This window comes from Nostoc sp. (assembly GCF_036916575.1).
Taxonomy (GTDB): Bacteria; Cyanobacteriota; Cyanobacteriia; order Cyanobacteriales; family Nostocaceae; genus Nostoc.
The window spans coordinates 1-55025 of the sequence record NZ_JBALGC010000031.1 but is presented as its reverse complement, the minus strand read 5'-3'; the positions used below and the strand labels follow the sequence as shown (position 1 = coordinate 55025).

The 55025-nt window shown below is 40.8% G+C and carries 65 protein-coding genes and 2 pseudogenes (1 of these 67 running past the window's edge); 25 read left to right on the top strand and 42 right to left on the bottom strand.

Annotated features, from left to right (window positions below):
* From hypB to V7L29_RS08350, 7 genes are all read right to left on the bottom strand, one after another.
* A protein-coding gene (hypB, locus tag V7L29_RS08380) for a hydrogenase nickel incorporation protein HypB (protein ID WP_334735133.1) crosses the window boundary here: on the bottom strand, nt 1–449 show its 5' portion. 376 nt of this gene lie to the left of the window's left edge; only the first 449 of its 825 coding nucleotides appear in the window; it begins with the start codon at nt 447–449; its stop codon lies off the left edge, out of view.
* The gene (locus tag V7L29_RS08375; protein ID WP_334692023.1) at nt 440–781 is read right to left on the bottom strand and encodes a hydrogenase maturation nickel metallochaperone HypA/HybF; all 342 of its coding nucleotides are present in this window, start codon (nt 779–781) and stop codon (nt 440–442) included. Before V7L29_RS08375 ends, hypB begins: the two co-directional genes overlap by 10 nt.
* Nucleotides 782–801: 20 nt before the next feature.
* Nucleotides 802–1905 carry a hydrogenase expression/formation protein HypE gene (gene hypE / locus V7L29_RS08370; RefSeq protein ID WP_334692022.1) on the bottom strand — a complete coding sequence of 368 codons (1104 nt, stop codon included), beginning with the start codon at nt 1903–1905 and terminating at the stop codon, nt 802–804.
* A gap of 24 nt (nt 1906–1929) precedes the next feature.
* Nucleotides 1930–3108, bottom strand: a complete 1179-nt coding sequence (hypD, locus tag V7L29_RS08365; RefSeq protein WP_334692021.1) for a hydrogenase formation protein HypD — start codon at nt 3106–3108, stop codon at nt 1930–1932.
* A gap of 213 nt (nt 3109–3321) precedes the next feature.
* Nucleotides 3322–3582: a HypC/HybG/HupF family hydrogenase formation chaperone gene (locus tag V7L29_RS08360; protein WP_334692020.1), complete on the bottom strand. Its 261-nt coding sequence runs from the start codon at nt 3580–3582 to the stop codon at nt 3322–3324.
* A gap of 88 nt (nt 3583–3670) precedes the next feature.
* Entirely contained in the window at nt 3671–6013 is a 2343-nt protein-coding gene (gene hypF / locus V7L29_RS08355) for a carbamoyltransferase HypF (protein ID WP_334735132.1), read from the bottom strand.
* A 27-nt stretch (nt 6014–6040) separates the two neighbouring features.
* A complete protein-coding gene (locus V7L29_RS08350; RefSeq protein WP_334735131.1) occupies nt 6041–7255 on the bottom strand; it encodes a hypothetical protein in 1215 nt (404 codons plus the stop codon).
* Between the two features lie 208 nt (nt 7256–7463).
* Here V7L29_RS08350 and V7L29_RS08345 point away from each other — a divergent pair, with 208 nt between their 5' ends.
* Nucleotides 7464–7829 (top strand): hypothetical protein, encoded by a 366-nt coding sequence (locus V7L29_RS08345; RefSeq protein ID WP_334692017.1) that lies wholly within the window; start codon nt 7464–7466, stop codon nt 7827–7829.
* 24 nt (nt 7830–7853) lie between these two features.
* Here the strand turns inward: V7L29_RS08345 and V7L29_RS08340 are convergent, their stop codons facing one another.
* The 4 genes from V7L29_RS08340 to V7L29_RS08325 all read right to left on the bottom strand — a co-directional run bounded on the left by V7L29_RS08340 (nt 7854) and on the right by V7L29_RS08325 (nt 10293).
* Nucleotides 7854–8693 (bottom strand): NifU family protein, encoded by an 840-nt coding sequence (locus V7L29_RS08340; RefSeq protein WP_334735140.1) that lies wholly within the window; start codon nt 8691–8693, stop codon nt 7854–7856.
* A gap of 59 nt (nt 8694–8752) precedes the next feature.
* Entirely contained in the window at nt 8753–8977 is a 225-nt protein-coding gene (locus tag V7L29_RS08335) for a hypothetical protein (RefSeq protein WP_334692016.1), read from the bottom strand.
* Nucleotides 8978–8985: 8 nt separating this feature from the next.
* On the bottom strand, nt 8986–9252 hold the full coding sequence (locus tag V7L29_RS08330; RefSeq protein ID WP_334692015.1) for a hypothetical protein: 267 nt from the start codon (nt 9250–9252) through the stop codon (nt 8986–8988).
* 72 nt (nt 9253–9324) lie between these two features.
* Complete coding sequence (locus V7L29_RS08325) at nt 9325–10293, bottom strand: hypothetical protein (protein ID WP_334692014.1); 969 nt, start codon at nt 10291–10293, stop codon at nt 9325–9327.
* 436 nt (nt 10294–10729) lie between these two features.
* Between V7L29_RS08325 and V7L29_RS08320 the strand changes: the two genes are divergently transcribed.
* The 4 genes from V7L29_RS08320 (at nt 10730) to V7L29_RS08305 (ending at nt 14947) form a co-directional block, all read left to right on the top strand.
* Nucleotides 10730–11521, top strand: a complete 792-nt coding sequence (locus tag V7L29_RS08320; RefSeq protein WP_334735130.1) for an Rpn family recombination-promoting nuclease/putative transposase — start codon at nt 10730–10732, stop codon at nt 11519–11521.
* A 9-nt stretch (nt 11522–11530) separates the two neighbouring features.
* The gene (locus V7L29_RS08315) at nt 11531–11824 is read left to right on the top strand and encodes an Rpn family recombination-promoting nuclease/putative transposase (protein ID WP_334735129.1); all 294 of its coding nucleotides are present in this window, start codon (nt 11531–11533) and stop codon (nt 11822–11824) included.
* Nucleotides 11825–12273: 449 nt separating this feature from the next.
* Entirely contained in the window at nt 12274–13236 is a 963-nt protein-coding gene (locus V7L29_RS08310) for a hydrogenase small subunit (protein ID WP_334690800.1), read from the top strand.
* A 115-nt stretch (nt 13237–13351) separates the two neighbouring features.
* Nucleotides 13352–14947 (top strand): nickel-dependent hydrogenase large subunit, encoded by a 1596-nt coding sequence (locus tag V7L29_RS08305; protein ID WP_334690799.1) that lies wholly within the window; start codon nt 13352–13354, stop codon nt 14945–14947.
* Nucleotides 14948–14988: 41 nt separating this feature from the next.
* On the opposite strand, the gene V7L29_RS08300 is transcribed toward V7L29_RS08305, so the two are convergent.
* Entirely contained in the window at nt 14989–15381 is a 393-nt protein-coding gene (locus tag V7L29_RS08300; protein ID WP_334690798.1) for an ACP S-malonyltransferase, read from the bottom strand.
* A complete protein-coding gene (locus V7L29_RS08295) occupies nt 15378–15755 on the bottom strand; it encodes a DUF433 domain-containing protein (protein WP_334735128.1) in 378 nt (125 codons plus the stop codon). Before V7L29_RS08295 ends, V7L29_RS08300 begins: the two co-directional genes overlap by 4 nt.
* A gap of 161 nt (nt 15756–15916) precedes the next feature.
* Here V7L29_RS08295 and V7L29_RS08290 point away from each other — a divergent pair.
* From V7L29_RS08290 to V7L29_RS08280, 3 genes and pseudogenes are all read left to right on the top strand, one after another.
* Nucleotides 15917–16245, top strand: a pseudogene (locus V7L29_RS08290) (type II toxin-antitoxin system Phd/YefM family antitoxin).
* Between the two features lie 11 nt (nt 16246–16256).
* Nucleotides 16257–16406, top strand: coding sequence for a hypothetical protein (locus V7L29_RS08285; protein ID WP_334735127.1), 150 nt, complete (start codon nt 16257–16259; stop codon nt 16404–16406).
* A 285-nt stretch (nt 16407–16691) separates the two neighbouring features.
* Nucleotides 16692–17114 carry a hypothetical protein gene (locus tag V7L29_RS08280; RefSeq protein WP_334690796.1) on the top strand — a complete coding sequence of 141 codons (423 nt, stop codon included), beginning with the start codon at nt 16692–16694 and terminating at the stop codon, nt 17112–17114.
* Nucleotides 17115–17179: 65 nt separating this feature from the next.
* Here V7L29_RS08280 and V7L29_RS08275 read toward each other — a convergent pair whose 3' ends face one another.
* Nucleotides 17180–17926 (bottom strand): GNAT family N-acetyltransferase, encoded by a 747-nt coding sequence (locus tag V7L29_RS08275; protein WP_334690795.1) that lies wholly within the window; start codon nt 17924–17926, stop codon nt 17180–17182.
* Nucleotides 17927–18024: 98 nt separating this feature from the next.
* Here V7L29_RS08275 and V7L29_RS08270 point away from each other — a divergent pair, with 98 nt between their 5' ends.
* The gene (locus tag V7L29_RS08270) at nt 18025–18498 is read left to right on the top strand and encodes a hydrogenase maturation protease (RefSeq protein ID WP_334735126.1); all 474 of its coding nucleotides are present in this window, start codon (nt 18025–18027) and stop codon (nt 18496–18498) included.
* A 26-nt stretch (nt 18499–18524) separates the two neighbouring features.
* Here the strand turns inward: V7L29_RS08270 and V7L29_RS08265 are convergent, their stop codons facing one another.
* Genes V7L29_RS08265 through V7L29_RS08255 form a run of 3 tightly spaced genes read right to left on the bottom strand, consistent with a single transcriptional unit; the run spans nt 18525 to nt 20655 of the window.
* Nucleotides 18525–18899 (bottom strand): hypothetical protein, encoded by a 375-nt coding sequence (locus V7L29_RS08265; RefSeq protein ID WP_334735125.1) that lies wholly within the window; start codon nt 18897–18899, stop codon nt 18525–18527.
* 18 nt (nt 18900–18917) lie between these two features.
* Nucleotides 18918–20204 (bottom strand): SagB/ThcOx family dehydrogenase, encoded by a 1287-nt coding sequence (locus tag V7L29_RS08260; RefSeq protein WP_334735124.1) that lies wholly within the window; start codon nt 20202–20204, stop codon nt 18918–18920.
* Entirely contained in the window at nt 20179–20655 is a 477-nt protein-coding gene (locus V7L29_RS08255; protein WP_334735123.1) for an ankyrin repeat domain-containing protein, read from the bottom strand. Before V7L29_RS08255 ends, V7L29_RS08260 begins: the two co-directional genes overlap by 26 nt.
* 920 nt (nt 20656–21575) lie before the next feature.
* Between V7L29_RS08255 and V7L29_RS08250 the strand changes: the two genes are divergently transcribed.
* Entirely contained in the window at nt 21576–21785 is a 210-nt protein-coding gene (locus tag V7L29_RS08250; RefSeq protein ID WP_334690790.1) for a TOBE domain-containing protein, read from the top strand.
* 888 nt (nt 21786–22673) lie between these two features.
* Here the strand turns inward: V7L29_RS08250 and V7L29_RS08245 are convergent.
* The 14 genes and pseudogenes from V7L29_RS08245 to V7L29_RS35470 all read right to left on the bottom strand — a co-directional run.
* Entirely contained in the window at nt 22674–22973 is a 300-nt protein-coding gene (locus V7L29_RS08245; RefSeq protein WP_109012241.1) for a 2Fe-2S iron-sulfur cluster-binding protein, read from the bottom strand.
* Between the two features lie 234 nt (nt 22974–23207).
* Nucleotides 23208–23582: a HesB/IscA family protein gene (locus V7L29_RS08240; protein ID WP_334735122.1), complete on the bottom strand. Its 375-nt coding sequence runs from the start codon at nt 23580–23582 to the stop codon at nt 23208–23210.
* 444 nt (nt 23583–24026) lie between these two features.
* A complete protein-coding gene (locus V7L29_RS08235) occupies nt 24027–24830 on the bottom strand; it encodes a HesA/MoeB/ThiF family protein (protein WP_334690788.1) in 804 nt (267 codons plus the stop codon).
* A gap of 10 nt (nt 24831–24840) precedes the next feature.
* Nucleotides 24841–25158: a nitrogenase-stabilizing/protective protein NifW gene (gene nifW / locus V7L29_RS08230; protein ID WP_334690787.1), complete on the bottom strand. Its 318-nt coding sequence runs from the start codon at nt 25156–25158 to the stop codon at nt 24841–24843.
* Nucleotides 25155–25370: a CCE_0567 family metalloprotein gene (locus tag V7L29_RS08225; protein ID WP_334735121.1), complete on the bottom strand. Its 216-nt coding sequence runs from the start codon at nt 25368–25370 to the stop codon at nt 25155–25157. The genes nifW and V7L29_RS08225 overlap by 4 nt, the downstream gene beginning before the upstream one ends.
* A 135-nt stretch (nt 25371–25505) precedes the next feature.
* On the bottom strand, nt 25506–25982 hold the full coding sequence (locus V7L29_RS08220; RefSeq protein WP_334735120.1) for a NifX-associated nitrogen fixation protein: 477 nt from the start codon (nt 25980–25982) through the stop codon (nt 25506–25508).
* Nucleotides 25979–26392, bottom strand: a complete 414-nt coding sequence (gene nifX, locus V7L29_RS08215; protein WP_334735119.1) for a nitrogen fixation protein NifX — start codon at nt 26390–26392, stop codon at nt 25979–25981. The genes V7L29_RS08220 and nifX overlap by 4 nt, the downstream gene beginning before the upstream one ends.
* Nucleotides 26393–26492: 100 nt before the next feature.
* The gene (gene nifN, locus V7L29_RS08210; protein WP_334735118.1) at nt 26493–27818 is read right to left on the bottom strand and encodes a nitrogenase iron-molybdenum cofactor biosynthesis protein NifN; all 1326 of its coding nucleotides are present in this window, start codon (nt 27816–27818) and stop codon (nt 26493–26495) included.
* Nucleotides 27818–27982 (bottom strand): hypothetical protein, encoded by a 165-nt coding sequence (locus V7L29_RS08205; protein WP_334690782.1) that lies wholly within the window; start codon nt 27980–27982, stop codon nt 27818–27820. Before V7L29_RS08205 ends, nifN begins: the two co-directional genes overlap by 1 nt.
* Nucleotides 27982–29361, bottom strand: coding sequence for a nitrogenase iron-molybdenum cofactor biosynthesis protein NifE (gene nifE / locus V7L29_RS08200; RefSeq protein WP_334735117.1), 1380 nt, complete (start codon nt 29359–29361; stop codon nt 27982–27984). Before nifE ends, V7L29_RS08205 begins: the two co-directional genes overlap by 1 nt.
* A complete protein-coding gene (locus V7L29_RS08195; protein ID WP_334735116.1) occupies nt 29321–29491 on the bottom strand; it encodes a hypothetical protein in 171 nt (56 codons plus the stop codon). Before V7L29_RS08195 ends, nifE begins: the two co-directional genes overlap by 41 nt.
* Nucleotides 29492–29552: 61 nt before the next feature.
* Entirely contained in the window at nt 29553–29894 is a 342-nt protein-coding gene (locus tag V7L29_RS08190; RefSeq protein ID WP_334690780.1) for a Mo-dependent nitrogenase C-terminal domain-containing protein, read from the bottom strand.
* A gap of 158 nt (nt 29895–30052) precedes the next feature.
* On the bottom strand, nt 30053–31588 hold the full coding sequence (gene nifK / locus V7L29_RS08185; protein ID WP_334735115.1) for a nitrogenase molybdenum-iron protein subunit beta: 1536 nt from the start codon (nt 31586–31588) through the stop codon (nt 30053–30055).
* 250 nt (nt 31589–31838) lie between these two features.
* Nucleotides 31839–32006 (bottom strand): annotated as a pseudogene (locus tag V7L29_RS35470) (nitrogenase molybdenum-iron protein alpha chain); the annotation flags it as partial.
* 223 nt (nt 32007–32229) lie between these two features.
* On the opposite strand from V7L29_RS35470, the gene V7L29_RS08180 reads away from it, so the two are divergent.
* The 5 genes from V7L29_RS08180 (at nt 32230) to V7L29_RS08160 (ending at nt 35158) form a co-directional block, all read left to right on the top strand.
* Entirely contained in the window at nt 32230–33534 is a 1305-nt protein-coding gene (locus tag V7L29_RS08180; RefSeq protein WP_442944152.1) for a site-specific integrase, read from the top strand.
* An 85-nt stretch (nt 33535–33619) separates the two neighbouring features.
* Complete coding sequence (locus tag V7L29_RS08175) at nt 33620–33904, top strand: DUF433 domain-containing protein (RefSeq protein ID WP_334735114.1); 285 nt, start codon at nt 33620–33622, stop codon at nt 33902–33904.
* The gene (locus V7L29_RS08170; protein ID WP_334735113.1) at nt 33901–34173 is read left to right on the top strand and encodes a DUF5615 family PIN-like protein; all 273 of its coding nucleotides are present in this window, start codon (nt 33901–33903) and stop codon (nt 34171–34173) included. The genes V7L29_RS08175 and V7L29_RS08170 overlap by 4 nt, the downstream gene beginning before the upstream one ends.
* 74 nt (nt 34174–34247) lie before the next feature.
* Nucleotides 34248–34388 (top strand): hypothetical protein, encoded by a 141-nt coding sequence (locus V7L29_RS08165; RefSeq protein WP_334735112.1) that lies wholly within the window; start codon nt 34248–34250, stop codon nt 34386–34388.
* 146 nt (nt 34389–34534) lie between these two features.
* Nucleotides 34535–35158 carry a hypothetical protein gene (locus V7L29_RS08160; RefSeq protein WP_334735111.1) on the top strand — a complete coding sequence of 208 codons (624 nt, stop codon included), beginning with the start codon at nt 34535–34537 and terminating at the stop codon, nt 35156–35158.
* 292 nt (nt 35159–35450) lie between these two features.
* On the opposite strand, the gene V7L29_RS08155 is transcribed toward V7L29_RS08160, so the two are convergent.
* Nucleotides 35451–35666: a hypothetical protein gene (locus V7L29_RS08155; RefSeq protein WP_334735110.1), complete on the bottom strand. Its 216-nt coding sequence runs from the start codon at nt 35664–35666 to the stop codon at nt 35451–35453.
* 28 nt (nt 35667–35694) lie between these two features.
* Nucleotides 35695–36264 carry a Uma2 family endonuclease gene (locus V7L29_RS08150; RefSeq protein WP_334735109.1) on the bottom strand — a complete coding sequence of 190 codons (570 nt, stop codon included), beginning with the start codon at nt 36262–36264 and terminating at the stop codon, nt 35695–35697.
* A gap of 474 nt (nt 36265–36738) precedes the next feature.
* Here V7L29_RS08150 and V7L29_RS08145 point away from each other — a divergent pair, with 474 nt between their 5' ends.
* Nucleotides 36739–37092 carry a hypothetical protein gene (locus V7L29_RS08145; protein ID WP_334735108.1) on the top strand — a complete coding sequence of 118 codons (354 nt, stop codon included), beginning with the start codon at nt 36739–36741 and terminating at the stop codon, nt 37090–37092.
* A gap of 210 nt (nt 37093–37302) precedes the next feature.
* Here the strand turns inward: V7L29_RS08145 and V7L29_RS08140 are convergent, their stop codons facing one another.
* A complete protein-coding gene (locus V7L29_RS08140; RefSeq protein ID WP_334690774.1) occupies nt 37303–37842 on the bottom strand; it encodes a DUF2267 domain-containing protein in 540 nt (179 codons plus the stop codon).
* Between the two features lie 255 nt (nt 37843–38097).
* On the opposite strand from V7L29_RS08140, the gene V7L29_RS08135 reads away from it, so the two are divergent.
* The 8 genes from V7L29_RS08135 to V7L29_RS08100 all read left to right on the top strand — a co-directional run bounded on the left by V7L29_RS08135 (nt 38098) and on the right by V7L29_RS08100 (nt 44388).
* Nucleotides 38098–38895 carry a dienelactone hydrolase family protein gene (locus tag V7L29_RS08135; RefSeq protein ID WP_334735107.1) on the top strand — a complete coding sequence of 266 codons (798 nt, stop codon included), beginning with the start codon at nt 38098–38100 and terminating at the stop codon, nt 38893–38895.
* A gap of 165 nt (nt 38896–39060) precedes the next feature.
* Nucleotides 39061–39219: a hypothetical protein gene (locus tag V7L29_RS08130; protein ID WP_334690772.1), complete on the top strand. Its 159-nt coding sequence runs from the start codon at nt 39061–39063 to the stop codon at nt 39217–39219.
* A gap of 206 nt (nt 39220–39425) precedes the next feature.
* Nucleotides 39426–40160: an SDR family oxidoreductase gene (locus V7L29_RS08125; protein ID WP_334735106.1), complete on the top strand. Its 735-nt coding sequence runs from the start codon at nt 39426–39428 to the stop codon at nt 40158–40160.
* 327 nt (nt 40161–40487) lie between these two features.
* Nucleotides 40488–41066, top strand: a complete 579-nt coding sequence (locus tag V7L29_RS08120; RefSeq protein WP_334690770.1) for a hypothetical protein — start codon at nt 40488–40490, stop codon at nt 41064–41066.
* A gap of 329 nt (nt 41067–41395) precedes the next feature.
* On the top strand, nt 41396–41842 hold the full coding sequence (locus tag V7L29_RS08115; RefSeq protein ID WP_334735105.1) for a hypothetical protein: 447 nt from the start codon (nt 41396–41398) through the stop codon (nt 41840–41842).
* Between the two features lie 249 nt (nt 41843–42091).
* Nucleotides 42092–42691, top strand: coding sequence for a hypothetical protein (locus V7L29_RS08110; protein ID WP_334735104.1), 600 nt, complete (start codon nt 42092–42094; stop codon nt 42689–42691).
* A gap of 76 nt (nt 42692–42767) precedes the next feature.
* Nucleotides 42768–44039 (top strand): DNA methyltransferase, encoded by a 1272-nt coding sequence (locus V7L29_RS08105; RefSeq protein ID WP_334735103.1) that lies wholly within the window; start codon nt 42768–42770, stop codon nt 44037–44039.
* 4 nt (nt 44040–44043) lie between these two features.
* Nucleotides 44044–44388 carry a Bpu10I family restriction endonuclease gene (locus V7L29_RS08100; RefSeq protein WP_334735102.1) on the top strand — a complete coding sequence of 115 codons (345 nt, stop codon included), beginning with the start codon at nt 44044–44046 and terminating at the stop codon, nt 44386–44388.
* Between the two features lie 274 nt (nt 44389–44662).
* Here the strand turns inward: V7L29_RS08100 and nifD are convergent, their stop codons facing one another.
* The 8 genes from nifD to V7L29_RS08060 all read right to left on the bottom strand — a co-directional run bounded on the left by nifD (nt 44663) and on the right by V7L29_RS08060 (nt 53692).
* The gene (gene nifD / locus V7L29_RS08095; RefSeq protein WP_334735101.1) at nt 44663–46075 is read right to left on the bottom strand and encodes a nitrogenase molybdenum-iron protein alpha chain; all 1413 of its coding nucleotides are present in this window, start codon (nt 46073–46075) and stop codon (nt 44663–44665) included.
* A gap of 154 nt (nt 46076–46229) precedes the next feature.
* Nucleotides 46230–47123, bottom strand: coding sequence for a nitrogenase iron protein (gene nifH, locus V7L29_RS08090; RefSeq protein WP_334735100.1), 894 nt, complete (start codon nt 47121–47123; stop codon nt 46230–46232).
* A 396-nt stretch (nt 47124–47519) separates the two neighbouring features.
* A complete protein-coding gene (locus V7L29_RS08085) occupies nt 47520–47876 on the bottom strand; it encodes a globin domain-containing protein (protein WP_334690763.1) in 357 nt (118 codons plus the stop codon).
* 317 nt (nt 47877–48193) lie between these two features.
* Nucleotides 48194–49093: a Fe-S cluster assembly protein NifU gene (gene nifU, locus V7L29_RS08080; protein WP_334690762.1), complete on the bottom strand. Its 900-nt coding sequence runs from the start codon at nt 49091–49093 to the stop codon at nt 48194–48196.
* 106 nt (nt 49094–49199) lie between these two features.
* Nucleotides 49200–50408, bottom strand: coding sequence for a cysteine desulfurase NifS (gene nifS, locus V7L29_RS08075; RefSeq protein WP_334690761.1), 1209 nt, complete (start codon nt 50406–50408; stop codon nt 49200–49202).
* Between the two features lie 88 nt (nt 50409–50496).
* Complete coding sequence (locus V7L29_RS08070) at nt 50497–50853, bottom strand: 4Fe-4S binding protein (RefSeq protein ID WP_334690760.1); 357 nt, start codon at nt 50851–50853, stop codon at nt 50497–50499.
* A 115-nt stretch (nt 50854–50968) separates the two neighbouring features.
* Entirely contained in the window at nt 50969–52420 is a 1452-nt protein-coding gene (gene nifB / locus V7L29_RS08065) for a nitrogenase cofactor biosynthesis protein NifB (protein ID WP_334735139.1), read from the bottom strand.
* A 1005-nt stretch (nt 52421–53425) separates the two neighbouring features.
* On the bottom strand, nt 53426–53692 hold the full coding sequence (locus V7L29_RS08060; RefSeq protein ID WP_334690759.1) for an element excision factor XisH family protein: 267 nt from the start codon (nt 53690–53692) through the stop codon (nt 53426–53428).
* A 241-nt stretch (nt 53693–53933) separates the two neighbouring features.
* On the opposite strand from V7L29_RS08060, the gene V7L29_RS08055 reads away from it, so the two are divergent.
* Complete coding sequence (locus V7L29_RS08055) at nt 53934–54878, top strand: NAD(P)-dependent alcohol dehydrogenase (protein WP_334735099.1); 945 nt, start codon at nt 53934–53936, stop codon at nt 54876–54878.
* Nucleotides 54879–55025: the final 147 nt, after the last annotated feature.

The window sequence follows — 55025 nt, the reverse complement described above, 5'->3', positions numbered from 1 at the left end:
GTTCCGGTGTTTATTTGGATGACTTTAGAGCCTGTTTCTTTAATTTTTTTGGCATCATTAGCAGTTTCTTGGTCGCCTTCAATGACACTGATAGATAATTGATGTTTTAAATCATTGATGGTTCGCGTCAAAAGAGTTGTTTTCCCAGCACCGGGAGAACTCATTAAATTTAAGGCGAGAATATTTCGACCTTTAAACCATCCTCGATTTTGGGCTGCTATCAAATTATTTCTTGCCAAAATATCCTCTTCTAAGGATATCGTTGTATTGTGTATTTTGGCATGAATTTGAGGTGTTTCTATATGAGTGTCATGACTGTGAGAATGAGTGATGACAGTACCATCTGGTAAAGTGTGAGTATGATGATGGTGATTATGTTCAGCTTCACCTGTTTCCAGATTTGTAATTTTGGTTTCGCCATCATCAGAACAACCGCAAGTTACACACATAATTCCTCTATTTCTATTTCTTTAATTTTTAGTTCTTCACCAGTAATTAAATCTAATTGCACGCTACCGCAGTTACAGATACCAAATGGTTTATCTAAATAAATTTCTGCACCGCATTGGCGACATCGCCCTAAGCCAGGGATTTGCAAAATTTCTAATGTCGCCCCTGCTAAAACTGTGCCTTGAGTACAAATATCAAAACAAAATCGGATAGCGTCGGGCATAATGGCTGAAAGTTTGCCAATTTCTAATAAAACTCGTTGCACTTTTGCGCCTTTGGCATGTTCAGCTACAATTGCTACAATATTTTGGGTAATTCCAAGTTCGTGCATACTATAAAATCTATTAAAAATCAACAAATTCGTGGTAATTGGTCGCCTACCAACATATCAACAATCCTTTCAGCACCAAAAACTGTTTTTAACAATACGACACCTGGAGGTGAAGGAATAACTTCGCCAATAATACAAGCATCTTTTCCGGCTGGGTGAGATTTCATAGCTGATAAAATATTGTTAGCATTCTCTTTTGGTGACACTACAACTAACTTACCTTCATTAGCTAAATACAATGGGTCTAAACCGAGAATTTCGCAAACTCCGTTGACTTCTTCACGCACTGGAATAGATTCTTCAAAAAGACGAATTCCCACATTGGAACTGAGGGCAAATTCATTTAATACTGTAGCTAAACCGCCGCGTGTTGCATCTCGCATAGCATGAATTTGTGGACATGTATGGAGAATAGTTTCTACTAAACTATGCAATGGTTGACAGTCACTTTCAATATTAGTTTCTAAGGCTAATTCCCCACGGGCAATTAAAATTGCTGTCCCATGATTGCCTATTTCACCATTAATTATTACTGCATCTCCAGGTTGAACATTATGGGCAGAAATATTAATTACTTGCGGAATGATACCAATACCCGCAGTATTAATAAAGAGTTTATCGGCAGCACCGCGATGTACAACTTTTGTGTCACCAGTGACAATTTGAACACCAGCTTTTCTCGCGGCTGCTTTCATACTGGCTGCGACACGCCGCAAGGTTTCTACGGGCAGCCCTTCTTCTAAAATTACGCTACAAGTTAAATATAAAGGTTTTGCACCGCTGACAGCTAAATCATTAACTGTGCCGTTGATAGCTAATTCTCCTATGTCACTACCGGGAAAAAATAACGGGTCTACGACATAAGAATCTGTAGTAAAAGCTAGTCTGTCTCCCTGTTGCATGAGACTGGCTAAATTCAAGCTGGCTTGGTCTTCTAATTGTGAGAGAATTGGATTATCAAAACTGCTGACGAAGATATCATCAATTAAATCACGCATGGCTTTCCCACCGCTGCCGTGTGCGAGAGTTATATGAGTATCTCGCACTTTACCTTGGTGACGGCGGACTTGTTCCATTTTTTGAAACAAGGAATTTTGTGCTTGGTTAGTTGAGGATAAATTCATTTGAGAATAAATTTTAAAGAGTATTTAAGAGAAGCCACAGGCGGGGAGAGGTTCTTGAGTTATAATTACCTTTGGTTTTTGAGCAATTGTTTTTTTAGCAATCGTAGAAAGTCGCCCATATTTGTAATAGGCTGCACAAGCACCTTCAGAAGATACCATGCAAGTACCAATGGGTGTTTCTGGTGTGCAAGCTGTACCGAATACTTTGCACTCCCAAGGCTTTAAGACTCCTTTGAGGATTTCTCCACATTTACAAGCTTTATGGTCAGCTACTTTGAGATTAGGAATGGTAAATTTAAGTTCGGCATCAAATTGGGCATATTCAGGTTGAATTTGTAATCCTGAATAAGGAATATCACCCAAGCCACGCCAATCAAAACTATCTCGCACGGCGAAAACTTTATTTATCGCTTGCAGTGCTATTGTATTCCCGCTTTTTTGGACAATTCGGTTATATTGGTTTTCAACTTCACAACGATTTTTTACTAACTGTTGCAATAGCATCCAAATCGATTGGAGAATATCTAAGGGTTCAAATCCTGAGACAACAATTGGCTTATTATATTGTTGGGAAATAAACTCATAAGGGTCAGTGCCAATTACCATGCTGACATGGCCAGGCCCAACAAATCCATCCAGTTGCAAGTCGGGATTATCTAGGAGTGCTTTGAGGGCGGGAATCACGAGGACGTGATTGCAAAACATACTAAAGTTATGAATTTCTTCGGCTGCGGCTTGCAGGATGGTGAAGGCGGTGCTGGGGGCTGTGGTTTCAAAGCCTAAGGCGAAGAAGACTACTTCTTTATCGGGGTTATCTCTGGCAATTTGCAGGCTGTCTAGGGGAGAGTACACCATACGGATGTCTGCACCTTGTGCCTTGGCTTGCAATAAAGTGGTATTAGAACCAGGAACTCGCATTGCGTCACCAAAGGTGGCAAAGATGACGTTATGATTTTGGGAGATTGCGATCGCATCATCTAATCTCCCCTTTGGCATAACGCATACTGGACAACCAGGCCCATGAATTAGTTCAATGGCTTCGGGTAAAATTTCTTCGATGCCATATTTAAATATGGAATGGGTATGTCCGCCGCATACTTCCATGATTTTGATGGGTTTTTCTAGCTGGTTGCATAATTTGGCGATTTCGCGGCGGATGGCTTCAGCTTTTTCAGGTTCGCGGAATTCGTCAACGTATTTCATAAGAAGTGAGGAGTAGTGAGTTTTATGTATCAGTTAATTTCGCTTTTGTGGTAGGAAGTTTTTTTGAACGTAGACGCGGAGCGGCTTGCCGCAGGCTACCACAAAGGACGCAAAGGGCACGAAGAAAGAAAGAAAGGTGTGAATTTTAGACTCTTTCTCTGCGCCTCTAGGCTTCTGCGTAAAACCAAAAAGTAAAACCAAAAAGTCTATTATTTAAATACTAATCTCTGCTTGTGTTGCTGCTAATTCTTGGAAGAGTTGTAATGTTTCTGTGGCTTCTTGTTCATTAATTCGATTCATGGCAAAGCCAACATGTACTAATACCCAATCACCAATACAAGCTTCGGGGGGATGTTGTTCATCTACGATACAAGCAATATTTACTTGGCGCTTAACACCACCAACGTTAACTATGGCTAATTTATGGTTAACGTTGGTAATTTCTATAATTTGTCCGGGGATTCCTAAGCACATTTTTTTATTTTTAAGATAAACTAACCGCAGAGGCACGGAGAAAGCAGAAAGAATTCTTTGTGAGCAAAAGCTTGTCAAATATCAATACTCAATGTATTAATTGTGCGGCTGCAATAACTGCTTGTCCTAAAGATAACCCGCCGTCATTAGCTGGAACTAAGCTGTGAGTGAGTACTTTGATTCCCAATGTTTGTAATCTTTTGCTAACTTGCTCTAACAATATACAATTTTGAAATACTCCTCCAGTTAAAGCTACCTGATTAATCAGATTTTGTTGAGAAAGATGCTTAACCATTTCCACAATTGCATTAGCTAAACCTTTGTGAAATTTGGCAGCTATCACTGGTTGTGGAATTTGCTGCTGTAAGTCATTAAGCAAGGCTTGCCACATTAGACGCGGGTCTATACAATAAATGCTATCTGAAAATATAAAATTAAAAGGATATATTAGCGTTTCTTTATGATTATTTAAGCTGCTCACATCTACTATAGCTTCCATTGCGATCGCAGCTTGTCCTTCATAGCTACATTCATCTCTATAAATACCGATAGCCGCTGCCACAGCATCGAACAACCGCCCCACCGAGGAAGCTGGAGGAGAGTTAATCCCTTTATCTATAAGTTGATTGAGTAGCTTTAGTGGTTTTTTATTCAAAAATTTTACGATTTCTAAATCACTATATTGTTGTTGGCAATCATTCCAAAGGTTAGCAGTTATTAATTGAGCATACGTATTACGCCAAGGCTGATAAATTGCTTGTTCACCACCTACCATTACTATTGGTTTAAATGTTGCTAGTCGCTGAAATTTTCGGTAATCAGCTAAAAGAAATTCTCCGCCCCAGAGTGTACTATCATCACCGTAACCTAAACCATCTAAAGCAATGCCTAATACCGGAGGTGAATCTAGAGGAATACCATTTTCTGCCATGCAAGCAGCGATATGCGCGTGATGATGTTGAATTTGATGAATTTTGATTTGATTTGTATCTGCGAGTTCTTTCCCAAGTTTGCTGGAGAGGTATTCTGGGTGTTTATCAATGGCAATTATTTCTGGTTGATGTTCAAATAAATTTAAGTATAAATTCAAAGTCTCTTGGTAAGCATTGAAAGCCGCACCATTTTCTAAATCTCCTAGATGTTGAGAAAGAATTGCTTCTCCTTCACGTAATAGGCAAAAGGTATTTTTTAACTCACTACCCATTGCTAAAATTTGCGGCACATTCTGAAATCCCGGTGGTAAACTAATCGGTGCTGGTGCATATCCTCTGGCACGGCGAATTGTTTGAGCTTTATCGCCGATAACCCTCACCACCGAATCATCTATCCGATTAATAATTTCTCGATTGTGAAAGAGAAAATAATCAGCAATTGTCCCTAATTTTTCTCTTGCTTCGTCATTATCAATACATTGTGGTTCATCGGCAAGATTGCCACTTGTTAAAACAATTGGGCGATTCATCCGCCGCAGAATTAAATGATGTAAGGGCGTATAAGGTAGCATGAAACCGAGGGTATTTTGCCCCGATGCTATCGATGATGCTACTACTTTTTTACCTGTAGCTTGTAATAAAACAATTGGTGCAGCAGGACTTGTGAATAATTCTTTTTCTTTGGCGTTGACAGTGCAGTATTCTTCAATTACCTTAATATCTCGCGCCATTAAAGCAAAGGGTTTGTGATAGCGTCTTTTGCGCTGACGCAGTTTTTGTACAGCAGTTTCCTGAGTTGCATCACAAGCCAGATGAATACCACCTAACCCTTTAATTGCCACAATCTCACCCTTTTGCAACAGGGTACAAACGGCATCGACATCATCCAGCATGGAAAACATGGAAGCAGTAACCGATTTACCATCAGCGCGTTCTAACCAAGCTGTGGGGCCGCAAGCATGACAAGCTACAGGTTGGGCGTGAAAACGGCGATTTTCAACATTGTGGTATTCCTTTGCACATTCTGAACACATAGCAAACGCAGACATACTGGTATTGCATCTGTCGTAAGGAATGGCACGAATAATACTCAGGCGGGGGCCGCAATGAGTACAGTTAGTAAAAGGGTAACGATAAAAGCGGCTAAAGGGGTCGAATATTTCTTGTTGACATTGCGGACAAGTGGCTGCATCAGGGGTAATTTCTGTTTTCATGGCATTACTGACACTAGTAGAAATCACAAAATTATCAAATTTTAATTCACGTTCATAAATAATTCTTGTTAGTTGATTAATTTTTGCCAACGGTGGACATTCTGTTTGCAATCTGGCAACAAATTTGGTTATTGCTTCTTCACTACCAGATACCCTAATTAAAACACCTTGACCATCATTACAAACATCTCCCAGCAAACCGCAGGCTTTAGCCAGACGATATACAGTAGGGCGAAATCCTACTCCTTGAACAGTACCACGAATTCTAATTTCTTCAGTCGCCATAAAAATCTGACTTTCAAAAATTACGAATTATGAATTATTAAACTGCCACAGCAAAATTCGGTTATTTCCAGAATCAGCTATTATCGCCGTATTGCCACAAATTTTTATTCCGTAACACCAATTTAAGCTATCTCGTTTAGGTAGTCCGAAATTACGATTTTCACCTTTACTTTGAAAACTTATTTGTCCTGCCAACCCATTTGCTACTGCACCTTGCAGTGATAAAATTGATTCTGGTTCTCTCCACCCTAACAAACGAGAATTAGCAGTATCTGCAACTACTAACCAATCCCCAGCCACCCCCACACCATAAGGCATACTCAAGCTACTAGCACTAGGATAATAAAGCCCTTGATTCATTTCCACAGAATCAAAGTTTTGTTGCCCTAAAACTACTGCACAAGGAGTATTATTTTCTGTTGGTATTCCCTGCCAAATCATTACCCGGTGATTACCTGCATCACTGACAACCAGATTTTCTCCCCAAAAGTTGATATCGTGACACCAACGCATACTCGCTGCGGTTGGAGAAGCACCGCCGTTTTCATTGCGAGATATCATATCTGGTTGTCCCAAAACTAAATCAGCAGGTTGACCATTTTCTGTTGGTAATTGATGCCAAATTAATACCCTTCGATTACCAGTGTCAGTAATAAATAGCCGTCCTTGATAATAGAAAACACCATAGGGCCAGTGCATTGTACTGGCAGATACTGCTTGATTTCCTCGATTTGGTTCATTATCGGTAAAATTAACTTGCCCTAATACCAAATCTGCTGGAACATTGCTATCTTCAGGTAAGTTTTTCCAAATCAAAACCCGATGATTCCAAGCATCTGCTACAGCTAATCCTTCGCCGCAAGCACAAATCCCTGTTGGTACACTTAAGGTTGCCCTTCCGGGTGTACTTTTAGCATTTTGTCCCTCATAATAAAAGTCAGGTTGTCCGATTACCCAATCAGCAGGTTGACTATCTTTCGTGGGTAAATTCTGCCATCCCAATAATCGATGATGTCCCGTATCTGATACCCATAAAGGACCAGTTTCTAATACTAAATAAGCAGCACGAGGCCCAAACATTGTTGTCGGACTAGGCGCTACAGGTATCACTAATTGTTGTGGTTCAATAATGTTGCCTAAAATTACCTCTGCACCTTGAGGTGATAGAGGTAATTTTTGAGAAATTTCTGTTGCTTCTGACGGTAATTGTGATATGGGATTAATTCTAATTGGGATATCCATGAACCGCAGATAGACGCTGATAATTATTTAAAATCATTAATGTTTATAAACATGTAACAAAACTAACAATTTTGCATGAAATTTTTATTTTAAATTAAGTAAAAATCTTTAAAAAACTTCCGTATTAATCAATATTAAAATATTTCTGCAAATCTTCAGTGGCTTTTGCTACATAGGGATATTTGTCATGAGTGCGGGATGTACTGAAATGAGAAAGCAATCAAGCATTTTGAGAAAGCAATATGCCTTTTTACTTGCTGAATCTACCGAAATGCTTGCTAAATCTACTGAAATGAGAAAGCAATCAGACATTTTGAGAAAGCAATATGCCTTTTTGCTTGTTGAATCTACCGAAATGAGAAAGCAATCAGGCATTTTGAGAAAGCATTTAGCCATTTTGCTTTCTCAAAACACTAAAATGAATAACGGAATTACACAAATGAGAGACAATTCAGATATATTGAGAAATAAATTTACCTTTTTACTTGCACAAAACACTAAAATGAATGCGCGAAGTCCTGAAATTAAAAAGCAATATAGCCGTGATTTCCTAATCGTCAAGTATATTTGCTGAAATATTACCTTCGCATGATTATTTTTACATTTTTACAAAAACCTTATCCTCCTTAATCTGTACTGGATACGACTGAAGCGAAATATCAGGTGCAGTTAAGCATTCACCTGTCTCTAATTTGTACTGGAATCCGTGGGAAGGACAGGTAAGAATACCATTTTCAATTTTACCCTTTTCTAAAGGAGATCCTAGATGAGTGCAAGCATTACGATAACATTTTACTGTAATACCTTGACGATTTAAAATTAGTGAATTACCAGCAATTTGTACTGCCAATACACTAAATTCAGGAACTTCATCAATAGTTGCTACTTTCATCCAAGTAGAAGTTCTTTTTGAAGAAAATGGACTGATTAAACCAGAATTCACGTTATTAACAGTAGGGTTGTTATTGACTGCAACTACTTTGGTAATTTCAGGACAATGGTTTTTGATTGCCTGTTCTACTCCTTGAGATAAAGTCAAAGTAGAAGCCGGACAACTACTGCAAATTCCGATTAATCTAACTTCTACTGTATCTGGTAGCTTAATTGCCATTAGTTCTATATCCCCATTATGGCTTTTTAAACCTGGGCGAACTTCTTCAAGTGCTGTCTCAACACGTTGTGCCAATGGTAGTTTTGGTGGTTTAACTAATTCGTGATACAGTAGCACTGCATACACTACTTCATCAGTAACAGCATGACGTAAAGCTGACATTGATTCTTGTTTTAGGCTTTTAATTAAACTAGTCAATGCAGCTTTATGCAAAGCTTCAATTGCTCTTTTTAGACCCACTGCTACACACCGTTGGCTTTCATCCCACTCGGATATAATTGCCTCAAAACGATTAATTTCCTGAACTAATTCTTCCAAATTTGGCATAGAGAATTGGGCATGAGGCATGGATATTGAAAAACACCTAACAAATGACTAATGACAATTCACTTCATTTTGAAGTCTTTGAGAAGAAATGGCATAATCATGCCCGTTACTAAGCTAGATAATGTTATTGGTAAGTAGAAGGGAATTGGGGCTTGTGCGAGTAACACTAACAGTAAAAAACCTACAACAATACCAATAGTAGTTTGCTTGACAAAATACATTGGGTCGCGTAGTAGCTTTCCTTTCAAAAATAACTTGACAGAAAACCACCCTATCTCTAACATGTCTTCTCCTAATAATTTGTCAAGAAACTTAAGGCAACAAGCCCTAAGAGGATGGCGGGAATTACACCGGCAGGGGCAAATAATGCACCAAGCATTGCTGAAAACTGATAGCCTATATCTTTTCCAGCTAACAGCATTCCACCAATTGCACCGCCGACCATAGACAAGACTGTTGCTATGATTATCCACACGAATTCTGTTGCTATGTTCAGGTCACCATCTGCTAAACTTGTGAGAAAATCTCTCACACTTGGGTTTGTTAAAATATCTACCATGTTGCTTTGTCCTCCTGATTAAAGTGAAGAGTGAAGAGTTAAGAATTAAATTAGATCCATAACTTATAACTCCTAACCCTTCATTTCTACTTCCACATCTTGTAGCGCTTGTACTACTACCTGTGCTTGTTCAACTTGTTGATATTTCGTAAATATTTCTAAAGCGTCTTGATAGTACATACGCGCTTGCAGAAGATTTTTAGGATTCCCAGCTTCTGGTTTTTCCTGGTCGTCTGGTAAATTGAATAAGGCGTTGGCTTTGTTAGAAATTGTGTTAGCGTATTCTAGAGGTGTATCTTTGGGATTACGCACTTTTAGTGCCTCATCGTAAGCTGCGATCGCCCTTAAATTATTCTCTACAGGATGAGAACTCACTAAATATTGCAAAGCGTTACCTAAGTTATTTTGCAACATCGCATATTCTCTGGGATGGTCAATCAAATTAATATGCTTCAGCGCCACCTCAAATGATTGCACTGCTAACCCTTGACGCAAGTATTCTCGTTCCGATGCTAAAGGCATAGAAAGGTAAGCGATCGCAATATTGTTATATAAAATCGCGTATTCTTGGGGATAATCTTCCCAAGTAAACACCCGCAACGCCTCGTGATAAGCTTGGATGCTGTCACTTATCCGTGCCAAATTGAATGGTACAAGCGACTGCAACACCAGCCCAAAATTCATCTGCGTCTCTGCCACTTCCTCTGGCGTTGCTAATTGTTGTAAAATCGGTAGCGCTTCTTCATAACCTGCTTTCGCTTGCAGCAGCAGTTGGTAATCAGCATCCGGTATTGCCTGTAACGTCCCTGCCATGCCCACTTGCGCCCTGGCTTTCAGCAGGGGATATTCCTCACCACACATTTCATAGGCCCGGTAATATAACCCAACTGCATTTCGCAAGTCTTGGGTAGCTTTGGGCTTTTTTTGAAAGCCCTGTGCTATCTCGATCAGCATCTGGATTTTTTCCTCTGTTGAGGCTGACTCCGATGCAACAGCTGCGATCGCAGCCTTTACCGCTGAATCTGTAATGCTAGGGGTCATAACTCTGCCGTACTCTAGCCAATTGGGAATTGAGTCTGTCAACGCCCACGAATGATCAAGACACGCTTTATGTGTCTAATCACGGGCCATACTGATTTACGCAGGCTTCGAGTCCTTTAGGCGGAATTCCCCTTTTTTGTCTGAGGCTAGGATTAGGGACTGGCGATTAGGGAAGAGTTTTCCCAGTACCCAATACCCAATCCCCAGTCATTAAAATATAAAACACCCTATTTCTAAAATTCTAGGGGGAAATTGCTAATATTAATGTCAGCTTTAAACACCTAATATTTTTAAAATACTTTTTGTATCATCATCTTATACAATTTAAATATTTTTTATTGAATTATTGACATACATAATATTTAGTGTACTTTAAATATTCGCCACGGTATCGTCGAAGTGTAAAATACATTCATCAACTGTAAAACAAGCTCCTTTGAAAACAGACAGTATCTTCTATCGGATTTTTCAAAGTATTCCCAGCACTTTCTTTGAACTGATTAACCAACCGCCCCAACTAGCTAGTGCTTACCAATTTTCTTCAGTAGAAATTAAACAACTGGCGTTTAGAATCGATGGTGTTTTTCTCCCAAATGCAGCAGAACTGCCCATTTATTTTGCCGAAGTGCAATTTCAACCAGATAAAAAGTTCTACTCACGTTTATTTACTGAAATCTTTAACTATCTTGACAAAACCGAATTAACCAACAATTGGCGTGGTGTTGTCATCTTCCCCAACCGCAGCGTTGATACTGGAGATACCGAAAGATATGCAGAATTACTCAACTCACAACGCTTGACTCGCGTCTATCTTGACGAATTAAGCTTAATTGAGGCATCATCAATCGGCATTGAGACAGTTAAACTCATCATTGAACCCGAATCAACCGCGACAACAAGAGCAATCGAAATAGTCAACAGTGCCCGACAGCAAATTTTAGATGTTGCTACTATTAGGGAAATTATACAATTGATAGAGACGATATTAATTTATAAGTTGCCGCGATTGAGTCAGGAGGAGATTGGAAAAATGTTTGGATCAAATGAGTTAAAGCAAACTAGATTTTACCAAGATGTTTTTGCAGAAGGTAAACAAGAAGGTATACAAGAAACTAAGTTACAAACGATACCCCAGTTATTAGGGTTGGGTTTAAGTATTGAGCAGATAGCTCAAGCGTTAGGTTTGGACGAACAAGTTGTTAGGCAAGCTGCACAACCAAAATCCTAAAATAATAGGGTGCGCGAAGGATTAACAGTGCCTTTAATAGAGACGATATTAATCTACAAGTTGCCGCGATTGAGCCAGGAGGAGATCGGAAAAATGTTTGAATTAAATGACTTGAGGCAAACTAGATTTTTCCAAGATGTTTTTGAAGAAGGTAAAAAAGAAGGTTTTGAAGAAGCTAAACAAGAAGCTAAGTTAGAAGTTATACCGCATTTGTTAGCGTTTGGTTTCAGTATTGAGCAGATAGCTCAAGCGTTAGGCTTCGACGAACAACTTGTTAGGCAAGCTGCACAACCAAAATCCTAAAACAACTGATATATAGCTGACGGGGCATAAAATCTAGCGCCCTATATTTTGCTATTTTTGGCTCAGTTAGTGTATGAAAATCTGACGGCTGAAAAGACTCATCACCTCACGCAGATTAACAATTGATAGTAATTGTTATTAATAATTAAAGAGTTTTAATGTGATAACTTCAGCATGTTGAGGTTATTAACGTCAAGACTTAAAAACAAAGGCAGTTTTATTTATACTATTTTGCATTTATGAGATGTGTCACATATATAACAGATATAGCCTTTGAAAATAATCTTGAGATAATTTAACTTCTTGTTAATGATTAATTCTTTTTTAATGAAAGTAAATTAGATAAAAAATATCTTACCATTGAAAAATAAATATTGATAAACAGGTGAGACTTTACAAGCATTATCACCTACATCATGCATGGGAAACAATAGAAAAACAAATAGCCGATGACTAACGTACTATGGCTACAGGGTGGTGCTTGTTCAGGCAACACCATGTCATTTCTCAACGCCGAAGAACCGACAGTCTGCGATTTAATTGCCGACTTTGGCATCAACTTACTTTGGCATCCATCCTTGGGGTTAGAAATAGGCAACAACTTGCAAACAATGCTGTGGGATTGCATTTCTGGCACAATTCCTTTAGATATCTTGGTATTTGAGGGCAGTGTTGTCAACGCCCCTAACGGCACAGGCGAATGGAATCGGTTTGCTGATCGCGCCATGAAAGATTGGTTAGCAGACCTCGCCAAAGTTGCTCATTTTATCGTCGCTGTGGGAGACTGTGCCACATGGGGAGGAATTCCCGCCATGTCACCCAACCCCAGCGAGTCGGAAGGTTTGCAATTTCTCAAGCGTCAAGAAGGCGGCTTTTTAGGAAAAGACTTCTTGTCTCAAGCCGGATTACCTGTAATTAATATACCTGGATGTCCTGCCCATCCCGACTGGATTACGCAGATATTAGTTGCGATCGCTACTGGACGCATAGCAGACATTGCTTTCGACGAACTAAATCGTCCCCAAACCTTCTTCAACAGCTATACCCAAACAGGTTGTACCCGCAACGTCCACTTTGCCTACAAAGCATCAACCGCCGAATTTGGTCAACGTAAAGGATGCCTATTTTATGACTTGGGTTGTCGTGGCCCCATGACCCATTCCTCCTGCAACCGCATCTTATGGAACCGCGTCTCTTCCAAAACTCGCGCCGGAATGCCTTGTTTAGGTTGCACTGAACCAGAATTTCCTTTCTTTGACCTCAAACCCGGAACCGTATTTAAAACCCAAACAGTGATGGGAGTTCCCAAAGAATTACCGCCAGGGGTGAACAAAAAAGACTACGCCTTACTCACAATGATTGCCAAAGATGCTGCACCAGCTTGGGCAGAAGAAGACTTTTTTACAGTTTAGTCATTAGTTATTCGTCCTTTGTCATTTGTGAAAAACCAATGACCAATGACCAATGACTGATGACCAATGACCAATGACCAAACACCAATGACTAATGACTAAGGACTAATGACAAATGACAATTCAATCATTAGACATTTCGCCCGTCGGTAGAGTTGAAGGCGATTTAGATGTCCGAGTTGACATTGATAATGGACGGGTAGTCAACGCCTGGACACATGCGGAACTTTTCAGAGGATTTGAAGTTATCCTCCGCGGTAAAGACCCCCAAGCCGGATTAATTGTTACACCTCGCATTTGCGGCATTTGCGGCGGTTCTCACCTGACTTGTGCATCTTGGGCATTAGATACAGCTTGGGAAACAGAAGTTCCCCGTAATGCAATTTTGGCGAGAAATCTCGGTCAAATTGTCGAAACAATTCAAAGCATCCCTCGCTATTTTTATGGTCTATTTGCCATAGACTTGACCAATAAAAAATACCGAAATAGCCGTTTCTATCAAGAAGCTGTGAGACGCTTTGCCGCCTTCACTGGCAAATCTTACGAACTAGGCATAACAATTTCCGCTAAACCTGTAGAAATTTATGCACTATTAGGCGGACAATGGCCGCATTCTAGCTATATGGTTCCCGGTGGCGTGATGTGCGCCCCTACCCTCACAGACATTACCCGCGCTTGGGCGATTCTAGAATATTTCCGCACTAATTGGTTAGAACCAGTGTGGTTGGGTTGTTCTTTAGAACGCTATGAACAAATCCAGAGTTATGATGACTTCAGGGATTGGCTGGATGAAAACCGAAATCATCGAGATTCAGACTTAGGTTTTTATTGGCGCATGGGTTTAGATATCGGTCTAGATAGATATGGTGCTGGTGTTGGTAAATATGTCACTTGGGGATATTTAGCCCATGAAGATAAATACCAAAAGCCGACTATCGAAGGACGAAATGCGGCGATGATCATGAAAAGTGGAGTGTACGACAGTTTCACACACACTCACACCTTAATGGATCAGTCATTTACCCGCGAGAATACAACTCACTCCTGGTACGATGAAGGGACAGCAGATATTCATCCTAGCGATCGCATAACTTTACCCACTGCAAATAATACAAAAGATTTCGATAACGCCTACTCTTGGGCAAGTGCCGTCCTGCACAAAGACTTCGGACGTTTAGAAGCTGGCCCCTTAGCGCGGCAATTAGTTGCAGGTGGTAAACATGGCGAATCTTGGCAGCACTACGACGGCTTTATCCTCGATGTATTCAAACGCATGGGTGGCGCTAGTATTCATGTGCGCCAATTAGCACGACTTCACGAAATTGTCAAGTTATATCGCCAAGCCGAACACTGTTTACGCGAATTTAAATTAAACGACCCCTGGTATATCAAACCCAAAGAAAAAGATGGTCGTGGTTGGGGTGCAACGGAAGCAGCACGGGGTTCTCTGTGTCATTGGGTAGAAGTAGAGGGCGGTAAGATTAAGAATTACCAGGTGATTGCCCCAGGTACATGGAATATTGGCCCTCGTGACGGTGAAGGAATCCGCGGCCCCATTGAAGAAGCTTTAGTTGGGACACCGATTTACGATTCTAGCGACCCGGTGGAAGTTGGTCATGTGGCGCGATCGTTTGATTCATGTTTGGTGTGTACAGTCCATGCCCATGATGCCAAAACAGGTGAAGAGTTGGCGCGTTTTCGGACAGCTTAGAGGTTGAGTGCATTAGTCATAAATTAAATCAATGAAAGCCCTCATGGAATATAGAGACGACCTACTCCTATGACATTTTCAATATCCAAAATAATTTCCAGAATCCGATCAACACACCGATTGCGATAATCTGGTTCACCTAAGCGCTCAACATTACCAATCGTGACCACAGGTAGCGAATTGAGCGCATTTTCCTCACGCAGCACTTGTTCGAGTGAATCTTCGCCTTCCATATTCCGATTTGCAGTCAATAAAATCATTCGGTTTGTTTGAGCAACTTGCCAAACTACTCGGTCGTTGCTGAAAATCGACAAATCGATTTCTTTGAAGGTGATGAAGTCAATGGAAATTAACTCAAGCCAACCTTGACTCGCAATACTACCCAGTAAAATTCGTGCGTATCCTTCAATGTTGTGGTCGATCAGAAAGTTCATGCTTGTGATTCATGCTTTGCTTTCTGCACCCGGAGCTTCTCCCAAAGAGCTTCTTTATCAGGTTTCAATGGAATCAATGCAATACGGGCAAAGTGTTCACGATTACGGTCTTCCCAGTATTGCCGATTTTCTTCTGCTTGCTTTAAGACAATTTGATACTCTGCTTCAACTTCAGTGTGGTTGGCATCAATGTAAAACATCGCTGCATCGAACTGCTCATCTGTAATCTGAGGAAAGTAATTCCGAAAAAACTGGGGTGGGTGTCCCGTATGGAGGTAGTCCATGAATTGGTACAACGTGATGCGAGTACCTGCAATCGTGAGTCCTCGTTCTGTACGAATAATTTGCGATCGCCCATTTGATGCTAAAGCCATAAGCGTAGCCTCTGGGAAACTAATTTTATAATAGTACTTTACGAAAAAAGCAAGGTGAGCATTAAGTATTTAGGCACTGTTCATAACACCAACAACAGCGATCGCCCTTGCACCACTGTGACAACAAGTCTAAAGTTAGTTTAAAGACTTAGTTTAATCTTATGGAAACTGTAAATATTCATCAAGCTAAAACGAATATCTCAAAGCTGTTGTCACGCGTAGAACTTAGAGAAGAAATAATTACAGCGTTTTTCAGGTAAATGAGGTACACAGGTAGGGGCACAACAATGTTGTGCCCTTACAATAATCTATACCTCACTAAGTTGCAATCTGCTATATTTCCAACCGAGGCATTCCAATCGCCAAGTTAGTTCCGTTTCGCTCCTCATCAAATCGACTCAATAGTTTAGGGCAGGATCAAGGGCGTTTTGTAATGCCAGATTACTTCAATGCCCCTTTGCCAGAAGAAATTTGGGCAGCTAAATCTTGAGATTTTAACCTATGGATCAAGCTAAAAGAGAACGTCTAAAAGCAAAGTGCTGGAAAGTTGGCACAGTTTCAGAATTTTTAGAACTCACACCAGAAGAAACCACCTTAATTGAGATTAAATTAGCGCTCAGCCGTAACCTAAAAGAACGACGACAAAAGTAGATGGGATTAGCGATCGCTCTCTTTTTGGATCAGCGATGCCTACAGCTGGCTACGCCTAAGCATTTGCTATTTCGGCGATCGCTCCATCAACTCTTTTAACCTGTTAACACTCTCAGTACTGAAGCAACTAAGATTCTTGCTTCACAGGGAGTCTAATGCCCAATCCCCAATGCCCAATGCCCTTTTATTCAAAACTCGTAGCGTAACACACTAAAACTTATAGAAACAGTGCGTTAGGCTGGCCTTAATTCACTTCAACAAAACAGAAATTTACAAGGTAAGCTTGTGTCTGATTTAGCGCTACACGAATATTTCCCTCGCGTTCCCGATGCAGCATTGCAAGAATACATAGAATGGTGTGTTTTAGAGCAAGCTCAAGCCGCAGAATGTAACTTTACTCCCGATAGAAGTAAGTTAGATAATTTGCCGCCAGCAGAATACATCCCTAAACTTGTCGATCAGTTCATGAAAGTTAAACCAGACCCAATTAAAGCTGGTCTAGTAGCAGCGATCGCAGGAAAGGAAGCTGACAAACATGCTTTATCTGGTTTAGCGATCGCAGCAGATTTTGTGTCTCTTTATATCAAGTACTTAATTCCTAAAGAAGGAAGTACTAAAGAACAGGCTGAAGAGATATTAACTAAAGTATCACAAGATCAGTATGATAAACTTACCGAAATTGCCAAGAAACATGGTGTAGAGTTCTAGTTTCCTGCTGATAAATTATTTTTCAGAGGCTTTGTCTATATTATTAGTCATAGCCTCTGTTTTAGTCATTTCTCATTGCCTGAATTAGAGCCTACTCGATACCAGTATTCATAAATTGATTTATAGCCGAGTTTTTCATACAGGTTCCGAGCTGGAATATTCGCTTTGACTACCTGTATATAAGAAAAGTAAGCTTCTTTATCAATACCCCATTGAAGCAAACCCTGAATAATTGCTGTTGCATAGCCACGCCGCCTTTGTATTGGACTAGTAACAAGGTCAAATATGCCTAAACAACCACTTTCTAAAACACCCATTCCACAAGCAACAATTTCCTCATTTTGCTTGAATGATACAAACAGTATTTCTGACTGTATTCCTGCCAATATCATATGATGAATACTTGATGGTTGCTCTGCCAAAGCTTTCATTTTATGGTAAGCAACCAACCAATCCTTCAAAGTTTCCTGATTTATAATAGGTAGAATATTAAGTGATCGCTCTGATAATGTCATACCCATTACTAAGGATGGTTCAATTAGTTGATATCCCTTTGTGGCTAGCCGTTCATCTAATACCTCTGGGTTAGTGAACGAGAGCAAGCGGAAAATAGGGTTTTGTTTACGCGCTCGATATTGGGACTCGCAATAGGTAATTTTTTCTTCAATGTCTAAATCAATTTGATCCAGAACTGTCACTGAATTTGCTCGCTTAGTGTAACCATCAGCAAAACGCATCAGCCAACCACGATGGTTGATAGTTTCAAAAGCAGGCCATGCTTTTAATGATATTTCTTCAACTACTCTCTGCATTTGTAACTGGCAATAAATGTCTACCTATTTATTCAACCACTCTTAGTGGAATGGCACTAAGAAAAGCCTAAAAGCTTGTGTAGTTTTAATCTCATTCTATGCTAACTATTATTGGTTGCGGAAATCTCAATCGCAGTGATGACGCAGTAGGCGTAATCATTGCCCAACGCTTACAAAAATATCTCGCTCAAACCCCTCATCCTCATGTGCGTGTTTATGACTGTGGCACCGCAGGGATGGAAGTAATGTTTCAAGCTAGAGGTAGTAAACAATTAGTAATTATTGATGCAAGTTCAACTGGTTCTGAACCGGGTGCTGTATTTAAAGTTCCAGGAAAAGAACTGGAAGCTTTGCCAGAACCTAGTTATAACTTGCATGATTTTCGCTGGGATAATGCTTTAGCCGCCGGACGGAAAATATTTCAGAATGACTTTCCCGAAGACGTGACAGTTTATTTAATTGAGGCGGCAAATCTTGCTTTTGGACTAGAGTTAAGTCCTGTTGTCAAACATTCTGCTGATTTGGTGTTTGCAGAAGTAACCAAATTAATCAAACAGAATATTAAGATTTAGTTAATAATCCAAAATCTAAAATTGAATCACGCCCAATCCCGATAAATAGAAAGTTCATCTACCCTCATTTCAAAAGGTACTACTTGACTCTCTGGCGGACAAACACGGATTTTAGCACTGCTGACAATTTCATATAGTAATGTCCCCATTGGCACAATTTGTTGCAAAATACGCCAATTAGTAACTTGATCGGGACATTCAATTACCAATGTTAGAGCATTGGTATGAGTTGTGACATACCATCGACAATTAGATAGAAGATTTTGAATGGTGCGATCGCAAGCGTCATAAAAGTATTTACTAATAGAATCCTCTAATTGCTGTCGCAGTATAATATCTGCTGATGTCGGTTGCATAGGATGTGAGTCATCACCATTACAGTAATACGTCTTTCTAGGCATCTCTCTTTAGCTTCCTACTTATCTTCCAATTACCATTCCATAAAGTACATCTTTATTTGTTTCTAATAATTCCTGGGTTTCATCATCATAATAAGCACCAATTCCACTACACTGAATTCCCAAATAATTACTAGTTAAATAAAGTCTCTGTCCTATAAAACCAGCTATTTGCATAGCAGTTTGATAATTTAAATAATCAGACACAAAAAATAAAGTTACAGCGCTATCTTTAGCAATAGCCTGATTAATGCATAAGTAACCTGTCTTTTCACTAAAATTACCCGTCTTAACTAGATACGTACCTTTATATAACCCAGGTATCATTCCCTCTACTCGATGCACCACTGAGTAAATTTCTATTTGCTCATAGTTTTCTGTCGGTATTGACTGCTCAAGTTGCTGTACTATATATAAATAATCTTCTTGAGAAATAGACTCTTTCCGGAAACGTCTAATAGAACGTCTATTCCAAACAGTTTGATAAAATTTATCTTTGTCAAAGTCAAACTTGGGCTGTGCTAGTTTCTGCTGGCGGCTCTTTTGTACAGCCGTGGCTTGATAGCTATCTTCAATAAATTGATTAGATTCAAAATAATCAGTACCACAGACAAAAGGAACTTTCAGCCTTAAGCGTCTGATTTTCTTGTCTTGTAGTTCTCCTGACACCGCACAAGCAGTAATAAACTCCTTATTCTCAAATCCCAAATTTGAATTGAGAGCGAATTTATCAAAGTCGAAAATTAGTTGGATATCTCGGTTGTGGAGATAAGCTGAAGCTGCAATTGCACCTAAATGATGCCCGCTATCTAATAAGCAATATCTCATGCTTCTATTTTGATATTTCCAGCTAGACCTATAATAAACACAACTAATTAAAAAAATGAATCCGTTGATACTTTTACCTGGTATAATATAACTTTCTAAACCATCATCAATTAATTCATAGATGAGAGTTAGATAATTATTCTCAACTTCTAGATGATATATACCATCTACTATTCCCTCAATACTGCGAACTTGTACGTAAACTTCCGTGGGGTACAAAGCGCCTGCTGATGGATTCACTCGCAGTTTTAATGGGTCATCTTTATACACTTTTTCCAGGGTTATCGTACTGGTTAATGAGATAAAAGAATGGACAGGATTATTGAGATTTAATTTCACTCTCCGATAAAATTTGGGATAAACTTTAAATGGAGATGGCTGTATTGAGGGATCTACATAATTTGGATCAATTTGTACAGATAAGTAAGAATGCTTGGTAGCGTCATGATGGACTCTACCCGATATTTGACTTTGTAGCATTTTGAAGTATCCTTAAAACTTCTACGTTACTCGCAAAATCGATAGCTTTATAGTCGTCTAAGTTTTTCAAATTTAAGTTAGGATGATGCTGTAAAAGTAACTTGACGACTTCTATCTTTCCGGCTGATGCTGCATACATTAAAACAGTTGCACCGTTATCATTTTGGTTGTTAATGTTAATGTTGACAGCCAGCAATAAATTAATTAAATCGTAATGATTACCAAAACAAGCAAACCACAAAGCATTGTTGCGATCACTATTTCGAGCATTGATATCCACACCTGCATTAATCAGTTCTTTGACGACTACATAAACTCCCTCTCTTGTAGCTTTCATCAAAGCTGTATCGCCATTTTCACCTGGCTGATTTAAATTCCCAAGACTATAGCCTTTTGCTATTAGCCATTGGGTTGTTTCTGCACTCAAATCTTGTTTGCTTGCCCAATTCATAAATATTCCTCTATCTTCTATAAAATTCCGAATTCATTCTTAAAATTTCAGCTAAGTAGAGCTGAAAATGCGGTCTTCTACCTACAGCCCTACGGGCATCCTACGGCGGGCGCTAGCGAGTCCGTAAACGTCTGGAATTTCCCCAATAGGAGCAATTTTCTAAGATAGACGTAGCATTCTGCATCCGCAGTAAAGGCGTACTAAAGCATTGAATTTAAGATAAATATAACTAACTAGATTAAGACCTATAAAAATTTTTGAAACAAATAATTAAAAGATGGTGTAGCTATGGTCGTTTTATATATATTATCATGTACATAAGTTTAAATTATTAATCATTTATAATGATTTCCAGATATTTTTCTTAAAAAAGCTTGAAAAACGCAGAAAAAGCAGTAATTTTTACATTTTTATTTCATAAGATAGACTGATAAAATATATGTCATAAATGAAATAGCCACAAAGTCTGTGGAAAATATGGAACTATAAATATAGTTTTTGTATTTAAAATAGATATATCTACTAAAAAATCTTGAAATACAGTTAAAATGCAGTATTTTTTACAATTTTATTTCATCCTCTAGACTAATAGCAAATAGCTGATAGAACTTTTGGGTAAATAGTTGCTAGCAATTAACTTACCTAGTTTAAATAAAAAAATTTGATTATTAGTCAGTTGGTGATGTTACTAAATACTAGCAATATCTATAATATTAAACGCCTGCCATATTCACCATTAACACCTGAAAAGGCTTAAACTTGATGTAACATTTCCATTGAATATTGTGTTTAATAAAACCGATATCTGACGTTGATATTTACTTTAGTATCTAACAGTTATTAAGAAATATCAAACATTTTCCTTTTTTTAAAAAAATTTGCTAGTCTATTTAAGTATTAAGTTAAAGTACAGACAAAAAATGGAAATTAGCGCTCGAAATTCTTTTAAAGGAACTGTAAAAAAAGTTGTGCATGGTTCAGTAAATAGTGAGATAACTTTAGAACTGGCACCAGGAGTAGAGTTAGTGTCAATAATCACAAAATCATCAGCGGAAAAGCTGGGACTTGTAGAAGGTAAGCGGGCTTATGCTGTGATTAAATCATCAGATGTGATAGTTGCTATTGATTAAAAAATAGGCCAGTTGCCTTTTCTTGCAAGCGGCTCTATCTCTAATACCAAATTGCATTCATATCTATAAATTGAGTGACCTCACTCCTGCAATTAATTAGAAAAGGAGTGAGGTCACGTCGCTTCTTTAGGAGACACTGCGCGTAGCAAGATCCCCAAAGGGGTACGCTCCGAATTCAAAATTCCAAATTTAAAATTCAAACATTTTTAATCCCCATAAATAAATTTAGGCGATGCACTGAGCGTAGCCGTAAAGCCTGCGGCATAGCTACGCTTAGGGCGCAGCCTAAGAAGAGAAGGGCGCAGTCGAAGTAGCCTACGTGGGCTTGTATTATAAGTCTTTGTCGGTCAACCGATTTTGGATTTTGGATTGACCCCATGCATTAATGCTCTTTCTTGGATAATGAAATTTTTTAATTTTCACTCGCGTCTGAAGTCGGGGGCTTGAAACCTTTTTTTAGATTCTGATTTTAATTTAATCTAAAATCTAAAATTGTCTTGATCAAGAGGTCTATTATATAGTCTTTAATTAATTCAATTATCAATAATGCGGACAAAAATAGCGTAAATAATTTCCATATTTAGTGCTAAAAATGTATTTTTTACTTTGATAAATTATGAATAAAAGCTTTGTTATAAAATGATATTACTTACTGATATTTAATCAATTAGTATCAGTTTTTCAATATTATTTAATCCTGAATTTAACAGAAAGCGACGATTACTCGCTCTCCCTTTATCAATAATTCTAACAAACAGCCACTCACACTAAAGCGGGAAAACATTTGAATTAGAAATTAGTAATTGTGAAGGGAAGAAGGAAGTATATTTTCATCCTTCATCCTTCATCTTTTATTTAGTTGCCAAAGGTAGCAACAAAAGTAATAGTTTAGACGAGATAAGGTTCTTGATGTGTCTTAATTGTGCAATTAGAACGAGGATAAGTAACACAAAGTAGAGCGAATCCTTTAGAAATCTGTTCGTCATCTAAGAAGTTTTGATCTTCTTGATCAATTTCACCTTCAACGACCTTGCCAACACAACTAGAGCAAGAACCTGCTTGACAAGAAGCCGGCAAGTCAATATCGTTTTCGTGCGCTGCGTCCAAGATGGTAGTCTCTTCGTCAACTTCAATTGTGGTGTCGAGGTCTTCTTTTTTGTTGATTAATCTAACTTGGTAGGTAGCCATTTTCCGATTCTCCTCAAACGTTATATAGTTGGTCTAATTTACGAAGTTTTTGAGCAACCTATCCTACTTTTTGCTTCCCTTCTTATTACAGAGATGCTACGTCTAGTCGGCTTCTCTATAGGGGTAAGGGATGCAACGCTAACCAGAAGCCACCTCAAGGGCAGTTATGAGAAACTGCGCGGAGTGCGTCTATAAGAAGCCTCTACAATTAGACTTGGCGTTAATGGAAAGATGTTAGCTGCAAGGTACACCAGTAGGTCTACTGTCGCCTGCTTTGAGGGACTTTCCACAACCACCGCAGTTATCAGTTGCATTGGGGTTGATGAACTTAAAACCGCTTTCCATCACTCCCTCAACGAAGTCAACCACAACTTCGTCTAGTAACGGCGCACTTTTGGCATCAACGTAAATCAGCACTTTGCCTTGCTGGGTTACTAAATCATCTGGTTGGGGCTTGCTGGTGATGTCCATCGCATATTCATAGCCACTGCAACCACCATTTTTTACAGAGATGCGGACACCTTTAGTTGCGCCATTAGCGTCGGGTGCGGAACCTCCGAGCAATGCCCGCAGATGAAATTCTGCTTTTTCTGATAAAGTAACGGTCATCAGGTCTCCTGATTTATAGCGATTATTTGTTCTGATTTCAGGTGTGGGTTGTCCTCTGTTGAAAAGTTTTGATCCGAGGAAGCCTCTCTACGAGACGCTCCGCGAACGGCTCAAACTTTTCGCTTTGTCAGTTGTCCTCTGTTACAAAGTTAAGCCACTGCGTTGGACGGGTCTCCCGGCTTGAAGCAAGTGGCGTCTGATGCCTTCTCTACCTTGGGCTGCGCCCTAAGCGTAGCTATGCCGCAGGCTTTACCAGACCCTCTTGCGTTCGCTTAGAGCGAGTCCGCGTACCCCTTCGGGGAAGCTAGCTACGCGCAGCGTCTTGTAGAGAGCGTCGGAAACCTCCGCTCAACGCCAGTTCCTTTAAGTAGGGGAACCCCACCAACGGACTGGCTCGACTTTGCGCTTTGTTCTTTGTTATTGACTAATGACTAATGACAAAAATCAACTATTTTGTGCAATACCCGTGGGTTCCATCGAATTGGATTGCGCTTGTCTCCAAGGCGCACTATTACCGCATACTGGACAAGAGCGATCGCGGTGAGAACGGCGTTTAGCAAATTCCATCCGATTCAGGTCGATTGTCAATAATTGCGACAATAGAGGCTGACTAAACCCGGTGATCAGCTTGATCGCCTCCAGCGCCGTTAGACAAGCTAGTGTCCCTGAGACAGCGCCTAGAACTGAAAAGCCGCGCCGATCCCAATCAGGCTTTTCTGGAAACAGACAAGACAAACAAGGAGTCACACCAGGAATAATTGTCGTCAGGTAAGCCTCCATCCCGTCCATTGCGGCTTCTACCATTGGCTTACGCCAGCGCACACAGGCTTCATTTAACAAATTGCGCTCTGTAAAGTTGTGGGCGCAATCAAGAGCCATATCAGCGGACTGCACTAACGAGTCTACATTTTCTGGGGTAATGTAATCGTGAACAGTTTCCACTTGGACATCAGGATTAATCCCGTCCAGAGTTTCTTTAGCTTTGAATACCCTTGGCTTACCTACCCAATCATCGGTCATCAGAACCTGGCGATTCATATCATCCAGCCGCAAGTCACCACCCCGGACTAGGATTAACCGCCCAACGCCCGCTACTGCTAAGTAAAGCGCCGCCGTACCGCCTAATCCTCCCACACCTGTAACCAGAACTGTCGCTGACTTCAGGCGCTTCTGTGCTGTTTCGCCAAAATTCGGAAGCATCATTTGGCGACGATAGCGTTCTAATTCGGTAGGCGTCAGGTTAACCAATTTATACCTCCTAATCAGAAGTGATTTCTGTCAGTGTGACTACATTTTTCGGCTTATCGTTAAACACTTTGAACAGCTTTTGTTCGTGCGGTGTTGATTCGATAAATACCTGATAGGCTTTTTGCAATGCCAAAGAATATTGATTTAGCCTCTCTTCTTGACTTAAGTCAGCAGAATTATCATCAATTTCTTGGATGTATTGAGAAAATTTTTTCAAAATATGTAGACGATTTACATTTACAACTTCTAAATCGTAGGGCAGGTTAAAGAATTTAAAAAATTCTTCTGCATCTACGAGCTGCTTGAATTCATTAATAGTTCCAGTCATTTAGCGTTCTCCAATTTTTTCAGATGTTGCTTAAGTTCATCTAACTGGCGAAAGATTTCATAAGTTGCAGCTGCAACATCCATAAGTTGTTTGTAATCTGTTGGCAGACCTTCAGCTAAATCATGCAGATCCATTTTCATTTGACCTGCTTTGCTGTTAAGCCGTCTGATTTGTCCTTGTAGTTCCTCAATACTTGTTTCTTCTGCTTGCACAATCAGCCACTCCTTTTCTACAAGTTAGGAGTTAGAAGTTATGAGTGATGAATTATAAATTAGTAATTGTAAATCCTGAATTATCAGTTAAGAGTTAGGTTAACTCCTCACTCCTAACTCCTCACTCCTAACTCCTTACAGTTTGCCAACTTCCGAAAAACGATTCGCCAAATCAATGCCTTTTTTGACGTAGCTTTCTCCCTCTTGAGCTAATTTTTCCAGCGAGTCAAAGCCAAAGCGTTGAGCATCTCGTAAGGTTTTTACAGTTAGCAAAAGACGACCAGAAAAAACTAGCGCCCAGCCAAATCCTTCATGACTTAAATCAACTACAACCTGGGATATCAAACCTGTTTCCTGTTCAATCCCAGCAGCTACAGCTCGAAAAAATGCCATAATCCGAGCTTGAGTTATCGGATCAACTTCGCCCTCAATGGAGATTTCCCGTTTCTTTTGTTTGCTGACAATAAAGGGTTTGAGAATTAACTCATCCGACCAACTACGATAAACTCCATAACTGTCTTGACCACGGATTTGTTTGATTAATACCTTAAGGAAAGGCGAGTTCAAGACTTCAGTTGTAGCAGTTCCGTTAACACTATTATTTGTGGTCATACTGTTGCTTCATTTTCAACTTCATCGGCAAAATTTGTGGATTTTTGCTGTAAAGCTTTACGCAACCAAGGTGGAGGATTCCCTTTGAGGGTTTTTACTAGCTTGTTTAGCACTTCACTAACTTCTTCTTCTTCCGATCGCGCCTTCACTGGGGTGACCCCTTTCTTGATTAACCGAGCAGCGGCGCTCCCGCCAATTGCTAAAACATAAATAATTGTGCAGTCAGCTAATGCTTCAATTTTTGGTGCGAGTTTACTCTCATTATTCTCTTCTTGGATTTCATAATTAAATTTGATAGTTTCTAAAAAGTGATATCCTTCATTTGAAATTTCATAAACATCAATTTTTTCTGACCCTCCAAAGTGAGTATTAATATGAACTCCGTCATTTGTCGTAAAGGCAATTTTCATCCTGCTTTGTCCTTTGTCAGTTGTTAGTTGTCAATTGTTAGTTGTCAGTTGCTAATGACTAGTGACTACTGACGAATGACTATTGTACAGACGCGATTAATCATTGTACAGACGCGATTAATCGCGTCTGTACTAATAACTCTTCTTGTTCTAAAAACAAGTTGCCGATGCCAAACAAAAGTTCTATTGTGCCTCGATAGCCAACTTTGGTAAACTGGCCATTACCTAAGCGGTCATAAATGGGCAGTCCTTGACGATAAAGAGGAATTGAGAGCCGTTTAGCGATCGCACTGACATTCGAGTTACCAATCAGCAAATCAGAACCGTCTACTAAACTCTCAAAGTCTTCCAAATCACCAATGGTGACGCTTTTTATCGGGAGTTTCTCCAAGAGGTGCGATCGCGTGGTTGTCACCGCCCCATGAATCTGTGCTCCCATCGATTGCAGGAAATGCACTGTTGACCACAACAAATCTGGTTCCAGCGCTAGAGAAACTCGTTTTGCACCGAAGTAAAAGTGCGTGTCCAACATTGCATCTTGCAACTGACGGCGTTGGCGGCGGTATTTTTCGGGTACGCTGTTACCACTTAGAAACGCCAATGCTTGGATAAATTCATCTACTGGTTCTAATCCCGTCAGTTCGCCAAACACCTCATAAGGTGTGTCAAACCGTTCTTCTAGAATCTTTGCAGCATCCCGCATACTTTCACCCAATGCCAGGGTGAAAGCAGAACTACCTACTTCTCGTAGCTGTTTTAAAGTAGTCCCACTGACTGTAACCGCACTATAACCATCCTCTAAGTGTCCATCTAGAGAAGCGCCAAGGTCAGGTACAAAGATGGGCACTAGTCCAAAGGCTGTGACCATCTCTTTGATTTCTTGTACATCTCCTGGTGTGAAGGCAGAACCAGCTAAAACCGTGACTTGTTCACTTTTGATTTCACCTGGTTGAGGAATTTCCTTAACTATGCTTTCCACAGCAACAGCAAAGCCATCTTGCAACGCACCTTTAAAATCTGGGGTGGGTGCAAAAACGATCGTCAAATCATTCAATTCTGGATGGCGATCGCGGATTTCCTTAATAAATCCTTCAATGTCATCGCCTCTGGTTTCCGTTAACCCAGTGGAACATAAACCAATAATTTCTGGGTTAGCCTTTTCTACCAAGGTGAGAATTGCTTCTTCCACATTCTCTTCACCACCCAAGATAGTGGTGACTTCCGTCATCGCTGTCGTAGCGAGGGGAATCGCTTCCCGGAAATGCCGCACTAGGACAACTTTGGCGAAAGCAGTACAACCTTGAGAACCGTGGAATAAGGGCATCATCCCTTTCAATCCCAAAAAGGCTAAGGTTGCACCCAAAGCTTGACTTTGCTTGAGGGGATTAACTGTCAGTGCTTTGTTAGGAACGTTAACGATCGCCATTACAATACCTCCTCATTCCACAGGGCGGACTTTCTCGTTCTCGTTCCCTGACTTTGCTGGGGAATGCTGACAGTGAGGCTCTGCCTCATCTGCTCTAAAAAGAAAGCAGAGCCTTCAGGAATGCGTTCCCAGCCTGAGTCTGGGAACGAGAGTACAGCCACCATTAAACTGCCTCCTCTTCCCAAGGAGCGGGCTTACGTATTTGTTCCCAAATGGGGCTATAGAGAGCTTCGTACAGTTCCCGCGCCATCTCAATCATTCCCACATAACCTGCATAAGGATGGTGGCGTTCTTGGTTGATATCAAGGAAAGGAATTCGAGCTTTCAAAGCTGTGTATTGGTTGCGTCCACCAGCAATCAGCATATCTGCTTTGGTGTCTTTAACCACTTGTAGCAGTTCTTTAGCGTTGCCCTTCTCCAACATGATGCCATCGTTGCCGAGCAACTTTTTGATTTTGGCTTTATCTTCTTCAGTACTTTTTCGAGTACTGGTAGCAACAACTTCAATACCCAAGTCTCTAGCTGCTGAGATAATCGACCAACTCTTGACACCACCAGTATACAAAACAACCCGTTTACCTTTGAGTCGAGCGCGATAAGGAGCCAATGCCAAATCTAAAGCAGCTGTTTCTTCTGCAATTAGCTTTTCTGTGCGCTCCTGTAAATCAGCGTCACCTAATTTGGCAGCGATGTTTCGCAGACAGCGATTCATATCATCGATGCCGTAGAAAGACTCTTCAATGTAGGGGATGTTGTAACGCTCCTCCATCTTTCTTGCCATATTCAGCAACGCTTTTGAGCAGATCATGACGTTGAGCTTGGCGCGGTGGGCGTAGCGAATTTCATCGTAGCGAGCATCGCCCGTAATTTTAGACAAAATCCGGATGCCTAATTTTTCTAACAGTGGTGTTACTCCCCACATTTCTCCGGCGATGTTGTATTCACCGATTAAGTTAATATCATAAGGCGTTGTATGTTCCGGTTCTGCTGTGCCGACAACATATTCCAACAAAGATTCACCGCCAAAACGGTTGCCGAGATTTTTACTGCCAATGAATCCTGGGGCAATGACGGGAATAACAGGAATACCAATTTTTTCAGCTGCCGCTTTGCAGACAGCATCCATATCATCGCCAATTAGGGCTGTAACGCAAGTGGCGTAGACGAATACTGCTGCTGGTTGATAGCGCTCTTTGAGTTCCAGAATCGCTTTGTAGAGTTTCTTTTCGCCACCGAAGATGACATCATTTTCACCCAAGTCAGTGGTAAAGCCCATTTTGTAGAGTTGCGGGCCAGACGACAGACTACCACGACTACCCCAGGAATTACCAGCACAAGCGATCGGCCCGTGGACTAAATGAGCAGCATCTGCGATCGGCACTAGGGAAATCATTGCACCATCAAAGGCACAGCCTCCTTGAGCCGCGCCAGGTTGTGCCTGTTGAGCGCATGACTTGTTTTTCTTTTCGGATTGTTTGTGCTGATTATGTTCGCATCCTGTCTCAGTCAGCAGCTCGTTGATTTTGCTTTGGGTGATTTTCATCTCTCTTTTCGTGTTCGATGGAAGTTTTCTTTGCCATTTGTCCTCTCTTACAAAGTTCTGTTCGCCCTTGGCGTTGCCGCAGGCATCGGAGGAAACCTCCGCTCCGACTTTGCGCTTTGTCCGTTGTCATTTGTCCTTTGTCAGAATGACTAATGACTAATGACCAACGACCAATGACTAATGACTAATAATTAGCAAATGTATTTTTTGACATCCTCTCCACATACATCGGCGAGGTAAGATAAAGCTCGGAAACGCAATCCTACAAATTCGTCATATAAAGGATTGAGTTTACACAGTGCTGGGATATCAATAGACCGCCCGAATAATTTAATTTGTCGCTCAAAGGGACAACAACAAGGAATTGTTTGGCAAATTAGATGAGCGATGCGATTATTTTTAACCTGAATTCCATCCACTACACGGCGTAATGGATTAAGAAGATTGTTGAACTTCCCTGGTTTTTTATAGTTAGGTGGATGGTAATTAAGATGAGTGTGAGTGTGTTCGTGAGTGTGATTGATGGTTTCCATTTATAGACACCTCAGGTAAATGCTAGAAAGAAAAAGGGAAGTTGGGGATTGGGGATTGGGGATTGGGGATTGGGTTTGGATATTTCCCTACTCCCTACTCCCTAGTCCCTACTCCCCTTCTTCGCCCTTAATTAAGACGTTGTGTTTCTACGCAATTTCTAACGAATCAAATCGTAGGAAATATCTGTCTTAGAAGGAATGTTGGTGTTGCGATCAATTTCTTCAAACAGGGTGTTTACAGTCCAGTTGAGGAGGTTGATTACACCTTGATAACCAATGGTGGCGTAACGGTGTAAGTGGTGACGATCCATGATCGGGTAGCCGATTCTCACGAGGGGAATCTTGGTGTCGCGCCACAGGTACTTACCGTAGGTGTTACCAACCAGGAAGTCTACTGGTTCGGTGAACAACAGCGATCGCATGTGCCACAAGTCTTTACCAGGCCAAACAGTTGCATTCTTACCGAAGGGGCTAGAAGCAAGCAGTTCTTTCATTTCTGCTTCAAATACTTCGTTGCTGTTGTGAACCAAGATATGCACAGGTTCAGCACCCATTTCTAGCATAAAGCCAACTACGCAGTATACTAAATCTGGTTCGCCGTAGATAGCAAAGCGCTTGCCGTGAATCCATGAGTGGGAGTCAGTCATGGCATCAACTGCCTGACCACGTTCAATTTCCAATTGTTCAGGAATGGGTATACCACTCAGTTCGCTGAGTTTCATCAAGAACTCATCAGTACCCTTAATACCCCAAGGACGGGAAACTGAGGTTGGTTGTTTCCACTCTTTTTCGATGTACTCGCGGGTTTTGGAGGTAGAGTGTGCTTGCAGAGCAATTGTAGCTTTAGCATTAATTGAATCTGCTCCATCTTCTAGCTTTGTTCCACCTGGATACATATTGAACTCACCTGTATTTGGTGAATCCAGGTAGTCGCTGTTGTCAGCTAGAATTGTGTAATCAAAGCCGAACAAGGAAGCAATCCGCTTGATTTCGCGGTTGTTGCCTACGTAGGTGTCAAAACCTGGGATGAAGTTGATTTTACCATTGCTGGTTTCTTTCTTATGACCTGCGGTCAAGTTAGAAAGAATTCCCTTCATCATGTTGTCGTAACCAGTGATGTGGGAACCAACAAAGCTAGGAGTGTGAGCGTAAGGTACTGGGAAATCTTGAGGAACTGAACCAGCTTGTTTAGCGTTGTTGATGAAGGCTTGTAAGTCATCCCCAATTACTTCTGCCATACAGGTGGTGCAGACAGCGATCATCTTGGGCTTGTAGAGTTGGTAAGAGTTCGCCAAGCCGTCAATCATGTTTTGCAGACCACCAAACACGGCTGCATCTTCAGTCATTGAAGAAGATACACCAGAGAATGGTTCTTTGTAGTGACGGGTTAAGTGGGTACGGAAGTAAGCAACGCAACCTTGAGAACCTTGAACAAAAGGTAGAGTGCCTTCAAAACCAACAGCAGCAAAGATTGCTCCCAATGGTTGACAACCTTTTGCAGGGTTGACGGTTAAAGCTTCACGCGCGAAGTTTTTTTCACGATAATCCCAACCCTTCGTCCATTCTGCAACCCGTTGTACTTCTTCGGCTTCGTGACCATTTTCAAACTGCTTTTTGTTTTCAAATAGCTGTTTGTACTCCGGTTGGTGGAATAACTCTACGTGGTCTTGAATTTTTTCGGGATTCTGAGGCATTTCTGGATCTCCAAGCTTATTGAATTCTTTACTGATTGAGGAATAAGGATTTGAGGTGGAAGAGACGTGATTAATCCGGAACAGACGCGATTAATCGCGTCTCTACAAGGGAGGTGGGAATATGATTCAAAATTCAAAATGCAAAAATCAAAATTAATTTCTAATTTTTTAGTTTTGAATTTTGGATTCCCAACTCCCCCCTGGGGTTTTAGCCCCAGGTTATCCTTACTTATCTGTCTCTCCCATTTCCCTAAACGGCAGCCGTAGCCTTAGCTTCAGCCTTCTTAGCCTGAGCTTTTTCATTCCAAGGAGCGCCAATTAATGACCAAGTTGGGCTATTGAGTGCCAAGTCCATATCACGAGCGAAGATGGCGAAGCCGTCATAACCGTGATAAGGACCGGAGTAATCCTTTTTATGGTTTAATTCTTTTCAACAGCCTAATGTTTGCAGTAAACAGTGTCTGTTCTAAACATTGTTCATTGATAACACATTTATTTTTAGCCTAAATATAGGCTAAAAACACAGCGATGCATAATCAGGTTCAGGACTCACGCATCATCTAAATGTTGTCCTGAGCCAGGGCGATTAGAAATCGCACAGTGTTTGTGTTCATCTCTGCAATCACAGCAACAAAGAGCGCATGATCAGAACGAAAGTACTACTGGAATTAGAGAAAGTTAATCTGCGTTTGAAGTCTGCAAAAGCAAAGGTGACAATTAGAGAATCGAATGGAAGTCTGCAATTACGGGCGACGTTACCAATTAAACCGGGAGACAAAGATAGCAATGGTACTGGGAGAAAGCAATACAATCTCAGTTTGAATATTCCTGCTAACTTGGATGGACTGAAGACGGCTGAGGAAGAAGCTTATGAATTGGGAAAGTTAATCGCTCGTAAAACTTTTGAATGGAATGAGAAATATTTAGGAAATGAAGCAATTAGAAAAGAATTTAAGACAATAGGAGAATTACTCAAAGAATTTGAAACTGAGTATTTTAAAACTCATAAACGTACAACTAAAAGCGAGCATACTTTTTTTTATTACTTTTCCCGAACCAAGAGATTTACGAATCCCCAAGATTTAGCTAATGCTGAGAATTTGATCAGATCAGTAGAACAAATCGATAAAGAATGGGCTAAGTATAATGCAGCTAGAGCGATCGCTGCATTTTGCTTGACATTCAAAATTGAAATCGATTTATCTAAATATTCCAAAATGCCTGAGAATAATTACCGAAATATACCGACTGATGCGGAGATATCTGAAGGAATTATTAAATTTGAAGATTATCTTAATAGTAGAGGTAATCAAGTTAATCAAAATGTTCAAGATAGCTGGCAACTTTGGCGCTGGGCGTATGGAATGTTAGCCGTTTTTGGTTTACGCCCACGAGAACTGTTTATTAATCCTGATATTGATTGGTGGTTAAGTCAAGAAAATTTAGATGTGACATGGAAAGTTCATCAGGATTGCAAAACTGGTGAGAGACAGGCACTACCATTATATCGGCAATGGATCGATAACTTTGATTTGAGAAATCCTAAATATTTAGAGATGTTAAGAAGTGCGATCGCTAAAAAAGATAACACTAATCATGCAGAGATAACCGCATTAACACAGCGAGTTAGTTGGTGGTTTCGCAAAATTGGATTGGATTTTAAACCATACGATTTACGCCACGCTTGGGCAATTCGGGCGCATATTTTGGGAATACCAATCAAAGCGGCAGCGGATAATTTGGGGCATAGTGTGCAAGTTTATACGCAAACTTATCAGCGTTGGTTTTCGCTGGATATGCGGAAGTTGGCGATTAATCAAGCTTTGAGTAAGAGGAATGAAGTTGAGTTGATTAGAGAAGAGAATACTAAGTTGAGTATGGAGAATGATAAGTTGAGATTGGAGATTGAGAAGTTGAAAATGGAAATGGTTTATAAACAAAGTTAAGTTTACTGATAAATCATACCAGTTTTATATAATTTGCTATGATTTATGGGTGAAAAATCATCAAAATAAACCGATTAAGATATTTATGTCCGCTACTGACATTGGAACATTGATTGTTAAGTCACCTGAAACTCTAGGGGGTCGTCCCCGCATTGCTGGTACTAGAGTTTCTGTTCAACGCATCACAGCTTGGTACAAACTTGGGCTGAATGCAGAAGAAATTACTGAACGCATGGGAAATGTAAATCTCGTACAGGTTTATGCTGCTTTAACTTATTATCACGCTAATCGAGAGGAAATTGAGGCGTATATTTCTGCTGAAAAAGCAAATTACAAGCGATTAGCTACAGAAATGGAGCAAGCAATATGAGTCAAATTCGATTATTTATTGATGAAGACTCAATGGATCAGCGATTTCTCAAAGCATTGAGAGCGAGGGGAGTAGACGTTACAAGTGTTGGTGAGGTTGAAACTATCAGTTCTAGCGATAAGGAACAACTGACTTTAGCAACTGAACTGCAAAGAGTTTTATACACATTCAATGTTGGTGACTTTTGCCAGTTACATAGCATCCATATACAAGATAAACTAAGTCATGCAGGGATTATAATTTCATCGCAGGATTACTCCGATTGGTGAACAAATGCGAAGAGTACTCAAGTTGATGGCAGCTAAGTCAGCTGAAGAGATGATAAATCAATTGGTATTTCTCAGTGCTTATCCTGGAGAAATATAAATATAGTAGTGCGATCGCTAGTGTAGAAATTATCGCGGCAATTACCAGGCGATCGCATGATCTGAATAAAATATTTAGTGATTTTAAATTAGGTAACATTTCCCTTGAAATAAAATAAAGTTGAAGTTACTAGAGAGGAGGATGCAAAGTTGAGGATGCAGTTGGGTTATGAGATGAGTTAAATTTGATAAGAAAATTGATGTGGTGCGTTGCGTCTTGCAACAACGCATCCTACATCTACTTATCACCATAAGATTTACACGTATGCGTCTGTTTACAATATGTCCAAATACTGGTTCTTACAGCTACATTCCCACAGATGGTATATCCTTAAACCTTGTTGCTGGAGTTCCCTGTCTAACTCTTGGTTGTTATGCCTGGTGCAGTTCAGCACAGCAACCGAAAGATCCGAGCGTTAATATACTCCCTGTTACTCTTACAGAGTCAACAAAGAAAGAAATACAAGCTAAAGTTAATACCTTGCGCCAATATTATTTAAAATATGCTACTCTTCATAACAGTTCTCATGGTTTCAGCTTCCTTAAAGAAGAAGATACTTGTAATAACGAGCAAGACGTAGTTGTTTCTTTAGAGTTACCTTTGTCTGCTGCTCAACCATACTATGAATTTGAGGGTGATATAGATGTGGTACTAGGTGCATATGCAAAATACTATAATGAATCTTATGAAGTTGAAAAGGAAAATATTTTATGTTCTGCAATCATTAAAATGAGGGATGGGGCAAAGTTATCATTTACATATACGAATCGTTATGGACAAGGAATAGTTATTAAAGAAATGATGGGGCAAAAGTTTAGATTTGTTTGCTCTAACGGTCATTTGCTTAGGTTAGATGATTACAAATTCCAAGATTTCAAACTCAGCTAATTGCTTATTGAGTGCGATCGCATCCCTCCCGTAGTGTGCGTTGTCGCAAAATTTAACGCACGCTATCTCAAAGCCGCTTAATTTCCACGCAGCCTGATAAAATTTGTGGAAAGATAGAAATGTTGATTCATCTCCAGCATGACAATTATGAACGCCGTAGAGCTATTTCCTACCCTGCGAAATTTAACTCGTGCAGATAAACTGAAAGTTATGCAGTTTCTAATTTCAGAGTTATCTAGGGATCAGGAACCATTATTAGAGCAAGGAGCAACTTACCCTATTTGGCCGCCATTTAATTCCCACGCACCTGCACATCAACTTGCTCAACTGCTAGAGTCGGACGAGTAAATGCACAATGTGTGTTTCTATCGTTCACAACTGGTATTTGATGTGTGTCCACAGTCGTAATGCGATCGCAGTTCCAATGTAGGATGCGTTGTTGCAAACCGCAATGCACCTTTATCATATCAGTAGGCGATCGCACCCCTTCCAAATCATACATTCTCATAAAGCACAACACATTAACCCAAGCTCATTTACCCAAAAATAACGCCGCGATAAATTTCTGCCATCGGCAAATTAATACTAACTGAATCCAAAGAAATAGATACCTCTAGGCCGCTAAAATCACTGAGCAACCAACCTTCGGCTTGTTTACTATAGCGTTCCACAAAAGGTTCATCCTGTTCGACTAATAAATATTCGCTAAAACTCGCAATTGAGCGATACATCCGAAATTTACTGAGTCGGTCGTAATCTGCGGTGGAAGGAGATAGAATTTCAACAATCAAAATGGGATTCAAGACTTCATCTAAACGTTCAGCATTTAGTTGCGGTTCGCCGTCAAAAACCATTACATCTGGATATACTCCGCGTCGATGTTCAGGAATCCACAGCCGCAAATCGCTGTTAATTGGCTCAAATTGAGTATCGCGCAGCAAAAACTTGAGGAAGGCAAAAATATTGCCACCGATACGGCTGTGTTTGAGCGTTCCTCCAGGCATGGGTACAATTTCTCCATCTCGATATTCGCTGCGTCCTTCCGCTTTTTCTTCGATCGCACGATATTCATTCAAGCTGTAGCGGCGCGAGATGGTAGAAATCATAGGTCTTAGGCGATCGCATTGGCTATAAGACAACAATATTATTTTGTCACAGATTTGGTTGTGAGGTGATATCGTGCTGCGATGATTGGATTTGGTGCATTGCGCTGCGCGACATCGCACCCTAGCAGCTGGTTTTAAACTCCTAAATCAAGTTTTAAACTTCTAAATCGAGTTTTGAACTTCTAAATTGAGTTTTGAACTTCTAAATTGAGTTTTGAACTTCTAAATCGAGTTTTGAACTTCTAAATCGAGTTTTGAACTCCAAAATCGAGTTTTGAACTCGTAAACCTGTTAATCTCAAAAAATTTCAGCAAATATACCCGCATTTATCCTGTGTACCAATACTCTAAAAGTTCTGTAGCTTCACTCAGGCTAGTGCATCCCCTTATTGCGTAAGGTAATGTTATGTAAAGAACTCAGTGCAAGACACTATCAGAGTTCTATATATTAAATTAATCCAAAAAGGAAAATTTTATGGCGCAACGGAGACGAAACTCGATCGCACTGACCAAAGCTGAACGACGCATTGAAGGATTGCAGACGATTAACGCTGACTTAAACTTTGGCAATGGGTTGTCAATAGCTACTTATAATACCATGATTCATGAGTTACGAGAGAAGCTAGCTGCCCATAATCAAACACGAACAATGATGGATAAGACGCAGAATGCATTAGAAGAAGCAGAACGTGCGTTGAATACTTATTCTGAGCAGATGCTGCTGAGTGTTGCATCTCGCTATGGCAAAAATAGTGATGAGTACGGGATGGCTGGTGGAACACGCAAGTCAGATTATCGACGGAAAGCACGCGCGGTAGTTAACCAATAAGTTTAAAAACCACATCTTTTGTAAGGGCACAGCATTGCTGTGCCCCTACAGTATGGTCTATTTACTATCAAAGGATAATTAAGAAAAGCCTGAAACAAATTATTTTTGTTAATGCACATCACGATTAATTTGTACAGTGCGTAAGTCCTAATAAAAAGCCTGTTTGTGATGATTACTCGCAAACAGACTTGACTTTTTATAGCCTTCTAATTAAGCTTGTTCCCAAAGCTGACGTACATAGTCAGGTAGCCAGCTAGCAATTTCCTGAATCCGCTCTTCGGAAAGTTCGTCTTTGGTGGCAGAAAACACTGCTTTAACTGCTTGCTCTCGCTCGACTGATCGCGGCATTCCACTTTCATTAGCAACTCGGAACAGGAAGCGATCGGAATCGATATTGAAGATACCTGGACCTTTAAAGGGTGGACGAACCCGGCTCAAAAATCCCACGAGCGGATTGGTGTCTTTCCAAAGATCGGACACTTCAAACTGGAGTGCTTTCTCATCAGTAGGCACAGCCTCTGTATGCAGTTCGGCCTCGACGCGATCACTGGCTTCTGTGGTCATCACGTCACGCATCACGCGAAACACAACTTCGGTAAAGTCTCTTGCATCATAGAGGTCTGCAAATCCAGCTTTGACCTGGACTTTTTCTAGAAATGAGCGATGTTCGTCGGCGATCGCAGTTCGAGAATCTTCAATCTCCGTTGGATCAACTTCTGGAACGTTTGTCCTAAATGATTCATCAGGCATTGTTTTTTCTTGTGCTTTTTAATTTTGAGTCTTTATGCTTACCTTAAGGTCGCATAAATCAAAAACCCTTAGTATCATCCAGAAGTTTGAGATGTCATCCATTCAAAAGTCAGAAATTCAACGGATAAACTGAGATATTTTGTATCAACATCCGCAAGTTAGATCGCTAGTGTTTTTACCCGTCGTGGACATCTCCCATTGGTATCGAAAAACAGTCAGAATAGATGAATTGGTCTAAAATCAGCCGAAAAAAAGATGGTCGAAACAACAAACATCGAAATTAACACTTGCTATGTCAAAGTACTTAACAATGACTTAGAAATTGATGCTTACTTAGCTCAACCAACACAAAAGGGAACCTTTGGCACGGTTATAGTTTTTCCAGAAATTTTCGGAATCAACAGTAATATTCGAGATATTACCGAATTAATAGCTAAACAAGGTTATGTAGCAATAGCACCCGCGCTGTATCAACGTATTGCTCCCGGTTTTGAGGCTGACTTTAGCCCAGAAGATGTTGGCTATAGCCCAGAAAGCTATCGGCTTGGCTTGCAATACTATCAACAAGTAAAATATCAGGAAATACTCAGCGATATTCAAGCTGCCATAACCTACCTAAAAACTTTACCCAATGTCAAAGATAATGCGATCGGGACTATTGGTTTCTGTTTTGGCGGTCATGTTGCTTACATGGCTGCAACGTTACCCGATATCAAAGCAACAGCTTCGTTCTACGGTGGTGGGATTACCACTGCTAGTTATGGTGAAGAGACTCCAACCATTAATCACACCTCGGAAATTAAAGGTACTATTTATGCATTTTTTGGTACAAGAGATGCGTTAATTTCGCAAGAGGAAAACAAGCAAATTGAGGCAGAATTAAAGAAACATAACATAAATCATCGTATATTCCGATACGATGCCGGACACGGATTCTTCGCCGGATTCTTCAAAGACCAATACCCATTTTTACAGCAGCACCCAAGTTACAATCCCGAAGCTGCTCCTGATGCTTGGAAACATGTTATAGAACTGTTTCAAAACAACTTGTAAAACTCGCTCGTGGAAATCATGATGGGTGCGTTATCGAACAAGGCAAAAGTAAAAAGGTAAAAGGCATAATGAAGTTATGCATAGGTGTAACCTGTTGTAGACATCGCTAAATTTTATTTTTTAAGTGTAGTTTTAGGAGTCTAATTTTTTAATTTTGAGTCAAGTATGGAGCAATTCCAAAAGGCAAAGAAACTGATTGGTTTAACCGGACATGGTATTAGTCATAAACGTTTACCAGTTATAATCAAAGACTATCGCATCATTGTGACCAGCCCGAATAGTCCAACAACAGCCTCTCTTGACCGACTGAGCCAGACTCGGTAAATGAGTTTTGTTTTTTCCTCTGCATGAGCGATCGCCAGCTTAACAAAACCAGAAGGTACCGATTATAGTCTTGAGCCAGGCTGAAACACGAATCTTAAACTGATTTGCAAAATTAAGCTTAAGATTCTTTACATTAAAAAACTTCCATCTCAATCAGGGTAATATATGGGCAATTTCCGTAACCTAAACAATAAAAAAGATTACGCATGTCAGAAATTGAGAAGAAAGTCGTTTTAATTACGGGTGCAAGCAGTGGCATCGGTGAAGCTAGCGCCCGCTTACTCGCTAGCAGAGGCGCACATGTGGTATTAGGTGCGCGTCGCACCGATCGCCTCGAAACTCTTGTGACGGCAATTCGCAACGAGGGTGGTTCAGCGCACTATAGGCAGTTGGATGTCACGCAACGCAATGATGTGAAGGAATTTGTCGGATTCGCTCAAAAGACCTTTGGCCGCATCGACGTAATTGTGAACAATGCAGGCGTCATGCCGCTTTCAAAACTCGAAGCCCTCAAGGTTGAAGAATGGAATCGGATGATCGACGTAAACATTCGAGGTGTCCTGCATGGTATTGCTGCTGGATTACCAATTATGAAGGAACAGGGATTTGGTCAGTTCATCAACATATCATCAATTGGTGGACATGCAGTAAGTCCCACCGCAGCCGTTTACTGTGCTACGAAGTTTGCAGTGGGTGCTATTTCGGAGGGACTGCGCCAGGAAGTCAGCGACATCCGGGTAACGGTGATTTCCCCTGGAGTAACGGAGTCAGAACTGGCCGATAGTATTTCGGATAGCGAGGCGCGTCGGGGGATGCAGGATTTCCGGCAGATTGCTATTCCACCAGATGCCATTGCTAGAGCGATCGCATTTGCGATCGAACAACCTGACGACGTGGATGTTAGTGAAATTATTGTGCGCCCCACCGCCAGCCCTTATTGATTTTGAAGGATTGGATACCAGCTTTATGAAAAAAAAATTTATTTCATTTGCGATCGCCGGAGAATCAGCAAATTATGTTACGCTGTCAAAGCTATTTGCCAGATGATGAATAGACCTAAATTCCGAAAATTAAAACCATCTAATGCAGCTTTCTTGGGTGCATTATTGCAAGGGCGCAATGCACCATGATCTCAAGCAATTTGATAATATTAACAAAGTGAGCGACGCCGAACAGCCGGTCGTAGACATCGCCTACGACCCAAATCTAAGCGATGTCTACGACGGGCTAACGCCTACGCCCTCTTCAGCAGAGAGAACAAAAATACTATGGCAAAGCGTAAAAAAAGCAATCTCCAGTGGATTAAAGAAACGCTTGAACTAAAACCTGACCATCGCTGGGAATCTCCATCAGGCTACAAAATTTTTGTCGCAGATCGAGGCGCTGTTCGCTTCAATGTTCCCCAGGATTGGGTTTTTGAGCCACAAGAAAAATCCTTCAAGTTCCTTGATAAAAAACCGCCTAACGATGATTGCTGTCTGGAAGTATCTTTTAATCGTCTGCCACCGAACGACTGGAGCCAGTTTCCGCTAAAATCTACATTGAAGAAAGTCATGGAAGACGACAGTCGTAACGTCATTGCCAAGGGAGAGATTGTTACCATCAAGCGCCAAACTGCCAGAATTGTCTGGACAGAGATAAAATTTATTGACACTCAAGAAGAACCACGCGAAGCTTTTTCGCGGACTTGCATTGGTTTGGGATCAAATGTTCAGTGCTTGATTACATTCGATTATTGGGTAGATCAAGCAGAGCCGCTAATACCCATTTGGGATGAAGTGATGCGTAGTCTCACATTAGGGTTGTATATCCGTGATCCAATGAGTGGTCTGGCTTTTCCAGACTGAGCCACAAGAAGGAATCTTGAACATCTATTAAATTGAGTTTGAATCAATGTGAAGTTAGTATTATCTCACACAATCTGTTGAGCTGTTAGCCGTCTTAATTCTCGTGATAGAGTTATCTAGATCATTTGTTCTCTATTTGAGATAACTAGTCTCCCGCATCCAATTCAATATCAAGACAGTAAGAGAAATCTAGCTTCAAACATTCTCAGATTTGTACCCATGAAATTCCTCTGGAGACATTCCGCGTTACAGGAACTGATGGAAGGAAAATAGCTGCTTATAAATTTGGAGATATCAGTAAGGCTAGATTTTCTAGGCTATCCGGTAGAATGGGCTTATCCAAACAGTTGAAAGATGAATTGATCAAGAGATATGGCTGTAAATGCTTCATCTACTTGGAGAAAGTTGATAAGCGCGAATTGCAAATCGATCACCGCGTTCCTTTTGAAGTTGACGGAGAGCCAGAGCTAGAGTCTGAAAGCTTTATGTTACTTTGTGGTTCAGCTAATCAGGCAAAATCTTGGTCATGTGAGCGTTGTGAAAATTGGAAAAGGATAAGAGACAAATCTATTTGCTTGTCATGTTATTGGGCGTATCCAGAAAATTACACGCATGTTGCGATGCAAGAAGTTAGGAAGATAGACCTTATGTGGCAAGGAGAGAATATTGAAATCTATGAAAAACTAAAACAACAGGCGATAAGATTAAACAAAGAAATACCTGAATTTATCAAGGAGATAATTGAACAAGATATTAGGCAAAACAGTGACAGATAATATCATTTTATTTTCAAACTTATACTAATAGGCAGCAGTTTAACCGAACTTGATATCACGCACTATCTTTAAATATACAGTGGTCTGTTGTCGAGTTGGGGCGAGCCGAATAACCGATTGTAGACATCGCTACGACGGACTACTTCGGGAGCATTTCACACAGAATTCCTAGACAACTCTACAACAGGGGTAAAATAGAAGCAATTCCCTTTTATTAAAAACGTCATATACTCAAAGCAGTGCAAAACTATGGCGTACAGCGACTTTACTCTAGAAAAAGCTGCGGCTGTTTTGGGAATCACCACCCAAGAAGCCGATCTGTTTCCCAAGCTTGTACCTCTTTCTATTCCTTCGTGGTTAAATGAAACTTTAGGAAAGCGCACCCAATTAGCTTTGATTAGTGAAAAGGCTCGGAGCGAATTTATTATTGTACCGATTTTACTAACCTGTCGGGATCTCAGCCAAAATAGCTTGGCTATTTTTTCTGGACAAAGACTTGACGTTGATCCTGCACAGGGCTTGATTGGAGAATGTGATTTTATTTTAGCAATAGCTCCACCTTTACCACCGTTGCGAAGCCCAATTCTCACAGTTGTGGAAGCGAAGAAAAATGATGTTGAAGCTGGGTTAGGACAGTGCATTGCCCAAATGGTAGCGGCGGATTTATTCAATCGTTCATCTGGACAAACAGAAATACCTGTGTATGGATGCGTGACAACAGGAGAAGTATGGCAGTTTCTACAACTTTCGCAAAAAGTGGCTTTGCTTGATAAGCAAAGATATTACTTAGATAACGTTGGAGCGATTTTGGCAATTGTACAGACAATTGTTCAGAAATTCAGTAGTTAATTTGTGTAATACTTTGTTCTCGCAAGTGCATGAATCTATTTTAATGTTAAACTACACTGAGCCTTAAGAGAATAAGTTGAAAAATAAGGAAGGTTGGCAGTTGAAAGAGTTCGACAAACCGATTCCACAAGAAAGTCTTAACATTGTTGAGAAGACTAGATCTAACTTATTTGCTTGGCGTGGTCAGTTTTCGCCACAACTTATTGAAGTTGTATTAACCTCATACTGCTTATCTAACTCAGTTATTCTTGATCCTTTTGCAGGTAGTGGAACTGTTTTGCTAGAGGCTGGTATTCTTGCATTTGAGGCGTATGGTTTTGAAATTAATCCAGCAGCCTGGATTCTTAGCAAAACGTATGAATTCATAAATAATTCTCAAAGAAAAGAGATTATCAAAATTATTAAAAACTTAATAGATAGAGAATTTCCTTTTAGAGTTTTTGAAAATGGTATACAAGTGCCAGATTTGGCAGAAAAGTTTAGAATAATCAAGAATGAGTTAGATGAGGAGGCAACAAGAATATTCGATGCTTTGATAATCCTTCTTGATATTGCAAATAATAAAATTACTAATGAATTTATACAGTCTAAATTTGTTGATTTAACAAGTGTAATAGAAAAACTCCCTTACTCTGAAAAGCAAATTAGAATAAATCTATCTGATGCTCGGTCTCTTCCATTAGAAAACGATCAGATAGATTTTGTTGTTACCTCTCCGCCTTACATAAATGTATTTAACTATCATCAAAACTATCGTAAATCTGCTGAGATATTAGGATGGGATCTATTAAAGATAGCAAAATCAGAAATTGGATCTAATCGAGCAAATAGAGGAAATCGCTTTTACACGGTAGTACAATACTGTCTGGATATGGCTGACACTTTAAGGGAGCTTTCAAGAGTAACTAAAGATGAAGCTCGAATTGTGTTTGTTGTGGGACATGAATCTAATGTTCTTGGAGTACCTTTTTACAATGCTAACATTATTGAAAAAATTGCAGTAGAAGCAAACCTTTTTCATAGAGTTTTGAGACAAAAGAGAGAATTTAAAAATAAGTTTGGTAGAATAATTAGAGAAGATTTAATTAATTTTATTAATTTAAATAATAAGTATTTTTATGAAAAAGAAACAATTGAGCAAGTTGCAAGAGAAGTAGCATTTGATATATTGAAAAGTGGTCTTTCCTCAGTTTCATTGGAAAATCTTGAATTTCTAGAAGATGCGATTGATAAAGTTAAAGATATTGGAAGAACACCAGTTTTAGATAAACGAGTTCATATTTATCAAGCTCATCAGTCTGCTCAACTAGCTAATTTTAAATATTCACAGCCAATTCAATTTAGATAAGACTATGTTTCAAGAAGCGGTGGCAACAAGTAGAGATTTGAAGATAGCTGTTCCTGGGTCTTTATATTTTCTAATTTGTGAATTTCTTGATATGACACCAATTTCAATAATTTCAACTCAAATTGATGATGTTTTGATTGTGCGAAAAACTAAACGTATGTCTTCTAATATTCGACAAGAGTATCGAACACCAGAGGAAAGGCAACTTCATAGACAGGAATATGTAGACTTTTTAGATTCTTCTAGGTACTACCCTGATGTATTTCAAAGGATGATTGATAAGATTCAAGCTCTAATTGACGATACAAGTCCATCAATGGAAAATGTTTTAGAACAAGGGCATTTCTAATGCTTTTTGTACTTTTTGTAACAAAATACTTATGGTAATCACACTCCCTATTCTTAAGTGAAGGTAATATCTACGACGGGTTACGCACCATTTAATCTAAAAAATTGTCATTTTAAATAGTCTTTTGTTTTACAGCTTTTCTTTGAGCAAAATGCGTTTCAAATCTAAAAACCACACAGAATAAGAGTTATATTATTTGAAGCTTCAAAAAAGATTGTTACTGAATAACCCTAAAACTCGTATTTAGGCTAAAAATTGACTCTTTTTTCTACTGCTATAGTAAAAAACTTGCCTGATTTGACTTGTAAGAGCGATCGCTAGGTTCGGAGTAATCCCAAGAGTGCATTTGACGGAAAGGAAGACCCATCTTTTGGAAGACGTACTTCTCTTTCACACCAGAAGCTACGAGGTCAGGCTTCAGCGCTTTGATAAATTCCTCGAATTCGTAAGCGGTAACGTCGTCATAAACGATGGTGCCGTTTTCGATGTAGTGAGTGGTACGTTTGTAGTCATCGTTATGAGCGAACTCATAACCTGTACCAATCATCTTCATACCCAAGTCTTGGAAAGCTGGGACAACGTGGCGAGGACGTAGACCACCAACCATGATGGCAACAGTCTTACCATCCAAGCGAGGGCGATACTTCTTAAGAATTGTATCCATTGTGGGCTGATACTTGGCGATGACCTTCTCAGCGTTTGCTTGGATTGTCTCGTCAAACTTGGAAGCAATTTCCCGTAAAGATTCAGCAATCTTGGTGGGGCCGAAGAAATTATACTCAAGCCAGGGTATACCATAAGCTTCTTCCATGTGACGGCTGATGTAGTTCATCGACCGATAACAGTGGATGAGGTTCATCTTCACATTGGGGGTCATCAACATTTCGTTGATGGTGCCATCACCTGACCACTGAGCGACTACGCGCAAGCCGAGTTCTTCTAACAGGATGCGGCTCGCCCAAGCATCACCACCAATGTTATAGTCACCAATAATTGCTACATCATAAGGGGTACTTTCAAACTGAAGTGTACCGTCTTTCTTGGCTTGGTCTGCTCTGGTGAACACCCAGTCACGAACCATATCGTTAGCAATGTGGTGTCCCAAAGATTGGGAAACACCCCGGAAGCCTTCGCAACGCACAGGTACAACTGGCTTGCCAATTGTTTTCGATGTTTTGCGAGCAACAGCTTCGATGTCATCTCCAATTAGACCGATGGGACATTCAGATTGAATGGAAACACCACGGTTGAGGGGGAAAAGTACATCAAGTTCTTCGATCAGCTTGACAAGTTTCTTGTCACCACCGAAAACGATATCTCTTTCTTGGAAGTCAGAGGTAAAGTGCATGGTACCAAAGGTGTCAACACCTGTGGTGCCGATGTAGTAGTTACGACGACCAGACCAAGACCAGTAACCACAACCTACAGGCCCGTGGCTGATGTGGATCATGTCCTTAATAGGACCCCAGACCACACCTTTAGAACCAGCATAAGCACAACCACGAGCGGTCATGACGCCAGGCAGGGATTTGATGTTAGACTTAACGCCGCAATCGGTCTTACCTTCTTCGTATACGTTTATGTGTTTTTCCCGCTTTTTAGCAGCTTTTTCTGGATAAGCACTGAGAACTTCTTTAACTAGCTCTTTTCTTTGTTCAATGATGTTTTGATTTTCTGGAGGTGTCATATTTAGCCTCTTTGACTCTTAAGGATGAGGGCATAAGGGGACTAGGAGTCCCCTCTAAGTTTAGGGGGGATGTAAGGGAAAGGTAAAAGGTAAAAGGGAAGATATGAAACTCTTCCTTTTTCCTTGTGCTAAAGCATTATTTCTTAGCGGCGACTTATGCTACAGGAGCTTCTTCAGCAGTCTTACCTACCAACTTGGCAGCATTTTCCTCGCTTTCGAGAATACCGAATTCAATCAACAAGTCTTCTAGTTCTTCCATTTCGATAGGCGTAGGAATAGCCAGATTTTTGTTGTTGATGATCTTGGTAGCCAATGTCCGATATTCGTTAGCTTGGTTGCTTTCGGGTGCGTACTCGTTAACAGTCATCCGGCGTAATTCTGCGTGTTGAACAATGTTGTCACGGGGTACGAAGTGAATCATTTGGGTGTTCAACCGTTTTGCCAAGGTTTCGATGAGTTCGTGTTCCCGGTCAGTTTTACGGCTGTTACAAATCAGACCACCCAAACGCACGCCACCTGTGTGAGCATACTTAAGAACACCACGAGCAATGTTATTAGCAGCGTACATCGCCATCATTTCACCGGATGTAACGATGTAGATTTCTTGTGCCTTACCTTCACGGATAGGCATAGCAAAACCACCGCAAACAACGTCACCTAATACGTCGTAAGATACGAAGTCTAGGTCTTGGTAAGCACCATTTTCTTCTAAGAAGTTGATGGCGGTGATAATACCACGACCAGCGCAACCTACACCGGGTTCTGGACCACCAGATTCTACGCAACGAACGTTGCGGAAACCGTTAAGCATCACTTCTTCAAGTTCGATATCTTCTACTGCACCACGTTCAGCAGCGAGGTGAAGAACGGTTGTTTGAGCCTTGCTGTGTAGCATCAAACGGGTGGAGTCAGCTTTAGGGTCGCAACCGACGATAAGAATGCGTTGACCCATTTCTGCCATAGCTGCCAAGGTGTTTTGGGAAGTGGTAGATTTACCGATACCGCCCTTACCGTAGAAAGCTATCTGTCTTATATTTTCGTCTGTCATGGTTCGTATTTCCCTGCAATTGGTTGGTTAGTGGGTATGCGCGTTTGTCAGTTGCGTTCACGCCTGTAGAGCGACAGTAGTGAGCACGTGTAGAGCATCGTTGGTAGCGTTGGCATAAATGCCTGCTGGGGGCGATCGCTCCACAGCTAAAATTATTGAAAGCAGGTACATCTATTTCCTCGTTAAATTTTTGTTTGTCTTTTTTCTTTTCTTTTGTCTCCGAAGTTCTGAGCGCCGGAAGCCGGCGTTCAGACTTCTCTGTTAGTCATTAATCATTTATCCTGACTAATGACTAAGAGCTTACGCAATTTACAAATACGTCATAATGTGTTTCAGCTTGAAAAATTAAATAGGACTTGATGTTACTATTTGTCAACAATCAATGCATTAGTCCTATTACTTGTTCAAAATAGCACCCTTGAAATTTGAGACACGCTCTAGTGCGGCTTGGGTGTCTTCTGGCGACTCTCCACGCACTGCCATTGATTCACTCAAAAGCTTGGCAATCTCATCGAAGTGTTGTTGCTGTAAATTCAATCCTGCGTGGGTTTTGTCCATTGGACGACCGGCGTATTGCTTTGGCCCTTCAAATATTTGAGATAAGAAAGCAACTAGATGATTACGTTGCTTCGCCATATCTGTACCAGCAAAAATGGGATTGAGGAGGCTGTCTGTGGCAATGCGTTTGTGGAGTTCATCTACTATTTGTTCAATAGCTGATTGTCCGCCAAGTTTGTCGTACAATGTACTCATATTCTGTTCCTTTGAAGCGAGTTAGATGATGAAATTTGCAAGTAGGCGCTTAATCTATGAAGCCTATATGCTGTTAGCCGTAATAGTGGTAAGACTGATACCAATTCGTAATTCGTAATACCTTGAGGGGAGCAATCCTTCGGGTGTTTACGTAGTTCGTAATTAAGAAAGTTTGATTTCAATCTGTATCTTTCTTTTAGCGAATTGGTATGAAGCATTGAGTAAAGACAATGATTCAATTCAAATCCTACTTTCCGTTTCTGGCTGAATGCATATTAGGGCGTATTTGTAGAGTACGTTAAGTCCTACAGCAATTCCTAAACTGCTTCAACTACAAGGCTCTTGCTGACACGCTCTTGTAATCTGGCTTCGATCGCAATTTTTAGGGTTGCTGTACTACTAGAACAGGAACCGCAAGCACCTTGCAGGACAACTTTAACGCGATCACCTTCCACATCATAGAGTTCTACGTCTCCCCCGTCAGCGATGAGTACGGGTCTGATTTCTTCATCTAGAACTTTTTGAATTAGAGCAATTTTTTGCACGTTGGTTAGCGATCGCTCTTTAGACGTAACAATTTCTGTGGCAACTTTTACGCCGTAATTGTTGAGATCAGGTGAGGCGTATTCCTGTTGAACTGATTTAATAATATCATCAATGTTTGCCAAACAGGAACCGCATCCACCACCAGCTTTCACATAATTTGTTACCTCTTCGGCACCAGTGAGATTATTTTCTAGAACGACGCGGCGAATTTTGGCCTCGCTGATCCCAAAGCAACTGCAAACTAACGCGCCTTCATCGTCATCATCATGGGTAGCTAGAGGTATGCCACGATAATTATAGATAGCGGCTTCTAGCGCTTCTTGTCCCATGACAGAGCAGTGCATCTTTGCTTCTGGTAAACCACCCAGGTAATCTGCAATGTCTCTGTTGGACACTTTCAGAGCTTCATCTAAGGTTAAACCTTTGACCATTTCGGTTAATGCACTAGAAGATGCGATCGCACTAGTACAACCAAAAGTTTGAAAGCGAGCATCTAGAATCTTATCAGATTCTACTTCCACTTTCAGGTGCAATCTTAGAGCATCACCGCAAGCAATGCTACCAATTTCGCCCGTTGCAACCTTAACCCCAGCTTCGCTGGTTTCTTCAATTTCTCCCTGATTCTTGGGATCGTAAAACAGTTCTAATACTTTATCAGTGTAGTCCCACATAACGAATTTTAGATTTTAGATTTTGGATTTTAGATTGGGTATTGGGGATTGGGTACTGGGTATTGGGTATTGGGAAAATTCTTACCTCATCTCCAGTCTCTAGTCCCTAGCGATGCGCCAGTGCTTGTTCTTGTCCTTGCAACCAACCTGCATTGTCATTTTTGAAGGGTGAGAGGGCGCGTAAACGTTCTACAATACTGGGCATTACCTCTATCACTTGATCGATTTCGGCTTCTGTGGTGTAGCGACAAAGACTGAAGCGTATAGAACCGTGCAAAGTTGTGTATGGTAAGCCCATAGCCCGCAGGACGTGGGAGGGTTCTAGAGAACCGGAGGTGCAAGCAGAACCCGATGATGCACAGATACCGTATTTGTTCAATAACAGTAGAATTGCTTCACCTTCGATGTACTTGAAGCCGATATTTGTGGTGTTTGGCAATCTCTGCGTAACGTCACCATTGACTACACAATCGGGAATTTTAGCCAGTAAAGCTTGTTCCAGGCGATCGCGCAGCTTTGTTTCTCTTTTGTTTGCTTCTTCTAAGTGTAACAGTTCCAGTTCCGCAGCTTTGCCCAAGGCAATAATTCCTGGAACATTCTCTGTTCCCGCCCTACGTCCGCGTTCTTGGTGTCCCCCAATAATGAAGGGACGGAACCGAACCCCGCGCCGGATATACAAAGCACCAATTCCTTTAGGCCCGTGCAGCTTATGACCAGACAGGGTTAACATATCCACGGTGCTAGTCTTCATATTCAAGGGGATTTTTCCCACTACTTGCACCGCATCTACATGGAAGATAGCACCATATTCTTTCACCCGCAACCCAATCTGCTCAATCGGGAAAATCGTGCCGGTTTCGTTATTAGCATACATAATTGTCACCAAGGCGGTGTTACCCGTCAAGGAAGCTTCTAGTTCATCTAGATCCAGCTGCCCTTGATGATTTACTGAAAGATAGGTAACACTGTAACCTTGGGTTTCTAATTGTTTGCAGACATTAAGTACTGCTGGGTGTTCAACTTGGGTGGTGACGATATGTCGCTTTTCTGGGTGCGTCAATAGCGCGGCTCGAATTGCGGCGTTATCTCCCTCAGTTCCACAACTTGTGTAGACAATTTCTGACTCATCGGCTCCCAGGATGGCTGCAAGTTGTTCTCTTGCTGTTCTTAGTGCTTTACCGACTTGCCCACCAAAGGTATGCATACTGGAAGGATTGCCGTAATAGTCCGTCAGGTAAGGTAGCATTACCTCTATAACTTCAGAGTCTACCTTAGTGGTGGCATTATTATCGAGATAGATGCAGTTGTTTTGCATTGTTGTCTTCAATTAAGAATTACGTTAGCGCAGCGTTAGTGTTAGCGATAGCGAAGCGTCGGAACGAGCGTCACTACGAATTATTTAATTAAGCTTCTGCTCCCACTGATTGGGATTGACGCTTTTGTAACTGCTCAGAGTATTTCTGGGAATAGCAGTTAAACCAACGCTCCCAATAATCTTGTTTATTTGTTAATTTAGCAACTACGCGGTTGTAATCGGCAAACCAGCCTTCCCAGTAATCGCTAGGCTGCTTAACGCAACCGTCGCAGGTAGGACAACCAGCTTTACACTGAGGCACGGTATGAATGCTACCAACGCAGTTTGTACAAAGTTCAGGGTCAATCCAGTGCTGTCCGTCAACCACTTTAACTGCATTTGTGGGACATGAAGATAGACAGAGATTGCAGGAAATACACTGGCTAGTAATAATTTTGTAAGCCATTATTATTCTCCTTTTTTAGGCAAAAGATATTAGGAATTGGGCATTGAAGATTGGGTTTAGGGGAGGGCATTAGGGATAATTCTTGTCCCATGCCCCCTGCCCCATACCCCATGCCCTATTCTTTATTCCCTAATTCTTTAATGTATTGCTCGTAAAACTCCAAAGCAACCTTCTCAATCACGTCGTAAGCTTCAACAGTCTGTATTCCAGCTTTTTGCAATTTTTCTTCAGGACTGTTACCAATCTTGGAGACTAAAACTGCTTTGCAATCTGCGATCGCTTTCATTATATGCTCAAAAGAAGCTTCCTCGCCGTATCCACCTTGGCAGTATTGGTCAATTTTGCGATGACCGACAAAGCGAACTTCCTTTCCATCCACTTCGTAAATTTGAAATTCTTTGGCATGACCGAAGTGTTGGTTAACCAATCCGCCGCCTTTGGTTGCTACTGCAACTAAAACTTTCGGACTGTTGGCAATTTTCTTACCAGCTAGCGCCTTATCTTTGGCTACTTTAAGTTCTTCTTTAAACTTCTCAATACCTTCGTGAACTTCTTGACGTTTCTCCATGTCATATTCTGGAGTCATTTCTAAGAATTTCTCTTTGGAAAATTCTTGGCTGCGGTCTTCTCCCAACAATCCGACTGCATCGGCACGGCACTGACGACAGTGACGCATCATTTTCATGTTACCAGAGCAATTGTCTTGAACTTCTTTGAGTTCTTTGGGTGTGGGGCCACGTTGACCGATTAAACCGAAGTGTGTGCCATGTTCTGGTGCAGAAATCAATGGCATGATGTTGTGCAAGAATGCACCTTTTTCCCGAATGACTCGATTCACTTCAATTAAGTGCTGGTCATTAATTCCAGGAATCATCACCGAGTTAACTTTGCACAAGATGTCAGCATCTTTAAGAGCTTGCAATCCTTCCATCTGTCTTTCGTGGAGAATTTTTGCGCCTTCAAGACCTCTGTAACGCTTGCGCTTATAGTGAACCCAAGGATAAATCTTAGCACCGATCTCTGGATCTACCGCGTTAATGGTGATCGTAACGTGATCTATATTTAATTCTTTAATGCGATCAACGTAGTCAGGCAGCATTAAACCATTGGTTGATAAGCATAGCTTGATATCTGGTGCTTGCTCTGCAATCAACTCAAATGTGCGGAAAGTCTTATCTGGGTTCGCCAGTGGGTCGCCAGGGCCGGCAATTCCCACAACTGTCATTTGGGGAATCTTGCCGCCAATGACCAAAGCTTTGTGTGCTGCTTGTTCTGGTGTTAGCAATTCGCTAACTACTCCAGGACGGCTTTCGTTAGCGCAGTCATATTTGCGGTTGCAATAGTTGCATTGAATGTTGCAGGCTGGAGCAACTGCAACGTGCATCCGGGCGTAGTGGTGATGGGCGTCTTCGCTGTAACAGGGATGTTTAGCAATGCGTTCTTGGAGCTTTTCGTCCCTTTCCACGGTGGCGCTGCTGGTGCTGTCGCAGCCGCAACCACCTGATTTTGCTTGGGTTGTCGATTCCGTGGCGGGGGAGTTGAGGAGTCGTGTAGACGATGATGTCATTAAATTTCGCAAAAGGTCGGTGGACTTGGCTGCCACTGTGGGAGATGCTGTTGCTACTCTTTCATGCCCAGGAATTGAAGTCGCGTCTTTCACACTGCCTGCAAACCCTTGGGTTTGGGCGACTTGTTATCAAGTAAGGCAGGCGATAGATGTTTGATGTTCGGCTGGTGTGTGTCAATGTTCGGTTCTTGGGTAGAATTTGTGCCCCAAGGCGCGACTTCTATTCACTTCAGGCATGGTGCTATGTCATCCCTCCACTCACTTTTCGCTTCGTTTTGTGTTGAGGCGTTAAGTAATTGGCGATATAAGATTTATAGCAGCCGTCTCCTAGCCAGACAGTGCGTCTCTCTAGGATAGAATTTATTGGATTTATTACGCTTGTACTCAACTAATAAAAACCCTAATTCTTCAAGCATTACAAAAATTAAAAATTTATTTTTCGGGTAGGGGTTCTAGTATTTTTTGGTTGGGGTTCTAGTGTTTATAGACAGGGGTTCAGGATTTATTTGTACTCAGCCACAACCCAATATCAGCAAGGAATTTAATCTACTTGCAACTGGGTTTGGGTCATTTCAATGTGTACTCAGATTGCCCTCAAATTCCGTCAAAAGCAATAAATGCCAAGGGTTTGAGGGTGAAAAACTGGAGTAGTCTATATCGTTCTACTCCATAAACGTGCAAAATTCAATTCTGTATCTAACATATCATTTTTTTGAGGGTAAAAATCCAATTCATATTTTTTTAATTTTTACTCTGACAATGATATTGAATTGTAGTTCTAAGTCTTATCTGGCAAGCTATACAGGAGTGTGTAAATAGATGTGTTGCTGCACATATTTTTCAAAAAGTTTAACTTTTAAGTTCTTTTTTTGATTCCCATAATCAGGAGATGGGTAAGAAACTCTCGGATTTTGTGTTTGAGAGCAACAACAAACTATAATTTAACATGATTGAGCGATCGCAATGAATTTTTTTAATTGCTCTCTACGAACCTTGGCGAAAAACCTAACTCCCTAACCTCATATCTTGATATAAAATATACTGACCCAACGCTTTTTCTAAATCATCAACATCCGATCTACCGATAAAACTTTTAATCTCAACTGCAATCTTGGATTCTGCTTTTTGCGCTGCCAACATCTGTCTAGCACCTAAATCAACATACAAATCTTTTTTACCAAACTTCAGAGTTAGTGGGTCATGAGTAATTGTCCATTTGTCTTTAATCAAAGCATTTTTGACATTATTGTGATAGATGTCTCTAGCTGGCATACAGGTGTAGTTTTAAACTGATATTCCTATTTTAGGAAATCTCTGATTACGCCTAGTACCGCTGCGTGGAAGTCAAAAGTCACTTGTACTGAGCATTTCGGCTTCGCTCAAGGCAAGTCGCTCAGTACAAGTGCGCTCACCAGCCGCTCAGTGACCACCGTAGACATCGCTACACTGGATTTATCAGGAAAAATAGGCTGTTTGAGTTGTGTGAGTCAAACAGGGTAGCAGGAGGAATGCGATGAAAGCAGTGGTTATCCGTCGATATGGCGCGGCTGAGGTGTTGCAGTATGAAGACGTGGAGCAGCCGAAAATTCAGCCAACGCAGTTACTTGTGAAAGTTCGTGCTAGTAGCGTTAATCCTATTGATTGGAAAATCCGCAAAGGAATGTTGAGTTTGATTACCGGCAGCAAATTCCCGAAGATTCTGGGGTTTGATGTGGCGGGAGATGTCGTAGCAGTTGGCTCTGGTGTCACGCGTTTTAAACTAGGAGATGCTATCTATGGCAGTACTAGTTTCCCTGGAGGAGGTTATGCCGAATTTGCAGCCGTAAAAGAAAACTTGGCGGCGCTCAAACCAACCAACTTATCCTATGAAGAAGCTGCGGCTGTGCCTTTAGTAGCGCTCACGGCTCTGCAAGCGCTGCGAGATCAAGGAAATATTCAAACAGGACAAACTGTTTTGATTAATGGTGCTGCGAGCGGTGTAGGCAGTTTTGCAGTGCAAATTGCTAAGGCTTTAGGGGCAGTGGTGACGGGAGTTAGTAGTACCAAAAACTTGGATTTGGTGAAATCTTTGGGAACAGACCGCGTGATTGATTATACGCAACAAGATTTCGCCCAAGATACAGCGCAGTATGACATTATCTTTGATGCAGTGGGTAAGCGATCGCTCTCTCAAATCAAAAAAGTCCTCAAACCCAACGGAATTTATATCACCACGCTACCCAGCCCCGAAGTCTTCTTAGAGAGCGTGTTGACAGCGTTTCTTCCGGGTCAAAAAGCTAAGTTTTTCTTTGAGAAACCTAACACTCAAGATTTGGTTTACCTAAAAGAATTGATTGAAGCGGGTAAAATTCGTGTGGTGATTGATCGCACATATCCCTTACAAGAACTCGCGGCGGCTCATGCTTATAGCGAAACTGAGCGTGCAGTCGGGAAAATTGCGATCGCAGTTTCCAGTTGAGTTTCCAGTTGATCTGAAAAACCAACGCGAAACCTAACCCCCTAACCCCCTTCTTTCAAGGGTAGGGGTTTTGTATTTGGTCATTTTTTGACTATTTCAGCCGATGCTTAAATCCTGAAACGAGCAAACCACGTTAAAAAATTGAGA

What these genes read in the sequence shown, in the direction of transcription:
- V7L29_RS08360 (WP_334692020.1), bottom strand. Translation starts at nt 3,582, where the DNA reads ATGTGCTTAGGAATCCCCGGACAAATTATAGAAATTACCAACGTTAAC.
- V7L29_RS08125 (WP_334735106.1), top strand. Translation starts at nt 39,426, where the DNA reads ATGTCAGAAATTGAGAAGAAAGTCGTTTTAATTACGGGTGCAAGCAGT.
- V7L29_RS08085 (WP_334690763.1), bottom strand. Translation starts at nt 47,876, where the DNA reads ATGAGTACATTGTACGACAAACTTGGCGGACAATCAGCTATTGAACAA.
- V7L29_RS08270 (WP_334735126.1), top strand. Translation starts at nt 18,025, where the DNA reads ATGCTAACTATTATTGGTTGCGGAAATCTCAATCGCAGTGATGACGCA.
- V7L29_RS08140 (WP_334690774.1), bottom strand. Translation starts at nt 37,842, where the DNA reads ATGCCTGATGAATCATTTAGGACAAACGTTCCAGAAGTTGATCCAACG.
- V7L29_RS08110 (WP_334735104.1), top strand. Translation starts at nt 42,092, where the DNA reads ATGGCGTACAGCGACTTTACTCTAGAAAAAGCTGCGGCTGTTTTGGGA.
- nifB (WP_334735139.1), bottom strand. Translation starts at nt 52,420, where the DNA reads ATGACATCATCGTCTACACGACTCCTCAACTCCCCCGCCACGGAATCG.
- V7L29_RS08305 (WP_334690799.1), top strand. Translation starts at nt 13,352, where the DNA reads ATGACAATTCAATCATTAGACATTTCGCCCGTCGGTAGAGTTGAAGGC.
- V7L29_RS08060 (WP_334690759.1), bottom strand. Translation starts at nt 53,692, where the DNA reads ATGCCAGCTAGAGACATCTATCACAATAATGTCAAAAATGCTTTGATT.
- V7L29_RS08275 (WP_334690795.1), bottom strand. Translation starts at nt 17,926, where the DNA reads ATGCAGAGAGTAGTTGAAGAAATATCATTAAAAGCATGGCCTGCTTTT.
- V7L29_RS08240 (WP_334735122.1), bottom strand. Translation starts at nt 23,582, where the DNA reads ATGACCGTTACTTTATCAGAAAAAGCAGAATTTCATCTGCGGGCATTG.
- V7L29_RS08070 (WP_334690760.1), bottom strand. Translation starts at nt 50,853, where the DNA reads ATGGCTTACAAAATTATTACTAGCCAGTGTATTTCCTGCAATCTCTGT.
- V7L29_RS08195 (WP_334735116.1), bottom strand. Translation starts at nt 29,491, where the DNA reads ATGACAACGGACAAAGCGCAAAGTCGGAGCGGAGGTTTCCTCCGATGC.
- nifW (WP_334690787.1), bottom strand. Translation starts at nt 25,158, where the DNA reads ATGACTGGAACTATTAATGAATTCAAGCAGCTCGTAGATGCAGAAGAA.
- V7L29_RS08265 (WP_334735125.1), bottom strand. Translation starts at nt 18,899, where the DNA reads ATGCCTAGAAAGACGTATTACTGTAATGGTGATGACTCACATCCTATG.
- V7L29_RS08155 (WP_334735110.1), bottom strand. Translation starts at nt 35,666, where the DNA reads ATGAGAATGTATGATTTGGAAGGGGTGCGATCGCCTACTGATATGATA.
- V7L29_RS08115 (WP_334735105.1), top strand. Translation starts at nt 41,396, where the DNA reads ATGGGCTTATCCAAACAGTTGAAAGATGAATTGATCAAGAGATATGGC.
- nifN (WP_334735118.1), bottom strand. Translation starts at nt 27,818, where the DNA reads ATGGCGATCGTTAACGTTCCTAACAAAGCACTGACAGTTAATCCCCTC.
- V7L29_RS08325 (WP_334692014.1), bottom strand. Translation starts at nt 10,293, where the DNA reads ATGACCCCTAGCATTACAGATTCAGCGGTAAAGGCTGCGATCGCAGCT.
- V7L29_RS08345 (WP_334692017.1), top strand. Translation starts at nt 7,464, where the DNA reads ATGAGAAAGCAATCAAGCATTTTGAGAAAGCAATATGCCTTTTTACTT.
- V7L29_RS08175 (WP_334735114.1), top strand. Translation starts at nt 33,620, where the DNA reads ATGTCCGCTACTGACATTGGAACATTGATTGTTAAGTCACCTGAAACT.
- V7L29_RS08055 (WP_334735099.1), top strand. Translation starts at nt 53,934, where the DNA reads ATGAAAGCAGTGGTTATCCGTCGATATGGCGCGGCTGAGGTGTTGCAG.
- V7L29_RS08170 (WP_334735113.1), top strand. Translation starts at nt 33,901, where the DNA reads ATGAGTCAAATTCGATTATTTATTGATGAAGACTCAATGGATCAGCGA.
- V7L29_RS08160 (WP_334735111.1), top strand. Translation starts at nt 34,535, where the DNA reads ATGCGTCTGTTTACAATATGTCCAAATACTGGTTCTTACAGCTACATT.
- V7L29_RS08340 (WP_334735140.1), bottom strand. Translation starts at nt 8,693, where the DNA reads ATGCCAAATTTGGAAGAATTAGTTCAGGAAATTAATCGTTTTGAGGCA.
- V7L29_RS08310 (WP_334690800.1), top strand. Translation starts at nt 12,274, where the DNA reads ATGACTAACGTACTATGGCTACAGGGTGGTGCTTGTTCAGGCAACACC.
- hypE (WP_334692022.1), bottom strand. Translation starts at nt 1,905, where the DNA reads ATGAATTTATCCTCAACTAACCAAGCACAAAATTCCTTGTTTCAAAAA.
- V7L29_RS08190 (WP_334690780.1), bottom strand. Translation starts at nt 29,894, where the DNA reads ATGGAAACCATCAATCACACTCACGAACACACTCACACTCATCTTAAT.
- nifH (WP_334735100.1), bottom strand. Translation starts at nt 47,123, where the DNA reads ATGACAGACGAAAATATAAGACAGATAGCTTTCTACGGTAAGGGCGGT.
- V7L29_RS08255 (WP_334735123.1), bottom strand. Translation starts at nt 20,655, where the DNA reads ATGAATTGGGCAAGCAAACAAGATTTGAGTGCAGAAACAACCCAATGG.
- V7L29_RS08250 (WP_334690790.1), top strand. Translation starts at nt 21,576, where the DNA reads ATGGAAATTAGCGCTCGAAATTCTTTTAAAGGAACTGTAAAAAAAGTT.
- V7L29_RS08130 (WP_334690772.1), top strand. Translation starts at nt 39,061, where the DNA reads ATGGAGCAATTCCAAAAGGCAAAGAAACTGATTGGTTTAACCGGACAT.
- V7L29_RS08180 (WP_442944152.1), top strand. Translation starts at nt 32,230, where the DNA reads ATGATCAGAACGAAAGTACTACTGGAATTAGAGAAAGTTAATCTGCGT.
- V7L29_RS08100 (WP_334735102.1), top strand. Translation starts at nt 44,044, where the DNA reads ATGTTTCAAGAAGCGGTGGCAACAAGTAGAGATTTGAAGATAGCTGTT.
- V7L29_RS08330 (WP_334692015.1), bottom strand. Translation starts at nt 9,252, where the DNA reads ATGGTAGATATTTTAACAAACCCAAGTGTGAGAGATTTTCTCACAAGT.
- nifU (WP_334690762.1), bottom strand. Translation starts at nt 49,093, where the DNA reads ATGTGGGACTACACTGATAAAGTATTAGAACTGTTTTACGATCCCAAG.
- V7L29_RS08300 (WP_334690798.1), bottom strand. Translation starts at nt 15,381, where the DNA reads ATGAACTTTCTGATCGACCACAACATTGAAGGATACGCACGAATTTTA.
- V7L29_RS08145 (WP_334735108.1), top strand. Translation starts at nt 36,739, where the DNA reads ATGGCGCAACGGAGACGAAACTCGATCGCACTGACCAAAGCTGAACGA.
- nifS (WP_334690761.1), bottom strand. Translation starts at nt 50,408, where the DNA reads ATGCAAAACAACTGCATCTATCTCGATAATAATGCCACCACTAAGGTA.
- nifX (WP_334735119.1), bottom strand. Translation starts at nt 26,392, where the DNA reads ATGAAAATTGCCTTTACGACAAATGACGGAGTTCATATTAATACTCAC.
- nifK (WP_334735115.1), bottom strand. Translation starts at nt 31,588, where the DNA reads ATGCCTCAGAATCCCGAAAAAATTCAAGACCACGTAGAGTTATTCCAC.
- V7L29_RS08245 (WP_109012241.1), bottom strand. Translation starts at nt 22,973, where the DNA reads ATGGCTACCTACCAAGTTAGATTAATCAACAAAAAAGAAGACCTCGAC.
- V7L29_RS08150 (WP_334735109.1), bottom strand. Translation starts at nt 36,264, where the DNA reads ATGATTTCTACCATCTCGCGCCGCTACAGCTTGAATGAATATCGTGCG.
- V7L29_RS08120 (WP_334690770.1), top strand. Translation starts at nt 40,488, where the DNA reads ATGGCAAAGCGTAAAAAAAGCAATCTCCAGTGGATTAAAGAAACGCTT.
- nifD (WP_334735101.1), bottom strand. Translation starts at nt 46,075, where the DNA reads ATGACACCTCCAGAAAATCAAAACATCATTGAACAAAGAAAAGAGCTA.
- V7L29_RS08135 (WP_334735107.1), top strand. Translation starts at nt 38,098, where the DNA reads ATGGTCGAAACAACAAACATCGAAATTAACACTTGCTATGTCAAAGTA.
- V7L29_RS08295 (WP_334735128.1), bottom strand. Translation starts at nt 15,755, where the DNA reads ATGGCTTTAGCATCAAATGGGCGATCGCAAATTATTCGTACAGAACGA.
- V7L29_RS08350 (WP_334735131.1), bottom strand. Translation starts at nt 7,255, where the DNA reads ATGGATATCCCAATTAGAATTAATCCCATATCACAATTACCGTCAGAA.
- hypF (WP_334735132.1), bottom strand. Translation starts at nt 6,013, where the DNA reads ATGGCGACTGAAGAAATTAGAATTCGTGGTACTGTTCAAGGAGTAGGA.
- V7L29_RS08260 (WP_334735124.1), bottom strand. Translation starts at nt 20,204, where the DNA reads ATGCTACAAAGTCAAATATCGGGTAGAGTCCATCATGACGCTACCAAG.
- V7L29_RS08335 (WP_334692016.1), bottom strand. Translation starts at nt 8,977, where the DNA reads ATGTTAGAGATAGGGTGGTTTTCTGTCAAGTTATTTTTGAAAGGAAAG.
- V7L29_RS08375 (WP_334692023.1), bottom strand. Translation starts at nt 781, where the DNA reads ATGCACGAACTTGGAATTACCCAAAATATTGTAGCAATTGTAGCTGAA.
- V7L29_RS08285 (WP_334735127.1), top strand. Translation starts at nt 16,257, where the DNA reads ATGGATCAAGCTAAAAGAGAACGTCTAAAAGCAAAGTGCTGGAAAGTT.
- nifE (WP_334735117.1), bottom strand. Translation starts at nt 29,361, where the DNA reads ATGAAAATCACCCAAAGCAAAATCAACGAGCTGCTGACTGAGACAGGA.
- V7L29_RS08220 (WP_334735120.1), bottom strand. Translation starts at nt 25,982, where the DNA reads ATGACCACAAATAATAGTGTTAACGGAACTGCTACAACTGAAGTCTTG.
- V7L29_RS08205 (WP_334690782.1), bottom strand. Translation starts at nt 27,982, where the DNA reads ATGGTGGCTGTACTCTCGTTCCCAGACTCAGGCTGGGAACGCATTCCT.
- hypD (WP_334692021.1), bottom strand. Translation starts at nt 3,108, where the DNA reads ATGAAATACGTTGACGAATTCCGCGAACCTGAAAAAGCTGAAGCCATC.